Raw genomic sequence first — 56,313 nt, forward strand, 5'->3', positions numbered from 1 at the left:
TTCCGGCAAATGGTTCAAATAGGTAATCTCCGTCAAGAACTAATATGACGGGATAATACTTTTCTGAGTTCTCGTCATAGTTGCGCGGAAGTTGAATTTTTAATTGCCTCTCCTCTCCTAAAAGTGTGGAGTTGATAGTCTTGTAAATAGTCTGTGAGTGAGATAATTGGGCGGCAAAAAAAATAGCTAGGAATAGATAGATTTTTGACATAAGCTTGGGGGGTTTTATACGGCCAATATATATAATTATTTCTTCTGATTAAAAACCGGAAGGAATAATAGCGAAAAACCACCAAGAATGATCACTAAGATTGTTTGCGAACCCCAAACGATCCAGCCAAACGCCTCACCTGCTTGCTGATTGATCCCGAAAAGCAATAATACAGCTCCCATTGCCAGGGGGTAAACTCCAATCCCGCCATTGGTAGTAGAAATGGCAAATGAACCCACTATGAAGGCTGCCATAATTCCGGCTATTGATAGAGGTATGGTTTCTGGAATCGTGAATTTGATAACATAAAACATCAGGAGGTACATGACCCAGATGAAAAGGGTATGGAATAAAAATGCCTTTTTGCGCTCCATTTTCAGGATGCTCTTCATGCCTTCCAAAAGACCTCTTGCAAAATTCCTGATCTTAACCATGAATGGGTGTTTTGATCTTTTCACAAGCTTCAGAAAAATTACCCCAAGTAAGATGGCAACGAAAATGGTGCCTACTGAAATAAATGGATTGATATTCTGGGTCTCAAAATAGGTAAGGAGTCCTTCGGTTTGAATGAGCAGTCCTGCGATGACTATAAGCAGCAACATGATCAAGTCGGCGATCCTTTCAGAAACGATGGTGCCAAAGGCTTTATCAAATGGAATGTCTTCGTAAGTAGAGATAGTGGCGCCTCTTAATACTTCTCCTGAGCGTGGCACTCCTAGATTGGCCAGATAACCGCCCATCACGGCCATAAAACTGTTGGCGAATTTTGGTTGGTATCCCATGGGTTCCAGCAGAAATTTCCATCGGTAAGCCCGGGACATATGTGCTAAGATTCCGAAGAAAAGTGATAACATCACCCATTTTAAATCGGCAACCAGGATATTGTTCCAAAGTTCTTCTCTTTCCGAAGGGGTAGCGCTGCTAAGAGAATACCATATCAAAAAAACTCCCAGCAAAAGTGGGAGTAAATTTTTTGTAATCTTGATAAGTTTCTTTTTGCGCACTTATTTTAAAAGATTGTTCTCTTCATTAGGGAAAACCAGTGCGGGTTTGAAAGCTTTTGCTTCTTCAAGCTCCATGATAGCGTAGGTGATGAGGATCAAAATATCCCCTTTTGCCACTTTACGGGCTGCTGCGCCGTTCAAAGTGATCTCACCACTTCCCCGGGTTCCGGGAATTGCATAAGTTTCCAGTCTTTCCCCGTTATTATTATTGACAATTTGAACTTTTTCACCTTCCACAATATTTGCAGCATCCATAAGATCTTCATCAATGGTTATACTACCAATATAATTAAGATCTGCTCCAGTTACCTTTACGCGGTGTATTTTTGACTTAACAACGTGTATTTGCATTCCTTGCCTAATTTAAAGCTATGTTATCAATTAACCTAATATCACCGGAGTAAGCGGCAATAAAGGCCCTGTATTTTTCACCTTCTATTCTATTCTGAACGGTCTTCAATGTATCTGCGTTGGCGATCTCAAAATACTCGAGATCAAGATCTGCTTCTTCTTTGAACCGCTCTGTTACCCAATGGGTTAGTTCTGTTGCACTTTTTGTGCCAAAATCTTCTTTGACCTGCAACAGGATCTGGTAAATAACCGATGCGCTTTGTCGCTGACTTTCGCTTAACCTTTCATTTCTTGAACTTCTGGCCAGTCCCGAGACTTCGCGGTCTATGGGGCAGCCAATTATCTCAATATTAAGATCCTGTTTTTCGACGAGTTTTTTAATGATCTGTAACTGCTGATAATCTTTTTCTCCGAAGTAAGCCTTATCGGGCTCTACCATTTCAAAAAGCTTCTTTACAACTGTGCCTACTCCGTTGAAATGCCCGGCCCTAAATTTCCCCTCCATTTCATTTTCGAGTCCGTCGAAAGAAAATTCTTCTGAAAGTATCTCTTTTCCGTAGATTTCATCAGCTGCAGGAGAAAAAATGATGACATCTTCACCTAATTTCCCTATCCTTTCAACATCTTCCTCCAGTGTGCGGGGATATTTTTTAAGATCCTCGGGATTGTCGAACTGGGTAGGATTGACAAAAATGCTTACCACTACCTTATCACAGGAGGCTAAAGCTTTTTCTATGAGTGAGATGTGGCCCTGGTGAAGCGCCCCCATAGTTGGGACAAACCCAATGCTTAGGCCCTGTCTTTTTAAGGCCTGAATTTGGTTTTTTAGAGACTGCTTCTCCTTTAAAATCTGCATATTATTGTAAAATTAACAGCGTGCAAACTTAATATAATACTGGCAATCTGCATAAAAATTTGTATTTTTGCGTGTTTTTATTTCACAACAGCATTAAAGCAGTGAACCTATGAAAGAAAAGAGGATATTATACGTATCATCTGAAGTTATTCCCTACTTACCCGAAACTGAGATCTCATCTATGTCTTTTGAAGCCCCCAGAATGGTTAACAACCAAGGTGGCCAAATACGCATATTTATGCCTCGTTTCGGAAATATTAATGAGCGCAGGCATCAACTCCATGAAGTGATCAGGCTCTCGGGGATGAATCTAGTGATCAACGATCTTGATATGCCTCTAATAATTAAAGTTGCTTCCATTCCGAAAGAAAGAATGCAGGTTTACTTTATTGATAACGAAGATTACTTTAAAAGAAAGGCGACACTTACCGATGAAGAAGGGAATTTATTTCCTGATAACGACGAAAGAGCGATTTTTTTCGCGAAAGGTGTTATTGAAACGGTGAAAAAACTAAATTGGGCCCCGGATATTATCCATGTGAATGGTTGGCTTTCATCCTTACTGCCATTATATCTTAGGAATTATTACGGAAATGAACCTTTGTTTAATTCTGCAAAAATTGTAACCTCTGTATATAATCAGGACTTTGATGGTACTTTAGATAATGATCTTTATAAGAAGATATTATTTGACGGACTTGAAAATGAGCAGGTGAAGCACCTTAAAAAGCCTACATATGTGAATATTATGAAAACGGCAGTAGATAATTCAGATGCTGCTATCATAGCCGGAGATAATATTCCTGAAGAACTTAAAAAATATCTTAGTAAGCTTGGAAAGCCTGTTCTGGAATATAAGAATAGAGAAGAGTTTGCGCAGGCATATCAGGATTTCTACACAACAAAGGTCCTGACAGAATAGATTTAATTGAAGAAATAAACGAATGAATATAAAGAACACGATGTTGAAAATGACAACAGTTATTGCTGTTGTTTTTTCTTTTGTAGCATGTGAAGACGATTTTGAAACAGTTGGCGGGAATATAATTGGTGAACCCGGCTTTAATGCAGAACTGTATGATGAAGCTGAAATTTCGGCTTATACAAATACACTTGCTCCTGTTCAAACGAATAACCTGCCTGTGAATCTTTTGGGTCATTTTACTGATCCTGTTTTTGGAGATCAGGTTGCCAGTATTTACACGCAATTATCTTTAGGTGCTACCAGTCCTGAATTTGGTACAGATCCTGTTTTGGATAGTGTGGTACTGAATATCCCTTATTTTTCTACGGAATTAGAAAATGACGCGGATGGGAATGCTCAGTATAAGATAGACTCCCTATATGGAGAAGGACCAATAAAGCTGAGTGTTCTGGAATCCAGCTTTTTCTTAAATAATTTTGATCCAGAGACTAATTTTGAGCAGGCGCAGAAATATTATTCCGATCTTGGAACCCAAATCGAAGAAAATCTTACCGGAGCAGTTCTTTATAAAAATGAAAGCTTCGAACCTTCTGCCGAGGAGATCGTAGAGATTACTTCTACTGATACCACTAAAACAGGTCCGGCCCTTAGAATTAAACTGGATAATACCTTTTTCCAAACTAAGATCCTTAACAAAGAGGGGTCTGATGTATTGGCAAGTCAGAATAGCTTCAGAAATTACCTTAGAGGAATTTATCTTAAAGCTGAAAAGATCGGGGCTGATGGTTCCATGGTGATCTTCAATATGGCCCAGGCAAATGCCGGAATTACAATGTATTACACTGTAAAGGAAGCTGATGTTGATGATATAGATGAGGATGAGGACAAAGACGAGTTAGTTGATACTCCAAAATCTTTCAAGCTTTCTTTCGGTTCTTCAAAAGTGAATACATTTGAACAGAACACCCCACAATTTCCGGAATCTTCTAATTTATATTTGAAAGGAGGAAAAGGAAGCATGGCGGTAATTGAATTATTCAGTGGGCTTGATTCTAATGATGACGGAATTTCAGATGAATTGGAATTTCTTCGTGAAAACAACTGGCTTATCAATGAGGCGAACTTGGAATTCTATGTGAATAACGAATTGGCTTCAGGATTAAATCAGCCGGAGAGAGTACTAATTTACGATCTTAATACTAATGCGGTTCTTGTGGATTATGTATTCAATACTCCTGGGACACCAAACCCTTTAAATTCTCCTGCAAATAATAATCATCTTGTGCCGTTGAAAACAGATGAAAATGGGAATGGGGTCGTTTATAAGGTAAGGATTACGAAACATGTAAATAATATCCTTAATAATGATGTTGACAATCCTAAATTGGGATTGGTGGTTACCCAGAATGTGAATATACTTTCAAATTCGGCCGTTAAACAAACCGAAGAATCAGTTGTGAAGAGGGTTCCGGCGGGATCTGTTATTACGCCTGAGGCTACAGTTTTGTATGGTCCCGATGCGGAGGATGATGCGAAAAGATTGAAATTGAAAATTTACTATACTGAATCTAAGTAATAAATTATGTGTGGAATTGTTGGATATATAGGCTATAGGGAAGCATATCCTATAGTTTTGAAAGGTCTTCAAAGACTGGAATATCGAGGATATGACAGTGCCGGGATCGCCTTATATGATGATAAGGAATTAAAGGTTTCCAAAACCAAAGGAAAGGTTGCAGACCTAAAAGAAAAGATGGAGAATGAAGTAGATACCAGCGGTACCTTGGGAATAGGGCATACCAGATGGGCTACACACGGAGTTCCCAATGACGTTAACTCCCACCCGCACCTGTCAAACTCGGGTAACCTTGTGATCATTCACAACGGGATCATAGAGAATTATGAATCTCTGAAAAAAGAGTTGACCACCAGAGGATATACTTTTGAGTCTGATACAGATACCGAAGTCTTGGTTAACCTTATTGAAGATGTTATCAAAAAGGAAAATGTGAAGCTTGGGAAAGCAGTTCAAATTGCCTTGAACCAAACTGTTGGTGCGTACGCGATCGCTGTTTTTGACAAGACCAAGCCGAACGAAATTGTTGTTGCCAGACTGGGAAGTCCATTGGCAATTGGAGTTGGAAAAGAGGAATATTTCATTGCTTCCGATGCTTCTCCGTTTATCGAATTTACCAACAACGCTATCTATCTCGAAGATGGAGAAATGGCGGTTGTAAGAAGAAATAAAGGTGTAAAAGTTAGAAAGATCAAGGATGACGCCTTAGTAGATCCTTATATTCAGGAGCTTCAGTTGAACCTTGAGCAGATCGAAAAAAATAACTTTGATCACTTCATGCTTAAAGAGATCTATGAGCAGCCAAGTGCGATTACCGATACTTACAGAGGTAGACTTCAGGTAGACGCTGGGCTCATAAGAATGGCCGGAGTAGATGATAACCTTGAGCGTTTTCTGAATGCTAAAAGAATTGTAATTGTTGCATGTGGTACTTCATGGCATGCAGGACTTGTAGCTGAATATATTTTCGAAGATCTAGCTCGCATCCCTGTTGAAGTGGAGTATGCTTCAGAATTTAGATATAGAAACCCTATCATCAATTCTGATGATGTGGTGATAGCTATCTCTCAGAGTGGGGAAACTGCCGATACCATGGCCGCTATTAAGCTAGCCAAGGAAAAAGGCGCCTTTGTATTTGGAGTTTGTAACGTGGTAGGTTCTTCTATCTCTCGTGAAACCCATGCGGGTGCTTATACTCATGCGGGGCCTGAGATCGGGGTGGCTTCTACAAAAGCGTTCACTACTCAGATCACAGTTTTGACCTTGATCGCACTTAAGCTTGCCAAAGCTAAAGGAACGATCTCGAATTCAGATTTCCATATGCACCTTCGTGAATTGGAAACAATTCCGGGTAAAGTAGAGTTAGCTTTGGAGTCGAACGATCATATTAAAAAGGTTGCAGATAAATATAAAGACGCTCGTAACTGCCTGTATCTTGGAAGAGGGTTTAACTTTCCGGTTGCTTTAGAAGGAGCACTGAAATTGAAAGAGATCTCTTATATCCATGCGGAAGGATATCCGGCGGCAGAAATGAAGCACGGACCTATTGCTCTTATCGATGAGGAGATGCCGGTTGTTGTGATCGCTACCCGAAAAGGGCATTATGAGAAGGTGGTTAGTAATATCCAGGAAATCAAATCCCGTCAGGGTAAGATCATTGGAATCGTTACTGAAGGAGATACAAGCGTGCGTGATCTTGCAGATTACGTGATCGAGGTGCCTGATACCATCGAAGCTCTAACTCCGTTACTTACAACCATTCCTTTGCAGTTGCTTTCGTACCATATTGCTGTAATGCTTGGTAAGAATGTGGATCAGCCAAGAAACCTGGCTAAATCTGTTACGGTAGAATAAAATTTTTGAACACCATGGCTAAGGCCTGTGATTTTAATAAATCACAGGCCTTTTTCATTTCTGTAGATATTCAGAAATGCTATTTTTAGAGGCAACTTTTTTAATAGGATAAAAAAGTTGTCTTTTCTCTTAGAGACTTTTATCCAAAAAAACTATCTTTGCAGCCTGAAAAAGCGAACGACTTTAAAAAGTTGTTATTGGTTCTTTTTTAAGTATTTATAAAACAAAAACATTAAAGGATTAGATAATGTCTAAAGTTACAGGTAAAGTTGCACAAGTTATCGGCCCTGTCGTTGACGTAGCGTTTAACACAGAGAATGCTGAATTACCAAGAATCTACGATTCATTGGAAATTACCAGAAAAGATGGATCTATTTTGGTTCTTGAGGTTCAATCTCACATTGGAGAGGATACCGTAAGAACTGTATCTATGGATTCAACCGATGGTTTGAGCAGGGGAGTTGAAGTAGTTGCTACAGGAGCGCCTATTCAAATGCCAATCGGGAAAGATGTGTATGGACGTTTGTTCAACGTGATCGGGGATGCTATTGACGGGCTTGGTAATTTGCCAAAAGCTAATGAAAATGGACTTCCTATTCACAGAGAAGCTCCAAAATTCGAAGACTTATCTGTATCCACAGAAGTTCTTTTCACAGGGATCAAAGTAATTGACCTTATCGAGCCTTATGCAAAAGGAGGTAAGATTGGTCTTTTCGGTGGAGCCGGGGTAGGTAAAACCGTATTGATCCAGGAATTGATTAATAACATTGCAAAAGGTCACGGAGGTTTATCTGTATTCGCCGGAGTTGGTGAAAGAACACGTGAAGGAAATGACCTTTTGAGAGAGATGCTTGAATCAGGAATTATCAAGTATGGTGATGACTTCATGCACTCTATGGAAGAAGGTGGTTGGGATCTTCAGAAGGTTGACAAGACCGTGATGAGAGATTCTAAAGCTACTTTCGTATTTGGACAGATGAACGAGCCACCAGGAGCACGTGCTCGTGTTGCTCTTTCAGGTCTTACTATTGCTGAATACTTCCGTGATGGAGCAGGAGAAGGGCAAGGAAAAGACGTTCTTTTCTTCGTTGATAATATTTTCCGTTTCACACAGGCAGGTTCAGAGGTATCTGCACTTCTTGGACGTATGCCTTCTGCGGTAGGTTACCAACCAACACTTGCTACCGAGATGGGTGCGATGCAGGAGCGTATTACTTCTACTAAGAATGGATCTATTACATCTGTACAGGCGGTTTACGTACCTGCAGATGACTTGACTGACCCTGCGCCGGCGACAACTTTCGCCCACCTTGATGCAACAACAGTACTTTCTCGGAAGATTGCCGAGCTAGGTATTTATCCTGCGGTAGATCCTCTTGATTCTACTTCAAGAATTCTAACTGCTGATATCTTAGGAGATGATCACTATGACTGTGCTCAAAGAGTAAAAGAGTTACTGCAGAGATATAAAGAACTTCAGGATATTATTGCCATCCTTGGTATGGAAGAGCTTTCTGAAGAAGATAAGCTTGCCGTATCACGTGCAAGACGTGTTCAGCGTTTCTTATCTCAGCCTTTCCACGTTGCTGAGCAGTTTACCGGACTTAAAGGAGTGTTGGTAGACATTAAAGATACTATCAAAGGATTCAACATGATTATGGATGGTGAATTGGATCACTTGCCAGAAGCTGCCTTTAACCTTAAAGGTACTATCGAAGAGGCTATCGAGGCAGGTGAGAAAATGTTAGCTGAAGCATAATTGGAGAAAGCCCAATATACAAATCCCAAATTCCTGTAAATAGTTGGAAATTGGGATTTGGAATTTGAAATTTAGAAACATATGTATTTAGAAATAGTTACTCCGGAAGCTGTCCTGTTAAGCTCAGAAGTTGATTCTGTAAGCGTACCGGGTATTAATGGGCAATTTCAAATGTTGAACAATCACGCCCCTATCGTATCTGTTTTAGGTAAAGGTGAGATCAAAGTTTTTACACATACTTCTGCTGTGAATACTGAAAAGATTTCCAAGCTTTTTAAGACAGATGCCAGTGACAGTAAGATCTTGGTTCTTCCTGTGGACGGTGGTGTAATTGAGATGAAAGATAATAAAGTGATCGTCCTGGCTGACTAAGCTAGTTTGAATCAAAATATAAAGCCTGTTGCAATTTGTGACAGGCTTTTTTTTGTTCATACCCGAATCTGGTGATTCTCCTGGAACAAATTTGAAGTGAGGTCTGCTGGTTTTAAATATTTTATTTTCATCCTGATCGTTAATTTATTTTGGTATTTCAGGTGGTGATAATTGCAATTCAAGGATCGATTATATCAATTACTAAAAATCTGGTACAAGTTTAAATCCTCACATATAACTGCTATATTTGCGGTTAACAGAATTTAGAACCCTTACCATGCTGATAGCAATCCTTTCAGGTTTTATCTTTTCTCTGCTCCTGGTTTTTATCGGGAAATTTATAAAGGGAAAGCTTGCAGTGCTTTCTTCTCTGGTACCACTTGGACTCTTTGTTTACTTCTTATCATTCATAGAAAGAGTTTCTAACGGGGAAGTGATTTCTGAAAATTACGAATGGGTTCCTTCCTTCGGATTAAATCTCAACTTCACACTTGACGGACTCTCCCTGCTCTTCTCTTTATTAATTACAGGGATAGGTTTTCTAGTGTTCGCGTATACAGCCGAATATCTCAAAGGTCACAAGTACCTGGATAGGTTTTACGGTTACCTTGGATTGTTCATGGGGGCTATGCTAGGTCTGGTACTTAGTGACAACCTCCTCTCATTATTCCTTTTTTGGGAGTTGACCAGTATAAGTTCTTTCTTCCTTATTGGATTCAATAACACCAATAAAGCCTCCCGAAAATCGGCTATTTTGGCCCTTGCCATTACTGGAACCGGTGGATTCCTTTTCCTTGCCGGATCATTGTTGCTTGGGAATGTAGCGGGTACTTATAGTATTGCCGAAATGGTTAACATTAGTCCTGAGATCATTGGGAGTGAGTTTTACATTTGGATAGTTTTACTGTTATTTGGAGCCGCGTTTACAAAATCAGCCCAGTTCCCTTTCCATTTCTGGCTACCGGGTGCTATGAAGGCGCCAACCCCGGTTTCAACTTACCTGCATTCTGCGACGATGGTAAAGGCCGGTATTTATTTATTATTAAGATTTACTCCTATTTTGGGGGGTGAAGAAATCTGGAATACTACCCTGATTGCTGTCGGTGGAATTACCATGTTCTATTCAGCGGTTCATACTTTGTTCAGGACAGATCTAAAGGGAGTACTCGCTTATTCCACAATATCGGTCTTAGGTATCCTGGTATTTTTAATCGGATTGGGTACACAATACGCATTAACCGCGGCGGCTGTTTACATTGTAGTACATGCCCTCTATAAGGCCACGCTTTTCCTTATTACAGGTATAATTGATCATGAAACGGGAACCCGTAATGTTACTGTTCTTTCAGGGCTGCGGAAGGTGATGATGCCGGTCGCGATCGCCGGATTCCTGGCAGCGATCTCCAGCGCCGGAATGCCGCCTACAATTGGGTTTATTGGAAAAGATCTTGTTTATGAATCCACTTTAGGCATGGGTAACTGGTCTATTGTTCTTACCGCAGTTGCGATAGGAACAAATATCCTAGTGCTGTACGCGGGATTTGTCGCAGGGATCAAACCATTTACAGGAAAATTACCGGAATCATTTTCTAAAGTTCACATGCCCGGGATTCTTATGTGGTTCCCGCCGGTTCTTCTGGCTTCATTGGGTCTGATCATCGGAATTTTTCCGTCTATCATTGACGGGCCAATTGTAAAGTCTGTTGTGGAATCTGCAGGCGGACTTGGAGAAGAGGTACATTTAAAACTGTGGCATGGATTTAATACGATTCTTCTGTTAAGTGGTATAACACTGCTTCTAGGATTCGCATTGTATTTTTTCCTGAAGCCTTCCGAAAAGAGGGAAACCGCAATTGCAAAACTAGATTTTATTGCGCCGAAGAATTTGATTTTAAAATTCGGGGAGGGAGTATGGTATTTTTCAAATGTGTGGACAAGGATCTTCCAAAATGGCTTTTTGAGAAACTATGTTTCTACCATCATTCTATTTTTGGTCGCTCTTGTAGGCTATTCCCTGTTTAGTGTCGAAAAAGACTTTTTTATAGACTATTCTTCCTTTTCAAGAATGACCTATTACGAAATGATCATCATGGGGATCATGTTCCTTTCTGTGATCTTCGTGGTAGCGGCCAGGTCCAGGTTGACTGCGGTAGTTGCCATGGGTGTTGTTGGATACGCGATTTGTCTCATGTTCGTAATCTATAGTGCGCCAGATCTTGCGATGACCCAGTTTTCCATAGACACCCTTACGGTGATCCTGTTCGTTCTGGTTTTATCAAGCCTTCCGAAGTATCTGTCGATTTCAGACGTAAAAATGAAAATAATAGATGGGGTTCTTTCGCTCTCCTTCGGAATATTGATCACCCTGATCGCGCTTGAGGTGCTTAGTGAACCTGTAAATAAGGAAGTAAGTAATTATTACGCTGAAAATTCGTATGTTCTGGCTCACGGTAAGAACGTAGTGAATGTGATCCTTGTAGATTTCAGGGGCTCTGATACTTTAATTGAGATCTCGGTTCTTACAGTGGCTGCGTTAGGAGTATTCAGCTTATTGAAACTGAGGTTAAGAAGAGACGACCGTGAATTAAAGGATTAATGAAACTAAAGTATAATAGATGAAGACCATTATTTTAAGAACCGCTTCAAATTACATGTTGCCTTTGTTGCTGGTTTTCTCTGTGTTTATATTGCTTCGCGGACACTATCTTCCGGGAGGTGGATTTGTGGGAGGCCTTATTGCCTCTATTGCTTTCGTTTTGCATGCTTTCGCGAATGGTCTTGGGAACACGAAAAATCTTATTAAGATACATCCGGGGTTTTTAATGCCTTTTGGACTCGGTCTTTCATTTCTTAGCGGACTGGCACCAATGCTATCTGTTGATAAACCTTTTATGACCGGGCTATGGTATCCCGATAAAATTGAAGTTTTAGGAAGCTTGGGTTCAGCCTTGTTTTTTGATATAGGAGTTTACCTGGTAGTTGTGGGCGTCACACTTACAATCATATTTACAATTTCAGAATCTACCTAGTTTATGGAAATACTTCTGGCATTAATGATTGGTACTTTATATGCAGCCGGGATCTATATGATTCTGCGCCGTAGCCTTGTGAAATTGATCATTGGGATCATTTTACTGGGTAATGGGGCGAACCTGTTGATCTTCCTTTTAGGAAGGATCGCAAAAGGTAGTCCTCCTATCATTCCCGAAAACTCAAAGGTTTTCCTGGAAGCTTATTCAGATCCGCTTCCGCAGGCCCTTATTCTTACCGCAATTGTTATCAGTTTTGGATTGCAGTCTTTCGCTATCATTTTGGTGAAAAGAGCACATAAAGTTGTTAAAACTGATGATCTGGATGAAATGAACGCAACAGACGAATTCTCATGAGCGAACAGTTATTAATGTACCCTTTATTACTGCAAATGTTTTTGGCCATCGTCCTTATGTTCGCATGGAACAAGACGGGATGGCAGAAATTCATTAGTATCTCGGGAAGTGTGCTGAATCTCGCATTTTCGGTATGGTTGTTCATGGAAGTTTGGCAAAATGGGACGCTTACAATACAGGCTGGAAATTGGTCTGCCCCGTTCGGGATCACCTTTGTGGCCGATACGCTTTCGGCAACACTGGTGTTGCTAACAGCGCTGGCCGGGCTTGCCGTATCAAGTTTCTCGGCCGGATCTGTAATTCCTCCCCGTCTAAAATTCGGTTTCTTCCCCATCTTTCACTTCCTGTTGCTGGGACTTAACGGTGCCTTTCTTACGGGTGATATTTTCAACCTGTATGTTTGGTTTGAGATCATAATCATTACATCTTTCGTGTTATTGACCATTGGGGGTGAGAAGGCACAGCTGGAAGGGGCCGTAAAATACTTTACTTTAAATATCCTTGCTTCCATAGTGTTCCTTACCGCGATTGCAGTATTGTACGGACTTACCGGAAGCTTGAACATGGCCGATCTTGTTTCTAAGGTAGCCGCTGTAGAGAACAGGACCCTGGTGCAGGTAAATGCATTGTTATTTCTAGTTGGCTTCGGAATTAAATCTGCGGTATTCCCGTTGTATTTTTGGTTGCCGGCTTCTTATCACACTCCTCCTTCAGCAGTATCATCGATCTTCGGGGGATTGTTAACCAAAGTGGGGGTTTATGCCTTGCTAAGAGTTTTCACGCTGATCTTTGAAATGGATTCCCTGCTTGAAAATGTGTTTTTAGTAATTGCTATTCTTACCCTTTTCAGCGGTGCGATTGGAGCGATCGTTCAGAATAACATCCGGAAAATATTTTCCTACCTGGTAATCTGTCATATTGGGTACATGATCGCCGGTTTGGGAATGATGACCGAACTTGCTATCGCAGGGGCGATATTTTATCTTATCCATGACATTATCGTGAAGACCAATTTATTTATGGTAAGTGGGGTAATTTATAAACTGAAGGCAAATCACAATATTAATAAGCTGGGAGATCTATACGCCGACTATCCGAAATTAAGTCTGTTGTTCTTTATCCCACTATTTTCATTGGTCGGTATTCCACCGCTTTCTGGTTTCTGGCCGAAGCTTTCATTGATCTCAGCTGGATGGACCTCTGAAAATTATTTGCTGATAGGAAGCATTCTTTTTGCCAGTTTCATTACCCTTTTTGTGATCGTGAAATTATGGTCTGAAGTTTTCTGGAAGAATGGAGAAAAATTACCTGAATCGGGGAAATTTCCGTATTTTAAAACATTGCCAAAGATCAAGAAGGCACAAATGATCGTGCCTATAATACTTTTAAGCATAGTAAGTTTATATATTGGGTTTGGAGCAGAGCATATCCAGATCCTGTCTACCAGGATTTCAAGTGAATTGATAGACAGCCAGGGATATATTAATGCAGTACTTAATAAATAATAAATTAATAGAATGAAGAACCGTTTCTTAGCAAATATACTTCTCACTTTTATCTGGGTGGCCCTTACAGGAAGTTTTGCCTTTGCTAATGTTGTATTCGGATTTTTCCTTAGTTATTTCCTGCTTTTTGTGATTACACGAGGTAGCGGAAAGGCACGATACTTCAGGCTGGTTCCAAAAGTGGTTTCTTTCTTCTTCTTCTTTTTATACGAACTGGTGAAAGCAAACATACAGGTGGCATGGGAGGTGGGCACACCAAGTTTTCACATGACTCCCGGGATAGTAGGTGTGCCTTTGGATATCACTTCAGACGGAGAGATAACCATGCTGGCCAACCTTATTACCCTTACCCCGGGAACATTAAGCCTGGATGTTTCGGAAGATAAAAAGGTGCTATATGTCTATTCCATGTATATTACCGACAGAGATGAATTTATTGAAGGAATAAAAAACGGATTTGAGAAACGCATAATTGAACTGTATTCATGACCTTAGATGAGTATCTATATTATATTATCCTTCCGGCACTGTCTGTGTCCATTCTATTAGTGTTCGTAAGATTCTTTAAGGGTCCTACGATCTCTGACAGGGTAGTGGCGGTTGACCTTTTGGTGACTTCAGGTATTGGGATCATTGCGGTCTATAGTATTTTAACCCATCAGCCCACCTTTTTGGATATTGCCCTTATTCTGGCATTGATCGGGTTTTTAGGTACAGTCGCTTATTCGTTCTACATTCAAAAAAGGAAAAGAAAATGATCTCAGTAATAATAGCGGTCATATCGACACTTGGGACACTCTTTGTATTACTTGCAGCTGTAGGTATACTTAGAATGCCCGATACGTACCTTAGAATGGCTGTTACCACCAAAGCGGCAACGCTGGGAGTTGGATTACTCCTGATCGCAGCTGCCATTTATTTTTATGACTTTTCTACCACCACAAGAGTGCTGGCCATTATTCTGTTCATACTTCTTACTGCCCCGGTAGGTGCTCACCTCATAGGTAAAGCTGCCTATATTGCGGGGAATAAATTGTGGGAAGGTTCAATAATGGACGATCTTAAAGGTAAATATCGCCGCACAGGAAAGGTTATCGGACCACCGAAAAATCTTTCTGAAAAGGAAGATGAGGAAGAGCACTTTTAATCTTCGGTCTTTTTATTTGGGTCACGGTGTAGTTTCTTGTTAATGAACCTGTCCATATATCCGAAAACCACATTCACAAAGACAATTAATAACGTAAGGACCAGGAGTTCATTAAACATGCCTACGGCGGCCAGGCAACCTGCACCGGCACTGCACCAAATAGTGGCTGCTGTGGTAAGGCCACGTACTGTCGTGCCTGTATGAAGGATCACCCCGGCACCAATAAAGCCAATTCCCGTTACTACTTGTCCCATAACCCGGGTCATATCTACATAAGGTTCCCCTCTAAAATCAAGAGATATCAGGACAAAAACTGCGGCCCCAAGAGATACAAGCGCATTGGTCTTCAAGCCGGCGTTCTTATTTCTAATTTCCCGTTCCACCCCAATAAAAAGACCGGAAAATAAAGCTGCGCCAATTCTGATGCCAAAATCCAATAGATCCATACTCAGTCAAAAGTTATATTTTTACTTCCATGAAGAAGTTTCCTTTAAAGTTAGACAAAAGCCTTCAATTTAGAAAAGAACAAAAGGCTTTCAGGGAATTATCCGGGCAAAAAAATCTTGTGGACTTTTCCTCCAATGATTACCTGGGTCTGGCAAAGAATAATCAGATCTTCGAAAATGCTCACCGTATTTTAGTTGAAAATGATATTTTAAAGAATGGAGGGACGGGTTCAAGATTGCTTTCAGGAAATCACGCTTTATACGGCCTGGCCGAAGAAAAATTAAAGTACTTTTTCAATTCTGAGGCTGCACTGATTTATAATTCGGGTTATGATGCTAATCTCGGATTTTTCTCATCTGTCCCTCAGCGCAATGATATTGTTTTTTATGATGAGCTTTCTCATGCATCCATTCGCGATGGCATAAATCTCGGTAAGGCAAAAGCCTACAAATTTTTCCATAACGACCATGAGGACCTTGAACAAAAGATCATTAGAATCAAGAAAACCTCCATCGATGCGATTATTTATATAGTTACCGAAGCTGTTTTTTCTATGGATGGGGATATGCCTGATCTTCGCCAATTAGCTGAAATTTCTGAAAAGTATGGCTGTTTTCTTGTTGTAGATGAAGCACATTCTGTTGGAGTTATTGGGGAAACAGGGAAAGGCCTGGTCGAAGAATTGGGTGTGTCCGACCATGTTTTCGCGCGACTTGTCACCTTCGGAAAAGCGTTGGGGGCACATGGTGCCGCGATCCTGGGAAGCCGGAAACTTAAAGATTACCTTATAAATTTTTCCCGAAGTCTCATCTATACAACTTCATTGCCGCCACATTCGGTTGCTACGATTCTGGCTGCTATTCAATTTTTAGAAACAGATGGAGTTTTAGAAATACTTAAACTTCAAAACAACATTCAGCATTTTAATTCTGAACTAGAAAAAAGGGACCTGGAACCCTTGTTCATTAAAGGAAATTCGGCTATATATTCTTGTGTTGTGCCTGGTAATGAAAAAGTAAAACAGGTGGCTTTTAATCTGCAACTGGAAGGTTTTGATGTAAAACCCATTTTATCGCCAACTGTTCCTGAAGGCAAAGAGCGGCTTAGGTTTTGTCTTCATTCGTTTAATTCTGAAGAGGAATTGAACAGTACTTTAACGGTGCTTAAAAAGGAGATACTTAGCTAAGATTTCCAGTTCAATAAAATAACATTCATCTAAAATTCACGTGTAGTTCCCTATTTTTGTCTCATGGAAAAATATTTCATTACAGGAATAGGAACTGAAGTTGGGAAGACCATTGTTTCCGCAGTGGTTACAGAAGCCCTTCAGGCAGATTATTGGAAGCCAATTCAGGCGGGAGACCTGGATCTTTCAGACACTCATAAAGTGAAAGGGTTGGTTAGTAATTCAAAAACGGTATTTCACCCTAACTCTTTTGCTCTTAAAACACCCATGAGTCCCCACGGAGCGGCTGAGATTGATGGAGTGGAGATTTCTTCGGAAAATATTCAACCCCCACAAACAAGTAATGACCTGGTGATCGAAGGCGCCGGCGGACTATTAGTTCCTGTAAGTGATAAAGAAACAATCGCAGATTTAATTCAGCCCGATCATAAAGTGATCGTTGTGTCCCGTCATTACCTGGGAAGTATCAACCATACGTTACTCACAATTGAGGCCTTGAAAAACAGGAATCTTAACTGTATTGGTATCATTTTTAACGGGAATGAGAATAAATCCACTGAGGACATCATTCAAAAAATGACAGGACTTCCGGTTTTACTTCGCATAAACGAGGAAAAAGAGTTCAATAAGGAAAATGTAAAGTCCTATGCTGAAAAGCTGAGAACGAGCCTTAAAAAGTGAAATTTACGGAAGCATTGGGTGTAAAGCCCAGTGACTTATTATTGATCTCTATAGCCTTTTGGTTGTCTTCACTATCAACCCTGTAGTAGCGGTTAATGATATTTTCCCTGTTCAAAAGATTTAAGATCCCCAGTCCCAGCTGTAGTTTTCCGGAGTTGGAAAGATCAAAAGAATAGGAGGCTGAAAGATCTACCCGAACAAAATTTGGCAGGTTTTCCGCATTGGGATCTGAGTAATTGACCACCCAGTTATTTCCTTCACGACGCGTTTCATCTCCTTTTACCGGTTCTGTATAAGGTTTTCCACTGCGTACATGGCCCCCGGCCGAAAACTTAAAATCCCGATAACTGTAATTGGCAGCCACAGATAAGGAGTGGGTAATGTCAAAATTATTGGGAAAATTTTGCGGATTAAGTTCCTCGAAGGTGTAATCATTCTTCCCGAAAGTATAATTCATATAGGCATTCAGGTCACCGGCTTTCTTGTTTATAAGAACCTCAAAACCTTTGGAGATATAACTGCCCGAGGTCCTGATAAATTCATTTTGGTCCTGGAAACCCTGGTTGGAAGTGCTGATCCCTTCAACCTTTTTATAGAATCCCTCCAGATCCAGGTACCAGCCTGCCCTCTTGAAATCGATACCCGAAGAAATCTGTTTGCTTTTAATGATCGGGTAGCTTTCCTGATCAGCTAGGGTCCATCGCCTGTTTTCAACTCCTAAAAAGTCTTCCTGTAGGTCAATTATCTGGCTTGTGGTCTGGCTTTTAAATTCTCCCAGTAGTTTAAACGAGAAGTATTTTCCTAGTTCCTGGTTGAAGCTTAGCCTGGGCTCTAAGATTGTTTCTTCAAACTTCGGTAAATAATTTATTCTGAAACCTCCGCGAACATAGGTCGTGTTTCCTGAATATTTCAATTCCGAATAAAGAGAATGACTTCTAACCACATTTTTGATGGTACTGCTGAAAAACGGATTATTGAGCTTTTCAATATTTGAAACCCCGACTTCATAAAATTGATAACCGTTCAGGAAATTAAAATTGCTATTGAGTTTCGTCGTGGTATTTATTTTTAAACCTGTCTCTAAAACATCATTTTCCTGCATGAATCTTTGATCTGTATCAACTGTGAAGTTGAGTGCTTCCAATTGGTATTGGGACAGGTAACTTATAATTTCCGTTGAAAAATTTTCACTCCAGTTGGCGCTCCAGTTTCCGCCCAGCGCGAGATTATTTTGAGCCAGGCTGCTTTGTCGGGATGCTTCTGAAGTATTCGCGTACTCAGTATAATCCAGGTTATTGTAGATCTGGACCAGCGAAAAACGGAATTTATGATCTTTATTAAGGTCATAAAGAGCTTTCAGGCTTGTATCATAGTAACTGAAATTTGAATCCTGCAGATTATCATTTTCGGGATTCAGGGAGATCTCAGAATCCTGAAAGGTTCTTGAAAAGTAATTGTCGTAAGTAGGAGTGTCAACAAGGTCATTTATTGACTTTCTTCCGGAAACATGAATTTCAAATTTTTCAGTTACCGGAACCTGTAAAAACGCGTCTGCACTCACTAAATTAAGGCCGGCTCCTCCAGAGAATTTTCCGACCAGTTCATCTTCAGATCTTATATCGATGGTCCCCGATACTCCGTCATTGAGACTTGGGCTGGTGCCGTTCTTGACCACCGTGACATCTTTGGTAAGATTAGGATTTAAAGCAGAGATCAATCCGAAGAAATGCCCGGTTAAATACATTTTTATATCATCGAAAAGTACCAGATTCTGGTCGCTTGTCCCGCCCCGAATGTTAATATTAGAAACCGTCTCGTTCACACTTTCTACTCCCGGAAGTGATTCCACGGTTTGCAAAACATCTGGTTCTACCTGGCCAGGCAGCGCTCCAAACCTGTCTGTATTAATATGGATCGAACCATCTTTCTGTTTGCTAATTCCGGCGGTCAGGTAATTTACTACCACCGTTTCCCTGAGTGAGAATACCGAAGGTTCCATAAGAACGGATTGACAGTTTTCTTCGGAAATTGATTGAGCCTCTAAAAATTTATCGTGGTATCCTAAAAACCTGATCTTTACCGGTGCAGCTGCCTTAACCGACCTAAGCATAAACTTTCCGTCCATATCAGAAATAGTGGTTTCACTTTGATCAATAGTTTGAACGGTAGCTCCCGGTAAGGGTTCATTAGTTTCAGCATCGAGTATCATTCCGCAGAAATTTATGACCTCAGGAGATGCTGTGATGGCAATATACCTTTCATCAAGGATTTTGAATTTGAGCCCGGTTTGTCGCTCGAGAAAGACCAGTGTTTCTTTCAAGTTGAGCTCCTGGGAAGGCGAGAAAATAGAAATGTTTTTAACATCTTGTTCCCGGTAAGAGAATCGAATATCAAAATGATCTTCAAGTAACGGGATGACTTCTTTTAAAGGGGTTTTTTGAGCCGGATCTTGCTGAGAGTATGCGATCGTACCAATGAAAAATACGATCAATAGAAGAAAATTTTTAGACCAACTTTCAAAGTTATTCCACATACAGAATGACTTTCTTCTCAGATTCAAATTTATAGTTCAACTGTAACGGAATGCTGATCGCCTGGATCGCGACTTCTTTATTGGTGTGGCTGAAGCTCCCTGTGAAAAGCTGGTTGAGGTCTACCTGTTCAGTTTCAATATCCAGATCGAATTGACGTTCAAGTTCAGCAATTACCTGTTTTAGAGGAACGGCATTAAAATCACTTTCCTGGATCGTCCATCCCGGGGCGTTACGGTCAAAATTGTTGAGGTTTTTAACTTCCCCATTAATGACTTTAATTGAATTGCCTTTACGTAGAATGATCTCTTTATTGGCAACATTTACTTTTACAGCACCTTCATAACAGTGAACTTCAAAATAGTTCTCCCTGTCCTTGACATTGAATTTGGTTCCTAAAACCGTTACTTCGCCCTGGTCTGTCTCTACCGTGAATTTTTTACCTTTTTCAACCTGGAAATAAGCTTCTCCTTCTAATTCAAGAATGCGCTTTTTATCCCATTTTGAAGGCTTGTATTTTATTTTCGAATCTGCATTTAACCTGGCGGTAGATTGATCGGGAAGCTCCAGAACCGCCATTTCAGCATAACCGGTGCTTATCACCTCGGGTTGGTTTAGCCAAATGAACAAACCGGTTGCTAAAAACACGATGAATACCGCCGCTACTTTGTAATATGCTGAAAAATTCAATTTTCGAACGGGAACCTCCTTTTTAGATGCTAAACGCTCTTTTAGATCAAGAAGACCCTGCTCTTCGTTGAAGTGCGGCCTATGAAATCTGGCGGCATTCTCAACTATGTCGCTGTATCTTTGATAATCAGCGGTTTGTTTGAATGCTTCCAGCTCACGGGCGGTAAGCTCGTTGTTCAGCCATTTCGATATGAGGTCCTTGTTTTCCATGCTTCTGTATATAGAACAACTAAGGAGGTGTTTACCCTACCTTCAAAAAGAGAAAAATTTTAAAAATTATCCAAACGCGCTCTCAGCTTTTTTAGGGCTCCCATCATTCGTTTTTCTACCGCTTTTTCTGAAATATCCAACATCTCTGCTATCTCCCTGTATTTTTTTCCGTCAATTCGGTTGAGCAGAAAAACTTCCCTCTGGGCCTCTGTGAGCTCAGAAATGGCATCTTCCAGCTGCTGCATATATTCTTTTTCCTGTAATACAAATTGTGGATCTTCTCCTGAAATTACTTCAGCGGGTTGCCGTTGTGCATAGGAAAGTTTCACCTTTTGGTGTTTTACGGCATTTAGAAAAAGATTGTTCGCCGTGGTGAAAAGATAGCTCTTGGCTTTGGAAAACTGGATCTTTCCGCAGTTTTCAAAGATCTTTACAAAAGCTTCCTGTGCAAAATCCATTGCCTGGTCTCCGTCACCAGATTTGTAGTACATGAAATTGTAGAGGTCGCGGGAGTGTTTTTGGTAGAAACCATTAAAGATCTTGTCATTACATAAATTCTGCTCCGGCATCTTTGTAGGTTTGGGTAAAATCTGTCCAAAACTATTTATTTTTTATGGGGATAGGGTAGGGTTAACGTTCTTTTAACTGTTATATATGTATAACGTCTGAGTTTTAATTAAAGGATTCAGCAAAGAATAATTATTAACCCAAATTACCTATTATGAAGTACTTTTTAAAATTAATGGTCTGTGTGGCAGCTTTTTCGGTTGCTTTTACCAGTTGTTCAACTGATGATTCAAACGAAGAATCGGCAGGGTTTAGTGTCAAATTAGTGGACGCTCCCGGTGACTATCAAAATGTGATGGTAGATGTGCAGGGAGTTGAAATTATTATTGACGGGGAAACCCATGAATTTGCCGCACTTGAACCAGGAGTTTATGATCTTCTGGAGTTAACAGGCGGAATTAGTGCCATGTTAGTGGAAACTGTTGTGCCTGCCGGAAAGTTAAGTCAGATCAGGTTGATCCTTGGAGAAAACAATACTGTTATCACCTCTGATGGTGCCGATGTACCTCTTCAAACTCCAAGTGCTCAACAATCAGGTCTAAAATTAAATGTACACCAGGACCTGGAGCCGGGCTTGTTGTATGAGTTCATTCTTGACTTTAATGTAGATAAGTCTATTGTTGAGGCCAATGACGGCGGACTGATCCTTAAACCTGTAATTAGTGCCAGCCTTGAGGCTCAAACAGGTGCAATTGCCGGAGTGGTGGCTCCTGCGGAAGTGCAAAGTCTGGTTACAGTGACCGATGGCACCACAGAACATACAACTCACACTGCTGAGGAAACCGGAAACTTTATGGTCTATGGTGTTCCTGCAGGAACTTATACAGTTACGGTGACCCCTGCGGAAGCTTCAGGAAAAGCACCGGTAACTGTTGAAGGCGTAGTAGTTGAGACCGGAAAGATCCAGGAAATGGATCCTATTACATTGGAATAATTTTAGTGCTTAACCTACTTTTTGAAAGGGTGACAACTTTGGTTGTCGCCCTTTTTTATTTGTAATAAACTGTAATCCAGTACAATATAATTTTAATTGAAATTTTTTCAAGTGGAGGGTGGGGAAGATCGCTTTTGGATTGTTTTATATACAGAACAGGCAATTAAGTCTAGTTAATTTCAACAATGAAAAAGATCAACAAAATAGTATTACTTCTTATAGGTAGCTTCATGTTAGGAGCCTGTCAACAGGAGGAATATGAAGTGTTGACCGGAGAGAACGAAACTGGTTTTTCAGAAGGTTCGGAATTCTACACGCAAGTGGAAAGAGCTTCTAAAAAAGACGGTAGCGCAGATGATGAGATTGATGATAGTCCTTGTTTCTCTTTAAGATTCCCATTTACAGTGGAATTGGCAGGAGTAGAGGTAAAGGTTTCTTCCGCAGCAGATCTTGAAGTAGTGACCGAAAGAATAAAGGAGTTGGGAGAAGACAAAATCTCACTTCAGTTTCCGGTAGCGGTAACCTTATCAAATTACGAGACTGTTACTATCTCTGGCAGCCAGGAATTTGAAGAGCTACAGCAAAGTTGCAGGGAAGATGTTGAAAATGGAATTTCGCCAATTACCTGCGCGAAGATCCAGTTTCCGATAAAAGTGTTTGTCTATAATATCAATACACAGCAAACAAATTCGGCGAACATTGCCAATAAACAACAACTGTTCACTTTTCTTCAAAATAAAGAAACCTATGAAGTTCTGAGTTTTGACTATCCAATCACTATTTCATATTCCGGGGACGCCCGGGTGGTTGTGGAGAGCGGAAAAGAGTTCAGCGATGCACTGAAAACCTGCATTAATTAACCTAAAACTTAATCTAATTGTTAATCGTGACCGGAAAAAACTCCGGCTCACTAAAAATTGTACGTTATGAATTACAGAAACTTATTTAGATCAGCTTTACTTGTATTTTCAATGTTATTGATCGTGTCTTGTTCAAAAGACGAAGACGATAATGTTGATCCAAACGCTAAAACTTACAACACTGCTGTTGAAGTTACCGATGCTCCAATCGATAATGCCAATGTAAAAGGTGCTTTTGTTACCATTACCAATGTGAAGGTCAATGGGAAAGCCCTTGAAGGGTTTCAAACTACGACCGTAGACCTTTTAGCTCTTCAAAATGGTAAGACAGAAGCCTTAGGTAACGTTATGCTGGAAAGCGGAACAACTTCCAGTATTGTGGTTGAAGTTGATAATGAATTTGACGCTAATGGAGATGCTCCCGGAAACTATATCTTAACTGCGACCGGAGAGAAAAAGGCCTTGGTTGCAGAATCAACCGAAATTGCACTTACAAAGGCGGCTACCCAGATTGAAGAGTCTAATAACAATACTATTGTTCTTGATTTTGATCTCAGAAAAATGATCGTTGCCGATTCTCAATCAGGAGACTTCAAATTCGTTTCTTCTTCTCAAATGCAGAGCAGTATTCGTGCGGTAAGTAAAAATAACGCCGGTAAGATCGAAGGTTCTGTACAGGATGCTAATGACGCTGCAGGAACTATCGTAGTGTATGCTTACAAAAAAGGAACTTACAGTGCAGGAGAGGCCAATGAGAACGCAAACGGAGTACGTTTTGCAGGAGCTGTAAACAGTTCTGTTGCAAGTGAAACTACCGGAGCTTATTCACTTCACTTTTTGGAAGAAGGAGACTATGAGCTTCACTACGCATCTTACCAGGAAGACACTAACGGAGAGATGTCTTTTGAAGGGATGTTGACCGTAGAGTCTGCTACCGACCTTGACCTGAGCCTACTTAATATTTCTGCTCAAAGTACAACTACTGCTAACGTGGTTGTTACCGGAATGGTACAGTAATTATTCACTTTTTGAAAATTAAAAGCCACTCTTCCCGAGTGGCTTTTTTTTATGCGGTTTACTTAGCTTTGTCCATAGAAAACATTTTGACAGAATATGAAGAAGGAAACCACCCAAGACCTGTCCCAAAGAGATAAAAAACACCTTTGGCACCCACTCACTCAGCACAAAACTGCGGGTGAAATGCTGGCGATCGTAAAAGCCGAAGGCGTGAATCTGTATGACGAGCAGGGCAATAAATACATAGATGGTATCTCCAGCTGGTACACCGCTATGTATGGTCATTGTAATAAAAAGATAACTTCAAGAGTGGCTGCGCAAATGCAGCAGTTGGATCAGGTGGTTTTCAGCGGATTCACTCATGAACCTGCGGTAAGACTTTCAGAAGCTTTGATCGACATTCTTCCTTCAAATCAGCAGAAACTCTTTTTTAGCGACAACGGTTCTACCGCGACTGAGATAGGGATCAAGATGGCTCTCCAATACCATCACAATATTGGAAATGACAGAAAAGTGATGTTGGCCTTCGAAGAAGGTTTCCACGGTGACACTTTTGGAGCCATGTCGGTTTCAGGATTGTCTGTCTATAATGGTGCTTTTGAAGATCATTTTATTGAAGTAGTAAGACTTCCCGTCCCTACAGGAGCAAATAATTCTGAAGTTATTGGAACACTGAGAAAGCTGATTGGGGAACATAAGATCGCAGGTTTCATTTATGAGCCTTTAGTACAGGGTGCGGCAGCTATGAAGATTCATGATGCTGAAGGTTTGAATGAGATCCTGAAGATATGTAAAGCCAATGATATTATTACGGTTGCAGATGAGGTCATGACTGGCTTCGGAAAGACCGGAAGATATTTCGCTTCCGAATATATGGAGACTCAGCCTGATATCATTTGCATGTCTAAAGCGCTTACTGCCGGGTTACTTCCTATGGCGATCACTTCATGCACCCAGCAGGTTTTCGATGCGTTCTATTCCGAAGAGATCTCAAAAGGGCTTTTTCACGGGCATACCTATACTGCTAACCCGTTGGCCTGTACCGCCGCCCTGGCAGGTATCGAATTGCTGACTTCTGAAGAGATTCAGCATGATATTCAAAGAGTCATCAAATCACATGAAGAATTCAGCAAAAGATTGAAAGCCCACCAAAAAGTGAAGAACCTGAGGCAGCTTGGTGTGATCCTGGCCTTTGAGCTGGATGTTGAAATGGAAAGGTATGGAGACCTAAGAAACCGTCTTTTTGCCCACTTCATGAAACAAGGCGTTTTTCTCAGGCCTTTAGGGAATACCATTTACATCCTTGCTCCTTATGTGATTGGAGATGAAGATCTTGAGGCAATATACCAAAGTATATGGTCTGCCCTGGAAAAATTTTAACTCCTGATTTAATTTTCTCAGAAGGAAGGTTCTTATTTCATAACTTAGGCTAAAAATCAGTCAATTATGATGCATCCGGATACTGAACTTAGGTTCATAAATGAAGAAATGGGATATGGCGTGGTTGCGAAGAAATTTATTCCTAAAGGGACTATCACCTGGGTGCAGGATGAACTGGATCAAGCCTTATCGCCAGATCAGGTTAAAAAGATGCATCCCGGAACACGAGAGCTGGTAGATAAATTTTCTTTTCGGAATCATAAAGGAGAATTCGTACTGTGTTGGGACCTTGCGAAATATGTGAACCACAGTTTCAAATCAAATTGCCTCTCTTCGGCCTATGATTTTGAATTGGCTGTAAGGGATATTCATGCGGGAGAGCAATTGACCGATGATTATGGATATTTGAATATTCCCGAACCTTTTAAAGCTCATGATGAGGGGACCGGTAGAGACACTGTTTATCCCGATGATCTCTTAAAATACCATGGTGAATGGGACCGCCAACTGGCAGAAGCTTTCAAAGTGTTTGATAATGTAGAGCAACCGCTTGAAAAATTTGTGAAAATGAGCCTCCTTAAATCCATTAGGGAACGATTAAAAAATAACCTCCCTCAGGAATCTATTTTGAGTCTTTATTACCGTGAAAAAATTGATTTGGGAAGGTAGTTTGGACTACAGACCTTATTTTTGCCAAAAATTGCATTTTTGAAGAATCCAGTATCTATTACCGCGATGGCTTCTGTATCTGCTTTGGGCTCTGAACCCGGGGAGATATGGGAAAACTATAAGCGCGACTCTCATTTTCTTAAAAAACATGACTTCAACGGTAATATTTCCTATGCTGCGGCCCTTCCGGAAGGGCTTTCGAAAGAAATAGAAGCAATCAGGAAACAACGTTCAGATTTCAGGTCTGTAGACAGGTCTGTCTTGTTTGCGATCCACGCATCCCGGCAGGCAGTTAAGAATGCAGGCTGGGAAAAAGGGGAAGAGATAGGGATCAATATAGGGAGTTCCCGGGGTGCTACCGGCCTTTTTGAAGATTATTATAAGGAGTTTTTGAAAGAAGGAAAGGCTGCAACGCTGGCTTCCCCAAGTACGACTTTAGGGAATATTTCCTCTTGGGTTGCACAGGATCTACAAACTAACGGTCCTGAAATATCTCATTCGGTAACTTGTTCCACAGCGCTCCACGGCGTTCTCAACGGCATCGCATGGATCAATTCAGGCATGGCAGATAAATTCATCGCCGGGGGAAGTGAAGCGGCGCTCACTCCTTTTACCATCGCCCAGGTGCAGGCCATGAGGATCAATGCCCAGGAAGACCTTCATTACCCTTGCCAGGCCCTGAATCTCAAAAAAGCTAAAAACTCGATGGTTCTTGGAGAGGGCGCTTCGGTAATGTGTTTGGAGGCCGGTGAAAAGGAGAATTCCCTTGTGGTTATCAAAGGGATAGGATTCGCTACGGAAGCTTTAAAACATTCGGTTTCTATTTCGGCCAATGGCAGCGCTTTTCAGAAATCCATGAAAATGGCCCTTGGAGAATTGCCTTCATCTGAAGTTGATGCTATCGTAATGCACGCACCGGGAACAGTAAAAGGAGATCTTTCAGAAATAAATGCCATAAAAGCCGTTTTTGGAGAGCAGTTGCCTGCTTTGACCACCAATAAATGGAAAATAGGCCATACTTTTGGTGCTTCGGGCACCTTGAGTCTCGAACTGGCCATCATGATGTTACAGCATCAGGAGTTTATTCCGGTTCCATTCACATCAGTGAGTACCGAACCCAAAAGATTAAAAAATATCATTGTAAACGCAGTAGGTTTTGGGGGTAATGCCGTTTCGGTATTGGTCAGCCTTCCGCAGTAATCCCTGAAAATTTTAAAAAGCTCAGGTTTAACAAACCCATTTTAGTTATTTTTGAATTTCAATTTAAATTTTATGGCTACTAAACACGACTGGACTAAAGAAGAAATATTAGAGATCTATAACAAACCTTTTATGGAGTTGCTGTATGAAGCGGCGACGATTCACAGGTTGCATCACGATCCTAATACGGTGCAGGTTTCAACACTTTTGTCGATCAAGACCGGAGGGTGTCCTGAAGATTGTGGCTACTGCCCTCAGGCAGCCCGTTATCATACAGATCTTGAAGGGAATGACCTTATGAGCGTGAATCAGGTTAAGGCCCAGGCCTTACGTGCAAAGGCTTCCGGGAGTTCTCGTGTTTGTATGGGTGCAGCATGGAGAAATGTGAAGGATGGTGAAGAGTTTGATAATGTGCTTGAAATGGTTCGCACTATCAACAAACTGGATATGGAAGTTTGCTGTACGCTCGGGATGTTGACCGAAAATCAGGCTCAGCGACTTGCTGAAGCAGGATTGTATGCCTATAATCACAACCTGGATTCTTCGGAAGAATATTATAAAGAAGTTATTTCAACTCGTGGTTTTGAGGATCGCCTTAAAACCATTGATAATGTTAGAAAGACCAATGTAACCGTTTGTAGCGGTGGTATCATTGGAATGGGAGAAACTGTGGAAGATCGCGCCGGAATGCTGGTCGCTCTTTCAACCCTTAACCCGCAACCTGAGTCTGTTCCAATCAACGCTTTGGTTCCTGTTGAAGGAACACCACTGGAAGAGCAGGAGCAGGTGCCGATCTGGGATATGATCCGAATGGTCGCCACAACAAGAATCGTGATGCCAGAGACGCAGGTAAGATTGTCTGCCGGGAGAACCCAGATGAGCCGTGAAGGCCAGGCTATGTGTTTCTTTGCGGGTGCAAACTCTATCTTCGCCGGTGATAAGTTATTGACCACACCGAATCCTGATGTGAGCGAGGACATGGAAATGTTTAAAGCGCTTGGATTGAATCCTCAGAAACCTTTCGTGAAGAAATCACAACCTGAGAGCGTGGATGCTGAGAATTCTAAGTTCCAGAACCTTGGAGAGAAACCGAAATGGTCAAGGCCCGGTCACACCATTGACAGAAATATCGCAGCCCAGCAAAAGGCCAAGCCGAAAGCCTAACGCTTAAAAAACGGGTTTTTCAATTAACCTTATAGGAAGATGCAAGGATTGAAGTTAGCTGAAATACCAAGGGAAAAAAGGATCTCCAAAAAAGAGTTTTTGGAGAGATATGTGAAACCTCAAAAGCCGGTGGTCATTGAGCATCTCATTGAAGACTGGCCGGCTTATGAAAAATGGAACCTGGATTTCATCAAGGAAATGGCAGGGGACAAGACTGTTCCCCTATTTGATGATCGGCCCATTTCCTCTAAATTCAAGTTCAATGAGCCTCATACCCGGATGAAAATGGCCGATTACATTGATCTGCTTAAAAAGGGGCCGACCAGTTACAGGATATTTCTTTATCATATTTTAAAAGAAGTGCCTGCTCTTCAAAAGGACTTTTCCTTTCCTGATATCGGGTTGAGAATCATCAAACAGGTGCCAATGTTGTTCTTTGGGGGTGAAAATTCCAAAGTGTTCATGCACTATGATATTGATTTCGCCAATATTCTTCATTTTCATTTCCACGGAAAGAAGCGATGCATACTTTTTCCGCCTAATCAGACCAAATACTTATATAAAGTACCTCATGCCTTGATTACAAGGGAGGATATAGATTTCATGGAACCTGATTATGAAAAGTTCCCTGCTCTGCGGAAGGCTGAAGGTTATATAACCGAGTTAAAGCATGGGGAGACCTTGTATATGCCCGAAGGTTATTGGCATCAAATGACCTATTTGACAGCAGGATTTTCAATGAGTCTGCGTGCAGCTCCAAGGCATTTGGGTCATTTTTCAAAGGCACTTTATAATCTCTTTTTTATGAGACATTTTGATAATGCCATGAGAAAATGGAAAGGACAGAAATGGATCGACTATAAGAATGCTCAGGCCATCAAGCTTACTGATAAAAAGAACAATTCTAATTCATAAGGGAGTCTACTGTTTCGTAGACCAGTCCCGCTTCGTATCCTTTTTGGAGCAGGTGATCTGATAGCTTTTTGCGACGTTTTAGCTTATCTGTTTCTTTGATGAGGTTAAGTTTCTTTTCTGCTATTTCATAAAGGGTTGCAACATATTGTTTCTCATCAATTTCGGTCATTCCAAGCCTTATAATGGGTGCTGAAATGTCCCGGAACTTCAGTTCCTGTTTGATCCTTATACGGCCCCATTTTTTGATCCTGAATTTTCCGCGAACAAAACTTCGGGCAAACCTTTCTTCATTCAGAAAATCCTCTTGCATGAGTTTTATGATGATCTGTTCCCGTGCTTCGGGAATCATCCTCATATCTTTCAGTTTATCTTCGACCTCTTTTTGAGAGCGGTCGCGATACGCGCAAAACTGCATCAGCTTTAGGGTGGCTTCTTTTACAGAGTAGGATTTTTTGGAAAGATCTTGTTTCATTAGGACAAAAATAAGAAAAGCGAACCGGTAATTTTCCCATAGGAAATGGTATAAACAAAAAAACGCCTTTCAAATCAATGAAAGGCGTTCTTAATTATTTTATCAATTCCCCGTCTTTGTCGTGAAAGTGATATTCCAGATACGTGTAAGCATCTCTTGGTACTATTTTTACCCAGCGTTTGTGGTCAAAGAACCATTTGGCGCGTGGCGATGGAAAACCTCTTGTTAAAAAGGCTGCTATAAAAGGGTGAGCGCTAAGCGTTATCTTTTTATAGTCTTTTTTGATCAGTTTTTCAAGGTCGGTTGTGATCTTGTTTACCAAAACGATAGGAGCTTCAACTTCATCTCCTTGTTTGTTGGGATTTTCTTCCCGTGTTTTGATATTCATCTCTGGCCGAACCCTTTGTCTTGTAATTTGTATCAATCCAAACTTACTTGGAGGCAATATCTTATGTTTTGCCCGGTCATCGCTCATCTCATCTCTAAGATGATCGTATAACGCCTTGCGGTTCTCGGCTTTGTTCATATCGATGAAATCAACTACAATGATACCTCCCATATCCCGGAGGCGGAGTTGACGGGCAATTTCAGTGGCACTGATGAGGTTTACCTCGAGTGCAGTGTCTTCCTGGTTTTTTGATTTGTTTGAGCGGTTTCCACTGTTCACGTCGATAACGTGCATAGCTTCTGTGTGCTCTATTACCAGGTATGCCCCTTTGTTCATGGATACTGTGCGGCCAAAAGTAGTTTTGATCTGCCGTTCGATTCCATATTTTTCAAAAATGGGAACGTTGGAATCATACAACTTTACGATAGATTCTTTTTTTGGAGCGATCTCGCTCACGTAATCTTTAATTTGCGTGTATAAAGTCTCATCATCAACACATATAGAAGTAAAGGTGTCATTAAAGACATCTCTCAAAATGGAAGATGCCCTGTTTAGCTCTCCAAGTACTTTGGAGGGATGAGGTGCTTTATGCAGCTTTTTACACATTCCTGTCCAACGACCCATTAAATTCTGGAGGTCATTGTCTAGTTCTGCTACTTTTCTGCCTTCTGCTACGGTACGTACGATAATCCCAAAACCTTTCGGTTTTATACTTTTCACCAATCGTTTAAGTCGGTCTTTTTCTTCCTTGCTTTCGATCTTTTGTGAGACCGAAACGCGGTTTGAAAAAGGAACCAGCACGATATAACGGCCCGGGAGGGAAAGTTCTGAACTTATTCGGGGGCCTTTAGTGGAAATGGGCTCTTTTACTACCTGTACCAGTAGAGATTGATTTGATTTTATGACGTCAGTAATACTTCCGTCTTTATCAATATCCTTTTCAAAAGGAAAATCCTTTAGGGAATAGTCCTTTAATTTACCTGTGCTTACACGTTTTACAAACTTCAATAAGGAAAGTACTTGTGGGCCAAGATCATGATAGTGCAAAAATGCATCTTTCGTATAGCCTACATTAACAAAGCCGGCATTTAATCCGGGGACAGCTTTTCTAACCTTTGCGATAAAAATATCACCAACGGCAAAATTACTGTCGTCTTCTTCCTTGTTGAGTTCTATTAGTTTTCCATCTTTTAATAAGGCAAAATCTACAGCAGAGGAACCGGTTCTAATAATTAACTCTTTGTTCACTCTAAATGATTTTTATCTACACTCACACTGGTGAATACAGATGGATTAAACAATAAAATTCACAGGGTTTTAAAATCCTGAAGAAATTTAAACTCCGGTTGATAAAAACTGAAGTTTAAATTTCGTTTTCAAAGAACGTTTTAAATAAAAAAAGTAGTGTGAAAACTACTTTTTCTTGTGGCGGTTAGCTCTTCTTCTTTTCTTACGCTTGTGCGTCGCTACCTTATGTCTTTTTCTTTTTTTACCACTTGGCATAGTGTGACTTTTTAATTAATAATTATTTTTTATAACTGCCTGGACAGTTGGGTATTATTTTACGTCTACGTTAGTTTTCACACCTTCAACGAACACCTTAGCAGGTTTGAACGCAGGAATATTGTGTGCAGGAATTTTAATCGTAGTGTTTTTGGAAATGTTTCTTCCGGTTTTTTCTGCTCTTGTTTTGATGATGAAGCTTCCAAATCCTCTTAAGTAAACATTATCTCCGGCTTCTAATGAAGTTTTTACCTCTTCCATAAAGGTTTCAACGGTAGCCTGAACGTCTCCTTTTTCCATTCCTAATTTCTCGGAGATCTTCGCTACAATATCTGCTTTCGTCATTGTCGTATAATTTATTAAATTGGGGTTTGTAAATTTTCGAGGTGCAAATATAAGAATTAAATCTGCAACTTTTCAATCCTAAACCATTAAATAGTAAGAGAATAAAGAATTATCATTGCATCTAAGAATTTTATTTAATGCTATTCGCTAAAAAACTGAGGACGTGGTATTTGGAAAACAAAAGGGATCTTCCCTGGCGCACTACGTCTAATCCTTATTATATATGGTTGAGTGAAATAATACTTCAGCAAACCCGTGTTGCACAGGGAATGCCGTATTATTTTAAGTTCATAAATACATTTCCTGAAGTTCAGGATCTTGCAAATGCTTCCGAAGAAGAGGTGTTGAAATTATGGCAGGGTCTGGGCTATTATTCCCGGGCTCGAAACCTGCAGGCAGCCGCAAAACATATTGTCAATGAACTTGACGGAAACTTTCCCGAATCTTATAACGGTCTTCTTAAATTAAAAGGAGTAGGGGATTATACGGCCAGTGCGGTCGCTTCATTTTGTTACGCCGAAGCAGTGGCTGTGGTTGATGGAAATGTGTATCGAGTGCTTTCAAGGATATTTGGGATCGATACTCCTATTAATTCTACTGAAGGTAAACGGCAGTTCAAGGAACTTGCCCAGGAACTTCTTGATAAGAAAGATCCGGCTACCTTTAATCAGGGCTTGATGGAATTTGGTGCCATTCAATGTACTCCCCAAAAACCACTTTGTGACACCTGTCCTTTTTCAGCCGAATGTGTTGCCTATAATCAGGATAGGATATCAGGGCTTCCGGTAAAACTTAAAAAACAAAAGGTTCGAAAACGTCATTTTAATTATATAGTATTTTTATCTGAAGAAGGGGAAACTGTTCTTCGGCAAAGAAAGGGAAGGGGTATCTGGGAAGGTTTGTATGAATTTCCTTTAGTGGAAACCCTTTCAGAAGTTTCTGTTGAAAACCTGGTAAAGGAAGATGGATTTGAAGAATATTCCATGTCTCCTGAAGCAGATGTGCGTCTTTTTAATGAAGAGCCTATTGTGCATAAACTTTCCCATCAACATATCTACACCAAATTCTGGGTGGTTACGGGAAGTGACCTCCCTGAGAATAAGGTATCGGTGGCTGAAATGGAGAAGCTTCCGGTGCCGGTACTGATCGAAAAATTTATTGACAGCTTTGGTTTTTAGGATTCCTGCTTTTTTGTAATTTCCCCGAAATATTTTCCGTAGAAATAAAAAGAAATAGGTGAAAATGTTAATCGAAGAATTTTTTCCTTATTTTAGAATTTAAATCAATTACTTAAACCATATAAAATGACCGGAACTTTAAATAAAGTAATGCTTATTGGCCACACTGGAGATGACGTGAAAATGCACTATTTTGAAGGTGGCGGATCTGTAGGTCGTTTTCCTTTGGCCACCAATGAGGTGTATACCAACAAGACCACAGGCCAGAGAGTGGAAAATACAGAGTGGCATAATATTGTTGTGCGAAACAAAGCTGCTGAGATCTGCGAGAAGTACCTTAAAAAAGGTGATAAAGTTTATGTTGAGGGGCGTCTTAAGACCAGAAAATGGCAGGATGAGAAAGGGAATGAGCGGTATTCTACCGAAATACAGTGTACAGATTTCACCTTTTTAACACCTAAAGACCAGAATGGCCCCGGACAATCTGCAGGAGGCCAAAACCAATATCAAAATCAAAGCCAACCCCGGCAAAATACGGCGTCAAATCAAGCTCCCGGAATCCAACATCAGGAGGAAGAGGACGATCTGCCGTTCTAAGTTTAATTAAAACCGAAACATTTGGATCCTGATCCTGCCAGTTTAATACCATCTTTCGTTGCTATTGATTTTTCGCAACTTTTTGGTGTGATCGCTGCCCTACTGTTATTAGTTTCCTCGGCCCTTATTTCGGGTGCCGAAGTCGCTTTCTTTTCTCTTACCCCGGCCGATTTTGAAGTTGACCAGTCTAAAAGGACTGTAAGAGAGAATATTGTTATCAGTCTTTTAGATAAACCAAAAAAGCTGTTGGCGACCATTCTTGTGGCCAACAATATGATCAATATTGCGATCATTCTCCTTTTTGATACACTTACAGATAACTTTTTTGAGAATATAAACACCGTTTTCCTGGGTATAAACATGAAGTTTATCATGGAAGTGGTTGTGGTAACTTTCCTTATTTTATTATTTGGCGAGATCCTGCCGAAGGTGTATGCCAGTCGAAATAAGGTTTTCTTTTCAAGGTTTATGGCTTATCCGCTGAATTTTCTGGATAGCTTTTTCTCTCCTTTAAGTGTACCTATGCGAGCGATGACCATATTTATACATGAAAGGCTGGGAAATCAAAAAAGCGGATTAAGTGTAGATCAACTATCTCAGGCGCTCGAGCTAACGAGTCACCATGATACCACTAAAGAAGAACAGAAGATATTAAAAGGTATCGTTTCCTTCGGAAATACTGATACTAAGCAGGTGATGCGGCCAAGGATGGATATTTTCGCGCTCAACGAAAATCAGCCGTATAACGAGATCATTCCGGAGATCATTAAAAATGGTTACTCCCGAATTCCTGTTTATAAAGACAGCATTGATTCTGTGACGGGAATTTTATACGTAAAAGACCTTTTGCCCTACCTGGACCTGGAAGAGTATGACTGGACCTCATTGTTGAGGGAGCCTTATTTCGTGCCGGAGAATAAGAAGCTGGATGACCTTTTAAATGATTTCAAGAATAAGAAAAACCACCTGGCCATTGTAGTTGACGAATACGGGGGTACCAGCGGACTGATTTCTTTAGAGGATATTATTGAGGAGATCGTTGGCGATATTAGTGATGAGTTTGATGACGAGGATCTCATCTTCTCCAAGCTTGATGAGAACAACTATATCTTTGAGGGTAAAACGCCTTTAAAGGACTTCTATAGGGTATTGAAGTTGGAGGATACTTCCATGTTCGAAGATAATAAAGGGGAAGCGGAAACCCTTGCCGGATTCCTTTTAGAGATATCCGGAAGTTTCCCCAAGAAGAACGATGTGATCATTTTTGACCGTTTCAGTTTTAAAATTGAGGTGATAGATCACAAGAGGATCAAACAGATCAAGGTTAGTATTACAGGCATATGAAAAAATTAACCTCTATAATACTACTTTTGACCCTGTGTATTTCATGTGCAGATGATCCGCAACCTAAACCCAGGGCGTTCCTTTCAATGGAATACCCAGTTGCTGAATATGAAACTGTACATAAAAATTGTCCTTTTGAATTCGAAAAGAACAAGTGGGCTAACCTTGAATTAGCTCCCGGGTCAAGAGATTGCTGGTGGAATCTTAAGTATGAGCTGTTGGACGGTGCTATTTTTATCACTTATCAACCCGTCCGGAATAATCTGGATTCGCTGCTGCGAGATGCTCAGAAGTTGCCTTTGCAGCATACCATTAAAGCCGATGCTATTGAAGGGGATATCTATACCAATCCATATCAAAAGACTTACGGGATGTTTTATGAGGTTACGGGAAATGCGGCTTCTCAGGCTCAGTTCTATATCACCGACAGTGTGAACCATTTTCTTACCGGTTCAATCTATTTTAACGCCCGACCCAACTTTGATTCTATTTTGCCTGCTTCGGAATATTTGAAAAAAGACATGAGGCATTTGATGGAAACCCTGAAGTGGAAGGAGATTAAATAATCTCGATTTTATCTATAGATTTCCAAATTATACCGATTTTAGCGGCTCTAAAATCAAAAAATGCCTGTTAATAACCTCAAGTGGATCTACCTGAGCCTTTTGGCGCTGGTGTGGGGAAGTTCATTTATACTTATTAAAAAAGGTCTGGTTGGACTCACTGCTTTGCAGGTAGGATCTCTTCGAACCATCTTTGCTGCTCTTTTTCTAATTATGATAGGGCTGAGAAGTTTGAAGAAGATAAGAAGGCATCAATGGAAATGGATCGCTTTTTCTGGGTTCTTTGGCACTTTTTTCCCGGCTTATTTATTCTCTTTTGCTGAAACTGAAATTGACAGCGCTATAGTTTCCATATTAAATTCTACCACACCATTATTATCAATGCTGGTTGGAATATTCATATTTCAGGCTGCTTTTATTCAAAGGAAATTTGTTGGGGTTTTGGTGGGTCTAGCAGGTACTACGGCCCTTATACTTAGTGGGGCTGCCGTCAATCCTGATCAAAATTACTGGTATTCATTATTGGTTATCCTCGCGTCTCTTTTTTACGGGCTCAATGCGAATGTTATTAAAAAACATCTTCAAACCATACCGGCCCTGGCTATTACTACGGGAAATTTTATTGTTATTGCTGTTCCGGCCACAATTGTTTTGTCTACCACCGGATTCTTTTCTTCGGAAGTGTTGTTCGCTCCACAGGTGCAGTTATCCTTGATATTTGTTGCGATCCTTGGAGTTATTGGAACCGGAGCTGCCCTAATAATTTTTAATAAACTGATTCAGATATCAGATCCCGTCTTCTCAACTTCGGTTACTTATCTAATCCCTGTAGTTGCTCTAGGATGGGGTGCTTTAGACGGTGAAAGCTTCACGTTATTACAGTTAGTCTCTGGTTTTGTGATACTTGTAGGAGTTTGGATCGTAAATTCCCGAAATAAAAAACCTTAAAATATTTGGCTTTTTTTTAACTTCGCATTAACTTTACAATCCCAAGTCGAATTAAAAACGGTGAATTATGATAAAGAGAATGTTTTTTGGATTTACGCTTTTCGTGGCCTTGTTTACGCTGGTAGCATGGCAATTCGCTAAAGAGGAACTCACTGAACTACAGCCTTCCGAGCCGCAATTGACGGTTGAGGAAACTACCTTGGATGTAGTTTAATTCGACCTTGTTTGGCGAAAAATTGCTAAACTCTTTTTTCAGAAGGAAGGGTTTTCCTACTAATTATTTTACAATTTCATGAGTTCATTTTAGTAATGGATTTCTTACAGTTGTAAATATTTGACAAACAAATTAGATATCAACAAATAAAAAAAGCCGATTCATTTGAATCGGCTTTTTGGTTTTACTAAGTTTTTGTACTATTCAAAATCTGAATCGGAAACACCATCATTAATCTCATAATTACTTACTTCAAAATTAAGAGTCATGGCTCCCATACTTTGAGAGATCGCATGTGGGAATTTCACCCCGTTAACTTCTTTGTATTCTGAATAATCGATCGGGATGGTCATCGTCTGAGGTCCTTGCTTTACCGTTTGAACGGTTCTAAGTTTAAGTCCGCGGTCAACGCTGTAATAGGTGGTAACGTTCTCATTCATCTGAACAACGTAAGCCTCTTCGTCATTCACTTTTTCGATACCGGTAAGTTCTGCAGTTTCAGCGATCAATTCCGGAAACGGGTGTGATTCAGCTTTTACGGTTTTCAGTTGTTCCTCGTTCATAGGCATTTTTTGACCTCTTCCTTCCACGTAACCGTTCTCGCCGTCAAAGATCTGCTTCTGCATTACATTACCTGCCATTGAAACAATGCTTGATGATTTTCCTGAAGTGGTAGCTTTTGTATCAAGATCCAATTGCTGACCTTGAAGCTGTGCTGAGGCTGTCATATGAATTGATTCAATATTCTTAACAGCTTCTTTTCCGCCAATAGCCTTCATGTAGTCCTCAAAGACTTTTTGAGCTGTAAGTCCCGGAGCCAATTCTTTTTTGTATTCCGGTTTGTCTACAGGATTCGCGTTTTTGTCGAAATATTTTACAGGGATCTTTTTCCCGTTGTAAGTAAGTTTCTCAAGGTTTTCAAGAACTTCGCTTCCTTTTCCAACTACCACGATTCTGGCGTTGTCAACTTTAAAGTACTTTTGAGCTACTCGTTGGATATCTTCGGCCGTAACGGCATTGATCTTTTTAAGGTAAGTCTCATAGAAATCTTCCGGCAGGTTATCGGTCTCAATATTTAATGCATATTGGGCAATGGTGGAAGGTTGCTCTAAAGCGAGCACAAAATCTCCGGTGTATTTCGCTTTTGCGTTCTTCAATTCTTCTGCAGATACCTTTTCATTTCTAATTCTGTGAAGTTCATCAAGGAAAGCCACCACGGCAGAATCGGTCACGGCGTTACGCACACTTGCACTGGCAATGAATCTCGCCACGTACTTATCATCTCCGGTACTGGAATAAGCTCCGTAAGTATAACCTTTGTCTTCTCTTAAATTAAGAAAAAGGCGAGCTTCCCCACCGCCACCAAGGATCTTGTTAGCGATAATTGCCGGGAAATAGTCTTCATCTGCTTTTTTCAGTTTAAAGGTGTTGGTTACCTGAATTTCACTTTGTACCGCATTCGGGAAATCAATGAAATTCACCTGAGTTTCCGCTACGTTATTAACTTCAGGCATTTGCTGCTTTGAAAGTTCTTTCTTGTTCCAGTCATTGAAATACTTTTTAGCTAGCTTTTTAACCTCTTTGGTCTTCACGTCTCCTACAACTACCAAATAGGCATTTTGAGGCACGAAATAAGTGCTGTAATAGTCTTTGATATCCTGAAGTGCTAAATTAGATACAGTTTCTTTAGTTATAAACTCACCGTATGGGTGATCTGTTCCATATGCTAAAGCCCGACTGATCCTGCGCGCGTTTTGTGCGACATCTTTTTCAGAAACCTTCAAATTTTCTAAAGAGCGTTCTTTTTCTTTTTCAAGTTCTTCCTGTGTGAAATTAGGGTTTAATGCACCTTTAGCCATTAATTCCATTACCCTTGGGAAATACTTTGAAAGGGTGTTCGCCGAAGCGCCTTTAGAATTGAAATTTACATATGCTCCAAGGTAATCGATCTCCTCGTTGAACTTATCTTTTGGAATATCCTTGGTTCCTTCGCCAAGTAATCCGCCCATAATTACAGACGCGCCGGATTTATCACCTTCGGTATGAGGTGGATTATCCATGGAAAGACTCATGGTAACACGTGGTAATTTGTGATTTTCAACCACCATTACTTTTAAGCCATTTTTTAGCGTAAAAGTTTCAGGCTTGCTAAGATTGATCTTAGGTGCAGGGCCAGCTTCTGGCTGAGTGCTGCGGTCTATTTGCTGCGCCTGGATCCCTGTTACGAAAAGGAACAAGATTGCCAGGGCTGATATTTTATTGATCATTGCTATCATTTTATAAATTTTTACTCAACGTCTTTCTTCGGAAGGTATTCAAGTACCACACGTTGATTCGGGTTTAGATATTCATTTGCCACTCGCTTAATGTCTTCACGGGTAATAGATCTATAGATCTCGATCTCCTCGTTGATAAGGTCGGTATCTTCGTAAAGCATCTGGTAGGTAGCTAAGGAACTTGCGATCCCCGAAACACTGCTATTCGAATTCACAAATTGATTTTCAAATTGATTCTGAAGTTTTTCATATTCACGCTGGCTGATAAGTTCCTCCTGAAGTTTTACGATCTCTTCATCCATTTCATGGACAAGAGTATCAAGAGATGTTTCCCCTAAAGGAAGGGCAAGTACCACATACATACCGTAATCTTTTTGAGGAATGTTTAATGCGCCTACCTCTAGAGCCTGTTTTTGATCATCGACTAGCTTCTTGTATAGGCGAGAAGATTTTCCGGTTGATAGAACTGAAGAAATCATGTTAAGTACATAAGCATCCCTCTCAATCATTCCGGGTGTTTTATAACCGAGTATGATCGCAGGGATCTGAATATTTGGGTCATAAAATTTAGCCTCAATGGTTTCTGTAATAGGATCTTCATCAGGGAAGTTTCTGGTAACTTCTTTTCCGGCCGGAATAGGACCAAAATAATCCTGAATCATTTTTTTTGTTTTAGTAATATCGATGTCGCCCGCCACTACCAATGTAGCGTTGTTAGGCTTGTAATAGATATCAAAGAATTCTTTGAACTCTTCAAGAGTTGATGCGTCTAGATCTTCCATGTAGCCTACATTGGGATCTTTATAGGGGTGTTTTTTGAAAAGATTAGAAGCCATCTCGTTAATCCAATTCCCATAGGGACGGTTATCATAACGCATTCTTCTTTCTTCTTTAATAACTTCGTTCTGTGTATCAACTCCAGATTGTTCTATAACCGGGTGCATCATTCTTTCAGATTCCATCCAAAGTCCCAGTTCTAACTGGTTTGAAGGAAAGATCTCGTAATAATAAGTGCGGTCATTTGAAGTGTTGGCGTTGTTTTTACCGCCATTAGAAGTTACTATTTTGAACCATTCTCCTTTTGCAATGTTTTCGGTGCCTTCAAAAAGTAAATGTTCGAAAAAATGCGCAAATCCAGATTTGTTATTAATTCTGTCTTTACCACCTACGTCATACATGACGCCTGTTGTAACCACCGGAGCTGAATTGTCCTGATGCAGGATCACATCAAGACCATTGTCCAGGGTGTATTCGGTAAATTCAACCTCTTGCGCTATCCCTGCGGTTGACAGGAGCAAAGCACAGGCCGTAATACGAAGCTTGTTGATCATTGTATTTTAAGATTTAGTTTATAGTCAATGTATAAGTATGGCAAGTTGTGAATTCGTTACACATAATGTGAACTTTACGGGAATCCGTAATGCCTGGGCTAAATTAACAAGCCGTTAAGGGATAAATAGGTAGAATTTTTGGAAATTTATAGAAACCACAAAAACAGCATTCATGAAAAGATCCTCAGTACCTTTAGTTTACGGAAGTTTTATTGCCGTTGGACTGATCGTATATTTCTTAATCCTTTCATTGTTCGGTTTGCATGAACAACCTGTTTACAGTGCCTTTAATATTGTAATTACCGGGGTGGGAATGTACCTGGCCATTAGAAAATACATGGCTTTAAAGAAATCAAAATTTGTATATCAAAAAGGATTTTCGGTGGGTCTTACCACCGGATTTATCGCGACCGTTATCTTTACGGCCTTTTTCGCTATATATGCCAGTGAACTTAACCCTGAATTTTCAAAAGAACTGTTAATGATGTGGGAAACAGACTGGTTCGTGAATATAGGTATGCTGGTCTTCACCGTGGCTCTTATGGGGTTTGCTACCACTTTTGTTATGACCCTGGCCATTATGCAACGGTATAAACCAAGCTGGAATACTAAGGAGGGTCAAAAACACACTTATTGAAAATAAAGCCTTTGCAAATTAATTAATTAGGAGTATATTTGCACCCGCCTGAAAATATGCAGGCGAATAATAAACCCTTAATTAAAGACGCTATGTACGCAATTGTAGAGATAGCAGGGCAGCAATTTAAAGTTGCAAAAGACCAGAAGGTATTTGTACACCGTTTGGCAGGAGAAGAAGGAGATAAAGTTTCTTTCGACAAAGTTCTTCTGACAGGTGATGGTGACAACATTACTCTTGGCGCCCCAGCTATAGACGGAGCTTTGGTTGAAGCAAAAATCACCAGGCACCTAAAAGGAGACAAAGTAATTGTTTTCAAAAAGAAAAGAAGAAAAGGTTACCGTGTTAAGAATGGTCACCGTCAGGCCCTAACTGAAATTTCTATCGAAGGAATTTCTGTTTCAGGTTCTAAGAAATCAACTTCGGCTAAAAAAGAGGAAAAATCTTCTAAGAAAGAAGAGGCTCCAAAGAACGATCTTAGTTCAAATACAGTTGCCGAATTAAGAGAAATGGCTAAAGAAAAGGGAGTTGAAGGATATTCTTCAATGAAAAAAGCCGAATTAATAGCTGCTTTAAGCTAAAAGTTTAATAGTAAAAACGAAACAAAATGGCTCACAAAAAAGGAGTTGGTAGTTCCAAGAACGGTAGAGAATCAGAATCGAAACGCCTAGGTGTGAAGATCTTTGGTGGACAAGCTGCTATTGCTGGAAATATCATCGTTAGACAAAGAGGTACTGCTCACAATCCTGGAGAGAATGTGTATGCAGGAAAAGACCATACTTTACATGCCAAAGTTGATGGTATCGTAAAATTTACTAAAAAGAAAGACAACAAGTCTTACGTTTCTATCGAACCGTTCGAAGTATAGTTGATCCTTGCTTTTTAAGATATTAAAACCCTTTCTGGATTCAGAAAGGGTTTTTTTGTACCTTTAATAGGCTAACCCCTTAATAATTAGGGATCATGGAATATATTACCGTATATACCACAACAAATGATAACGAAGTAGCAGTTCTTCAAAGCCTTTTTAGTGGTAGGAATCTAGATTTTAAAGTTCATGAAGACCAGGTTACTGCCTCTGGAAAGAAAGAAAAGTATTTTCAGGTAGCAGAAAAAGACCGCCAGGTGGCTCGGGAACTGCTTCATGAAAGCGGTTATCTAAACCTGGAACATCCGCATAGGGAAGCTTCTTCCACTAGGGGGAAGAAATGGATGTTCATTTTTCTGGCTGCTTTGGTACTGGTATTGGTAGCGATTCTTATTGGCTGGTTCATGACGGCACCATAAAAAAAGCCTCTCCGTTAGGAAAGGCTTTTCTGCAGATACGGGTATTTACTAGTATCTGTAATATTCCGGTTTGAAAGGACCGTCAACAGTTACTCCAATATACTTGGCCTGTTCTTCATTTAACTCGGTCAATTCAACTCCAATTCTGTCCAGGTGAAGCTTGGCAACTTTTTCATCCAGATGCTTCGGAAGCATGTACACTTCATTCTGGTATTTATCTGTGTTTTTCCAAAGTTCGATCTGAGCTAGAGTTTGGTTTGTAAAGGAGTTACTCATTACAAAACTCGGATGTCCCGTAGCACAACCTAGGTTCACCAAACGACCTTCAGCTAAAAGAATGATATCTTTCCCGTCGATCGTGTATTTGTCTACCTGAGGTTTGATCTCGTCTTTTGTGTCTCCGTAGTTTTCATTCAACCACGCAACCTGGATCTCATTGTCAAAGTGCCCAATGTTACACACGATGGTCTTATCTTTCATGGCCATAAAATGTTCGGCACGTACAATGTCTTTATTTCCTGTAGTAGTGATCACGATATCTGCTTTAGGAAGTACGGTTTCAAGTTTTTTCACTTCAAATCCGTCCATCGCTGCTTGTAATGCACAAATCGGGTCGATTTCAGTAACAGTTACAATTGAACCTGCGCCTCTAAACGAAGCAGCTGTACCCTTACCTACATCGCCATATCCACAAACCACAACTCTTTTTCCTGCAAGCATCACATCTGTCGCACGACGAATCGCATCAACAGCACTCTCTCTACATCCATACTTGTTGTCAAATTTAGATTTTGTAACAGAGTCGTTCACATTGATAGCTGGCATAGGAAGTGTTCCGTTCTTCATGCGCTCGTAAAGTCTGTGTACTCCGGTAGTAGTTTCTTCAGAAAGACCTTTGATGCCATCAGCCAGTTCAGGATACTTATCAAGAACCATGTTGGTAAGGTCACCTCCGTCATCAAGGATCATATTAAGTGGCTTACGATCTTCTCCAAAGAAAAGAGTCTGCTCGATACACCAGTCGAATTCTTCAGCATTCATACCTTTCCAGGCATAAACAGGGATTCCCGCCTCAGCGATGGCTGCGGCAGCCTGGTCCTGAGTAGAGAAAATATTACAAGAACTCCAGGTCACTTCAGCACCCAAAGCCACAAGAGTTTCAATAAGAACCGCTGTTTGAATGGTCATGTGAAGACAACCTGCGATACGCGCCCCTTTCAATGGCTGCTCATCTTTATACTCTTCTCTTAATGACATCAAGCCGGGCATTTCTGCTTCAGCCAGTTCTATTTCTTTCCTTCCCCAGGCAGCAAGGGAAATATCTTTTACTTTATACGGGGTATAAGGCACTGTTTTCGTTGACATATTATTATATTTGATTTAGCATTTTTCAGAAATGCAAAAGTACAGAATATCTAACATTTTTTATGCCTCTTTACAAAAGAATAACAATAGGACCGGACACTAAAGTGCTCATTTGGAAGATAGAAGAGCCGTATGATGAGTTGTGTGAAGGCATTGAACTTACCAATCATTGCCGGGAAAGAGTAGAAGGTATGAAAAGTGATTTGCACCGTAGGGGCTTTATGAGCGTACGCCATCTACTTGCAGAAGAAGGCTATACAGATCATGATCTTTACTACGATGACCACGGAAAGCCCCATTTAAAGGATGATATGCATATTTCTATCACTCATTCCTTTACTTTTTCAGCGATCATTATTGGAAAGAAAGAAGTAGGGATCGATATCGAAATGCAACGGGAAAAGATTCTATTGATAGCCCATAAATTCACGCCTATTGAAGAATACCGAACGCTCGCCAATTCTGAAGCCTTAATTAGAAAATTGACCATTGTTTGGGGAGCCAAAGAAGCTGTTTATAAGATCTATGCTACCCCAAAAGTGAGTTTTTTGCAGCACATCAATATAACCGATTTTGATTTTGACGATAACAAGACCACCGGCCGTATTGATTTCAATGGAAGTACTTCCTGGTATAATTTTGACTTTCTGGAATTCGAAGGGTTTACCTGCGTTTACGCTATGCCTCAAGACGAAAAGGTCGCTGCGGAATGAAGCAGGTACTAAATGGCATTTTTGAAGCGGTAGAAAATCAAAGACCCCAACTGCTGGCGGTACTCATTGATCCTGATAAGTTTGAGGAAAAGGATATAGCCAGGTTTTTCAAGCAAATTCCTGTAATTACCACTCATATTTTTGTGGGCGGCAGCACGGTTGAGGCCGGGAAAACTGAAGCTTGTATTCGTGCGATTAAAAACCATTCAGACCTTCCGGTAATCATATTTCCTGGAGATCATTCTCAGGTCACTTCAGAAGCAGACGCTCTTCTCTTTTTAAGTTTACTTTCAGGGAGAAATCCCGAATACCTCATTGAACAACAGGTGCGTTCAATTCGCCGACTCAGGAATATGGATCTTGAAATTATTCCTACAGGTTATATTCTGGTTGACGGCGGCAAGGAGTGCGCAGTGCAACGCGTAAGCAAAACAGCTCCTTTATGTCAGAAAGAGCCGGAAGTCATTGTTGATACCGCTTTGGCGGGACAATATTCCGGAAAGAGATTGATCTATCTTGAAGCAGGTAGCGGTGCAATTTACCCGGTTGGGCCCGAAATAATAAGTTTGGTTAAAAATGCTCTTTCTGTCCCGCTTATAGTGGGAGGAGGGATCCGTTCAAAAGAACAATTGGAGTTGGCTTATGAAGCCGGAGCAGATATGGTGGTGATAGGAACCGCCTTCGAAAACGGCAATTTCTTTAATTCTTAATTTATTCAGCAATTATTCCTTATAAAAGGATGCTAACTGTACTAATCTTTCTAATTTTGGTAATAGATAGAAGCCTGTGACAGGCTTTTTTTATTTAAAATGCTAAAATAACATCGTTATGCAAATTTCAGTTGAACTTGCCCTTACACCGCTTCAGGATGACTTCGAGACCCCTATAAAAGAATTTATAAAAACACTTAGGAAGTCTGGTTTTACAGTATTGGAAAATCCCTTGAGCACACAGGTCTATGGGGATTATGATAAATTAATGGGATTCCTGACCGAAGAGATCAAAGAAACTTTTCAATCTTTGGACCACGTACTTTTGACCATGAAGATTGTCAAAAGCAATAGAAGTGAGTATGCAGCCAATTTTTGATTTCTTCTTTCAGCAATACCAGGATTATCCCAGTATTTACATTTTCCTGGAAATTATCGCTGTAATTTTCGGTTTCCTGTCGGTATGGTATTCAAAACAGGAAAATATCCTTGTATACCCTACTGGGATAATTAGTACCATCATTTTCGTTTATCTGCTTTGGCAATGGGAATTATTGGGGGATATGATGATCAACTTCTATTATGCCTGTATGAGTGTTTACGGTTGGTACATCTGGACACGGAAAGTAGACGCCGTTCATTTCACCCCTGTGACCCGTACCACGCCAAAGGAAAAGATATGGAGCGTGCTTATTTTTATAGCAACTCTGATTTTTGTGTATGCTGTCTACCGGTATTTCGACAAATGGAATAACTGGACTGCCTATATTGATACGGTTACTACTGCTGTGTTCTTTGTAGGGATGTGGTTAATGGCCCGTAAGAAACTTGAGAACTGGATTTATTGGATCATAGGGGATCTGATATCGGTTCCGCTTTATTTTTATAAAGGCCTTACGTTTACCAGTTTTCAATACTTTTTGTTTACAATAATTGCCATATTTGGCTACCTCTCATGGAAAAAGAGCTTGAACAACACACTACAGACTGCCTGAGGATAGTGATGTTTGGTCCGGAATCTACCGGAAAAACAACACTTTCCAGGATGCTGGCGTCTCATTTTAATACCGAGTGGGTGCCGGAGTTCTCCCGGGATTATCTTCAGAAAAAATGGGATGATCAAAAGGAGATCTGTGGTCTGGATGATATTTTTCCAATTGCCAGGGGCCAGATGGCGCTTGAAAATAAAAAGGCCAGGGAGGCCGATAAGGTGCTTTTTTGCGATACTAACTTATTGGAAACAGTGGTTTATTCTAAGGCTTATTTTGATGGATTTTGCGCTCCCACCCTTCTTAAACATGCGTTAAAAGCCCATTACGATCTATATTTTTTAACGTATATTGACGTTCCCTGGGTTGAAGACGATTTGCGTGACCGGCCCCATCAAAGGGAGCATATGTTTGCCAAATTCAAGAAACCTTTAGATGAATACAACAAACCATACCACATTCTTAGGGGGAATGTGGAAGAGCGGTTTGAGACTGCTGTGCGTATGGTTGAAGAACTTATAAAAAAGAAAAAAGTTGAGCTTTAGTAAAAGAGATTTAACTCAAATAGAAGAGAAAGGAATTGCTTCTGAAAAAGTAGAAGAACAGATCGCGATTTTCAAGCGAGGCAATATCGTAGTCAACATTCGAGAGGCTGCCACTATTAAGAACGGGATACTTCAAATTCCCGAAGAGGAAAAGGAACAAATAGTATCCTTTTATCGTCGCCAGAAAGATGAGTTAAACATATTGAAGTTTGTCCCTGCTTCCGGTGCGGCAACCCGCATGTTTAAGGCCTTTTATAACTTTCTGAAAGAATTCGATCCTGAAAAAGAAGATCTGGATACCTTTTTGGATCGTAAGAATGACCCGAAACTTGAGCTTTTCCTAAGCCGAACAAAAGACCTTCCTTTCTATGATGAGCTCATGGATCTGATTAAAGAACGCCATCCAGATTACGAGGAACTTTCCGAAGGAAAACAGAAAGTCATCTTTGTAAAATTAATGCTCGCTGAAGATGGCCTGGACCTGGGTGATCAGCCAAAAGGTTTGGTGCCATTTCATAAATATGAGAACCATGTAGTCTCTGCATTCGAAGAGCATTTGTGGGAAGCTGTAGATTATGCCGCTTCAAACAATAAGGTGCGAATACATTTTACGATTTCTAAAGAACACCGTGAAAAATTTGAGGCCGAAACCCAGAGGGTGAAGCCAAGACTTGAGAATGAAACGGGCATGCAATTTGAGCTCACCTATTCTTATCAAGACCCAAAAACAGATACGATTGCGGTAACCATTGAAAATGAACCCTTCAGAGAGGAGAACGGAGACCTTTTCTTTAGGCCGGGTGGACACGGAGCTCTTATAGAAAACCTGAACAAACAGGAAGCTGATATTATCTTTATAAAAAATATTGACAATGTTGTGGTTCCTAAAAACAGGGAATTAAATGCTAAAAATAAAGAAATGCTCGCGGGGAAACTGCTCGAGCTTCAGGAAAAGATCTTTACCTGTTTAAGGAAACTGGAGGCTGAAATCTCCCAGCGCGATCTGGAGGAGATGATTGATTTTTTACAAAATCAATTGAATGCCGGATTAGGGATTCAATTTGAGGAGCTTTCTACCGAAGAAAAAATTTCCGCTCTAAAAAGGAAATTAAACAGACCATTACGTATTTGCGGAATGGTTAAAAATGAAGGTGAGCCCGGGGGAGGTCCTTTTTGGGTGAATCATAAAGACGGGGGAGTTTCTCTTCAAATTGTGGAGAGTTCTCAAATAGACCACGAAAATTATCAGCAAAGCAAGATCGCTCAAGAGTCTACTCATTTTAATCCTGTAGATGTGGTTTGTTCCTTCAAAAACTATAAAGGGGAGAATTTTGATCTGCGAAAGTTCGTGGATGAAGAAACTAGTTTCATCGCAAAAAAGACCAAAGACGGTAAAGAATTAAAAGCCCTGGAGCTTCCGGGATTATGGAATGGCGGTATGTCTGACTGGAATACCATTTTCGTGGAGGTGCCTGTTGAAACTTTTAATCCGGTGAAAACGGTGACCGACCTTCTTAAGCCCTCCCACCAGGTCAAATAACAGGTTGGATAAAGATACTCTCATAAAGGAAGCTTCTTATAAAGCGGTGCGCAGTTCCGGTGCCGGCGGGCAAAATGTCAATAAGGTCGCCTCTAAGGTTGAACTTCATTTTAGCATAGACTCTTCGGAAGCTTTTTCCGAAGAAGAAAAACAGCGTGTATTAAAGAAATTGGCTTCCCGGCTTACCAATGATGGGGAGCTGATCCTTCAGTGTGACGAATCCAGGAGCCAGCATAAAAATAAAGAGATAGTGACCCATCGGTTTTTAGAATTATTAACCCAAGCGGTAAAAAAACCGAAACCCCGTAAGAAAACCAAACCTCCAAAGGCAGCAAAACTTAAAAGACTGCGAGAGAAAAAGATGAGGTCTGAGAAAAAGGCCGGTCGAAAAGATCCTTTAAAAGACTAAAATATCCCTTTTCTGGGGAGTAATTCTACAAATTTTGGGGAGACACCCCGCTTTTTCCCATTCCTTAATAAAATTATAAGACTCTTTAAACCGCCTGTTTATAGGTGTTTTGGGCGGTGCCTAAAGGGTTTTGAGTATTGGTACGTTTCTTTCATATAAGTAATCAACTAAAACAAATTAAAAAACTAGAATTATGAAAAAGATATGTTTATCTGTAGTAGCTGCATCAGCAATCCTGTTTTCTACACAAACCCTTAGTGCTCAGGCAACAGTTCAAGAAGAAGTAGCCGTAGAGCAAACAGTAGCTCAACAAACTGAATTTACCCAAGTGGCTATTGAGGATCTTCCTGCTGCCGTGCAACAAGCAGTAGAGCGTGATTTCGCAGGAGCGGTGATCGCTGAAGCACACGTTAAGGAGACTGAAGCAAGTCAGGAATTTAAATTGGTAATTCAAACTGCCGATGGTGAGCAGAAAGAACTTTATGCCGATGCTGAAGGTAACTGGCTAGATAAAGAGTAATAGCAACTAATCACCAATAATGGAGAAACCAACTCCCGGTGGCGGATATCCTGGAAGGAACATTTGTGTTAGAGAAATTTTCTTCATTCGATTTTACCCCTACTAACAGGTTGAATGAGAGGAATATTTAGAATGGATATTTGTAAAATGGGGATTAATTCAAACCTTGAGAAGGTTAAATTATTTAAAAGGAGCTTTTTTGGCTCCTTTTTTTTATGCTTATTTTTGGTTTTACGGGTTTTTAAAAACCTAATTTTGTGATTATTCTAAATACTTTATGGCAAAAATTTTAATAGTTGAAGACGATGTCGCTTTCTGTACCATGCTGAAAACGTTTCTGGTAAAGAAAAACTATGATGTGGAAGCAGTTTATAATGCTAATGAAGCACTGAATTTGTTTAAAACTGAAAAATTTGATGTTGTAATTTCTGATGTGAGACTGCCAGATAAGGAAGGTCTCGAAATTCTGAAAGCCGTAAAACAACAAAACCCGGCAACCGGAGTCATCATGATGACCAGTTATGCTGAAATAAGCAAAGCCGTGAATGCCATGAAAGAAGGAGCTGTAGATTATATAGCTAAACCTTTTCATCCTGAAGTGATCCTTAAATCAATTAAAGCGGCCCTGGAGAATGATTCTATTTCTACGCCCGGTGCCACGGCGACTACCAAAACAAGGTCCTCAAAATCTACGATAGTTGAGGATACTTATATTAAAGGGGTAAGTGAACCTTCAGCGAAACTTAATAATTACATAGACCTTGTTGCTCCCACTAATATGTCTGTTCTAATAATGGGGGAGAGTGGAACCGGAAAGGAACAGATAGCCAAAAGCATACATTTCAAGAGTAAACGAAATGCCCAGGCATTTGTCGCAGTAGATTGTGGGGCTATTCCAAAAGAACTGGCCTCCAGTGAATTTTTCGGACATGTAAAAGGCTCATTTACCGGCGCGGTCACCAATAAGACTGGCCACTTTGAAGCCGCTAATGGAGGAACTATCTTTTTAGATGAAATAGGAAATCTTAATTATGAACTGCAGGTGCAGTTATTGCGCGCCTTGCAGGAACGGAAGGTAAAACCTGTAGGAAGTAATGAAGAGATCCATGTAGATATCCGGGTGATCGCCGCCACGAATGAGGATCTTTTTGAGCTGGTCAAAAAAGGGGAATTCCGGGAAGACCTTTACCACAGACTTAATGAATTTACTATCAAAGTACCTGCTCTAAAGGAGAGACAGGAGGATCTTATGATTTTTGCCAATTACTTTTTAGATAGCGCGAATGAAGAACTGGAGAAAGATATTGCCGGTTTTTCTGAAGATACCGTTGAGATCTTTAAATCCTATCCCTGGCCGGGAAACCTCCGCGAACTTAAAAATGTGGTGAAACGGGCAGTTCTGCTTACGCAGGGAGAATATATTTTGCCCGAAGTGTTGCCACATGAAGTAAGGACCTCAAAAAGACAAATTGAAGACGAATCCAATTACGGGTTGTTCAAGAGCAAGAATGAACAGGAATTGATACTTGATGCCCTCGAAAAGACCAACGGAAATAAAAGTAAAGCGGCCAAGTTACTGTCTATAGATCGCAAAACTCTTTATAATAAACTGAAACAATATGGGATCAAACTTTGATCTCCTGTCTAAGTGTATTTAAAAGCTGATCTATCTTTTCAGAAAGTGAATTGATTTTTACCTTTTTTAATTTTTCAGGATCAGCACTTTCAAGGATCTCTAACTTTAGAATAAGCTCTCCGGCTTGCAATTGTCTGAACATGGGCAACATTTTGTGAGCCACGGCAGAAACCTTCTCGAAATCCTCATTTTCACATGCGACCTCGAGGGCTTCGCTGTTTGCTTTTGTACTTTGAATGAAGGACTCCAAAATTGTGTTTAAGGCTTGCTGATCACCACCTGAAAAGGTTTTTATTTCCCTAAGCGTATAAGGTTTGGTAGGGTCGACCGGACTTAATTTTTGTTCCTCTTTTTTGAATTCCACTTGAAGAATTTCCCCGATTAGCTCCAGTAACCTTTCCGAAGAATATGGCTTCAATAAACTTCCTTTAAAACCATGTTGTAAGTATTCTTTGGGATGAACATGAGATTGACCTGACAGAGCGATGACCGGTATGTGATGCAACTCTTTATTGCTTTTAATTTCGTTCATTAATTCCAGGCCATCCATTTCGGGCATCTGTATATCTGTAAGCACAAGATCAACTTTCTTTTCATTTAATTTTCGCAAGGCTTCTTTTCCGTTCGATGCTGTTCGGTAGCTCATTCCTTGAGACTTGATCAATTCGGTCAATAACCCTAATTGAGAGGGCTCATCATCAACTATAAGAACAGATTTTTCTTTTAATTCAGCCAGAACTTCCTTTATGGGTGCTTTTTCGACACTAGGTTTTTCAGAAACTTTTACCGGAATTCGTACAAGAAATGTACTTCCTTTTCCCGGTTCACTTTCCAAAGTGATCTCCCCGTTTAATAGTTCGGTAAGTTTTTTACTTATGGCAAGGCCCAGACCAGATCCTCCGTATTTTTTCTCAATAGAGGTGTCTTCCTGGGAGAATTCTTCAAATACCTTTTCACGTTGTTCTTTTGAAATCCCAATCCCGGTATCTAAAACCTCGATATTTAAAATATTCTTCTCTAAAGTGGCGTTTATTTCTACTTTCCCTTTTTGGGTAAATTTACAGGCATTGCTAACCAGGTTGGTGAGTATTTGTTTTATCCGGAATGGATCTGTGATCACAGTACGGTCAAGTTGATCTGAAACATTGACCAAAACCTCGACTGTACTGGGCTTTTCAGGGGGAATTGCGTTTTCGACAGTTTCCTCTATCAGGTTCTTCGCGTTAAAGGATAATTCCTCAATAGACATTTTTCCAGCTTCCAGTTTAGAAAGATCCAAAAGGTCATTTACTAAATGGAGCAGGTAATTGGAAGATTTTTTTACCTGATTAAGATATCGGTTTTGAGATTTGTTAAGGTCGGTTTTTTCAAGAAGTCCGGTGTATCCTGCAACCGAATTCAATGGAGATCTCATATCGTGGGTAACGGTATTCATGATCTGCTCCCGACTTTTCAAAAGAGATTCAGCATAGCCCTTGGCGTTTTCGAGTTGCACTCTGTATTCCTGGCTTCGGGAAACATCACGTATCACCAGGAACACGAAAATGAGGATCACCAGGAGGCTCACCGCACCAATCAGTGCAATGGTTTTTGAGGTATTTTCTACAGTTGATTGCCAGTTGGTAACCTGTTTCAGGGTCTTTTGACGCTCTTCAGCTTCGATCGTGGAGAGCAAGCTTCTTAACCGGTTGTTGAGTTTGATCTCATTTGCAAACAAATCATTTTCTGTGCTCTTCAGGGCAATACGATACTGCCGTTCTTGTTTTTCGAGGTCGCTTAATACAGATTTTACAGCAGTAATAAGAGAATCGGCGGAGAGACTGGTGGTATCTGGATTTTCCTGCTGAGAATATTCCAATAATTTGATGAGTACGTTTCTTTGGTGAGGTTCCAGTTCTTTGAACCGTTCTTCGTAATTGGGGACCTCAAAAGTCTGGTCAACTTTCTGAAGTTCATTCAGGACCCTTAGATAATAACTTTCTGTTTCTCCACCGGCCCTTAGTTCAAGCAATTCTTCCAAATTATTTGCCTTTTGAGAAAGAAGAATATTTATGCTGTCAACCTCCTCTTCAAGAGACTCATCTGAATCTGCCCTTTGTAATGAAAGCAAGGTCGCTTTTATGGAGTCTATTTTCGCGGTATAGTTTTCAAGGCCTTCCAGATCACCGTTCTGGATCAACTGACGGCTAAGACTTTCCGCTTCATATAGCTGGGCAGCCGCTTCTCCCACCAAGAGTAATTTTTCGTTTCCCGAATTATTTCGGTCGGTCATATTGGTAAAGGTGATAACCTGGTTGTAAACAAACCACACAGCAAACCCCGCCAAAGCAGCCAGTAAGATATATCCTGCAAATACGGTGATCGTAATAGATGGTCTTTTTTTAGTCATAAAGGCATGAAAAAGATAAAATTAATAGCTTTTTAAAGGAAAGAATCAAAAATTAGGTTAAATCAAAAAAAACAAATTAAATTTGCAACGTCTCAAAGGGGTGCCTACTTCTTTATTTAAGAAGAAAGCTGAGATTATACCCAAAGAACCTGGGCAGGTAATGCTGCCAAGGGATCTGTGCTAAAGCACACAAGTATCGCACTCCTGTTAAACCTCGTAAAATGTGGTTTTTCAGGATTTTTTATTTTAAACAATTAACAACAAGAATAATTGCCCCTTTTATTCGTAGAAATTTTTACGAATGAAATATCTATTCTTATTTACCACTTGCCTGCTGTTTTCCTTCAGCAGTTATTCTCAAGAATTTAAAGTATCCGGAAAGGTCACCTATGGTGAAGAAGCGCTAAACAAGGCCATCGTTCGCGTCTCGGGCACTTCCTTTGGAACTGAAACGAATGAACTGGGAGAATATTCCCTGAGACTCGAAAAAGGAGAGTATGTACTTATTTTTTCTAACGGAAATCAAAAAAAGGTACCTGTGAGCGTCACTTCAGATATAATTTTGAATATAGACATGAGTGATGCGGCTGAAGAACTGGAGGAAGTATTTCTTTCCGCAGTAAGGGTTTCCGCTGATTCACCCATTACTTATAGTAACCTTAGAAATGAGGAGATCGAAGACCGAAATCTGGGGCAGGATATTCCAACCCTAATGCAATACATGCCTGCAGTGGTGACAACCAGTGATGCCGGTGCTGGGATTGGTTACAGCAGCATCAGGGTGCGAGGAACAGATTCTAGAGGAGTGAATGTTACCATTAACGGGGTACCTTATAATGATGCCGAGAGCCAGGGTACCTTTTGGGTGAACCTGGGAGATTTCGCTTCTTCGGTAGAGAACCTTCAGCTGCAAAGAGGTGTGGGAACTTCAACTAACGGGGCCGGAGCATTTGGAGCGAGCCTTAATATTCTTACCGATAGGTACAATATTAAACCTTCCGCAGAGATCGCGAATAGTTTTGGATCATACAATACACGAAAGCACACGGTGAAGTTTAGTACCGGTCTGTATGATGATCACTGGGAATTCTCCGGAAGGGCTTCTGTGATCAAAAGTGACGGATATATTGACCGTGCTTCCAGTGACCTGAAATCTTATTTCTTCCAGGGAGCTTATGTGGGTGAAACCACCTTGATCAAGGCACTTACCTTTGGCGGAAGTGAAGTTACTTACCAGGCCTGGGATGGTATTGATGCCGAAACCCTTGCTAATGACCGTACCTTTAATTATGCAGGGGCTTACGAGGATGAAAATGGTGACCTGCAGTTCTACGAGAACCATGTGGACAATTATAAACAGGATCACTATCAATTACTGTGGAACCAAAAATATGGCAGAAAGTGGTCTTCGAACGTGGCTTTGCACTATACCTATGGTCGCGGATTCTATAAGTCGTACAGAGCTGGTGAAACCCTTTCGGAATACGGAATTCCTGACTTTACTGCCAATGGGGAGGAAATATCAGAATCTGATCTTGTCACCCGAAAATGGCTGGATAATGATTTCTACGGAACCACTTTTAACGTGCAGTTTGAAGAGGAAAAAATGAAAATGATCTTTGGAGGGGCCTGGAACAATTACCTGGGAGATCATTTTGGAGAGGTGATCTACACCCGTTTTGCGCCTACAAATTCTCCTTTACAACGCTATTATGAGAACAATTCTCAAAAAAGTGATTTGAATTTCTTCGGAAAGGCAACAATAGCGGTTTCAGATGATCTGTCTTTTTATGGGGACCTTCAGTTAAGAAGAGTGCATTATGAAGTTGACGGTTTCGTGGAAGAGAACACGCCGTTCTTCATTGATGATGAGCACGTGTTTTTCAATCCTAAAGCCGGTCTTACCTATGAGCTTTCCGAGGCGAACCAGCTTTACTTTTCATTTGCCAGAGCTCATAGAGAGCCTAACCGCACCGATTATGAAAATGGCAACCCTGAACCTGAAAAACTCAACGATTACGAACTGGGTTGGCGTTTGAAGACTAGTGGAATGCAGATCAATACGAACCTTTATTATATGGATTACAGAAATCAGTTGGTCCTTACCGGTGAGCTGGACGATGTTGGATCACCTATTCGAACAAACAGCGGGAACAGTTACAGGCTGGGTCTTGAAATAGACGCGGTTGTAAAATTATCTGATAAACTGAACTGGCGACCAAACATAGCGCTAAGCCAAAATAAGAATGATGATTGGTTCGCAACTTGGGACGGGGAATTGGTAAACTTCGGAAAGACCGATGTTTCGTATTCTCCCGAAGTGATCGCGGCGAATATTTTAGAGTACAGGCCATTAAAAAACCTTGAGTTAAAGTTCTTATCCAAATATGTTGGTGAGCAATACATGAGCAACCTGGAAAATGATGCGTCCCTGCTTGAAAGCTATTTTGTGAATGACTTTAACTTGCAGTACACATGGGAAAAAGCACCTTTCTTCAAGGAAGTTGTTTTTACCGGACTTATAAATAACATTTTTAGTGAGGAATACGTATCGAACGGATACTATTATACGTACGCGATAGGAAATGAAACTTTTGACGGGGCCGGGTATTATCCGCAGGCAACAAGAAACTTTTTAGTTGGAGTTAATTTAAGGTTCTAGAATACAGCCGGAACATTGTCAAAAAACCCTCTTTTAGGAGGGTTTTTTTAATTTGAAACTTCCAGGATACTTCCCCTTAATATTGCTCTGTAAGGTTTCAGGGAGTATTGTCCTTCTCCTTCTACCAGCTGCCCGGTCACTATGTTATAGACGTTCTCGTCACAGGAGCAGCTGGCTTCGATCCCTTTTACCGTCAACAGGGAACAACTTTGTGGAACGTGATTTGGGTCTGTAAGTTCAAAAGCCAAATACTGACTATTGTTCAAATTATAAATTACAATTCCTTTAATTCCGTATTTGGTAGTCACAAAATGGTTACCTGGGAAATTTAAGCTGTTGTATTCCGGAAGGTTCA

The 56,313-nt window shown here is 40.5% G+C and carries 58 protein-coding genes (2 of these 58 running past the window's edge); 42 read left to right on the top strand and 16 right to left on the bottom strand.

Going from position 1 to position 56,313, the window contains the following annotated elements:
• The 4 genes in view from ACFQ1G_RS11670 to panC are tightly spaced (at most 48 nt apart) and all read right to left on the bottom strand, a layout consistent with a single transcriptional unit that may run on beyond the window.
• Positions 1 to 211: the start of an alpha/beta hydrolase gene (locus ACFQ1G_RS11670; protein ID WP_380739745.1), read on the bottom strand. The gene continues 935 nt to the left of window position 1, outside the view; the window shows 211 of its 1,146 coding nt (coding positions 1–211); its start codon is at positions 209 to 211; its stop codon lies beyond the left edge, outside the window.
• A 35-nt stretch (positions 212 to 246) separates the two neighbouring features.
• A complete protein-coding gene (locus tag ACFQ1G_RS11675) occupies positions 247 to 1,167 on the bottom strand; it encodes a lysylphosphatidylglycerol synthase transmembrane domain-containing protein (RefSeq protein ID WP_380739747.1) in 921 nt (306 codons plus the stop codon).
• Between the two features lie 48 nt (positions 1,168 to 1,215).
• A complete protein-coding gene (gene panD, locus ACFQ1G_RS11680) occupies positions 1,216 to 1,566 on the bottom strand; it encodes an aspartate 1-decarboxylase (RefSeq protein ID WP_380739749.1) in 351 nt (116 codons plus the stop codon).
• A 7-nt stretch (positions 1,567 to 1,573) separates the two neighbouring features.
• Positions 1,574 to 2,422 (bottom strand): pantoate--beta-alanine ligase, encoded by an 849-nt coding sequence (panC, locus tag ACFQ1G_RS11685; RefSeq protein ID WP_380739751.1) that lies wholly within the window; start codon positions 2,420 to 2,422, stop codon positions 1,574 to 1,576.
• Between the two features lie 109 nt (positions 2,423 to 2,531).
• Between panC and ACFQ1G_RS11690 the strand changes: the two genes are divergently transcribed.
• From ACFQ1G_RS11690 to mnhG, 12 genes are all read left to right on the top strand, one after another.
• A complete protein-coding gene (locus ACFQ1G_RS11690) occupies positions 2,532 to 3,344 on the top strand; it encodes a glycogen/starch synthase (RefSeq protein WP_380739753.1) in 813 nt (270 codons plus the stop codon).
• 22 nt (positions 3,345 to 3,366) lie between these two features.
• Positions 3,367 to 4,923 carry a DUF4270 domain-containing protein gene (locus ACFQ1G_RS11695; protein WP_380739755.1) on the top strand — a complete coding sequence of 519 codons (1,557 nt, stop codon included), beginning with the start codon at positions 3,367 to 3,369 and terminating at the stop codon, positions 4,921 to 4,923.
• Positions 4,924 to 4,929: 6 nt separating this feature from the next.
• Positions 4,930 to 6,777 (top strand): glutamine--fructose-6-phosphate transaminase (isomerizing), encoded by a 1,848-nt coding sequence (gene glmS, locus ACFQ1G_RS11700; protein ID WP_380739756.1) that lies wholly within the window; start codon positions 4,930 to 4,932, stop codon positions 6,775 to 6,777.
• A 247-nt stretch (positions 6,778 to 7,024) separates the two neighbouring features.
• Positions 7,025 to 8,536, top strand: coding sequence for a F0F1 ATP synthase subunit beta (atpD, locus tag ACFQ1G_RS11705; RefSeq protein WP_380739758.1), 1,512 nt, complete (start codon positions 7,025 to 7,027; stop codon positions 8,534 to 8,536).
• Positions 8,537 to 8,617: 81 nt separating this feature from the next.
• Positions 8,618 to 8,908 (top strand): F0F1 ATP synthase subunit epsilon, encoded by a 291-nt coding sequence (locus tag ACFQ1G_RS11710; RefSeq protein WP_380739760.1) that lies wholly within the window; start codon positions 8,618 to 8,620, stop codon positions 8,906 to 8,908.
• 277 nt (positions 8,909 to 9,185) lie between these two features.
• Entirely contained in the window at positions 9,186 to 11,504 is a 2,319-nt protein-coding gene (locus ACFQ1G_RS11715) for a putative monovalent cation/H+ antiporter subunit A (RefSeq protein ID WP_380739761.1), read from the top strand.
• A gap of 19 nt (positions 11,505 to 11,523) precedes the next feature.
• Positions 11,524 to 11,937 (top strand): Na+/H+ antiporter subunit B, encoded by a 414-nt coding sequence (locus ACFQ1G_RS11720; RefSeq protein WP_380739763.1) that lies wholly within the window; start codon positions 11,524 to 11,526, stop codon positions 11,935 to 11,937.
• A gap of 3 nt (positions 11,938 to 11,940) precedes the next feature.
• Complete coding sequence (locus ACFQ1G_RS11725; RefSeq protein WP_380739764.1) at positions 11,941 to 12,294, top strand: Na+/H+ antiporter subunit C; 354 nt, start codon at positions 11,941 to 11,943, stop codon at positions 12,292 to 12,294.
• The gene (locus ACFQ1G_RS11730) at positions 12,291 to 13,799 is read left to right on the top strand and encodes a proton-conducting transporter transmembrane domain-containing protein (RefSeq protein ID WP_380739766.1); all 1,509 of its coding nucleotides are present in this window, start codon (positions 12,291 to 12,293) and stop codon (positions 13,797 to 13,799) included. The genes ACFQ1G_RS11725 and ACFQ1G_RS11730 overlap by 4 nt, the downstream gene beginning before the upstream one ends.
• Before the next feature lie 12 nt (positions 13,800 to 13,811).
• Positions 13,812 to 14,288: a Na+/H+ antiporter subunit E gene (locus tag ACFQ1G_RS11735; protein ID WP_380739768.1), complete on the top strand. Its 477-nt coding sequence runs from the start codon at positions 13,812 to 13,814 to the stop codon at positions 14,286 to 14,288.
• Positions 14,285 to 14,557: a cation:proton antiporter gene (locus ACFQ1G_RS11740; protein WP_380739770.1), complete on the top strand. Its 273-nt coding sequence runs from the start codon at positions 14,285 to 14,287 to the stop codon at positions 14,555 to 14,557. Before ACFQ1G_RS11735 ends, ACFQ1G_RS11740 begins: the two co-directional genes overlap by 4 nt.
• The gene (gene mnhG, locus ACFQ1G_RS11745) at positions 14,554 to 14,946 is read left to right on the top strand and encodes a monovalent cation/H(+) antiporter subunit G (RefSeq protein WP_380739772.1); all 393 of its coding nucleotides are present in this window, start codon (positions 14,554 to 14,556) and stop codon (positions 14,944 to 14,946) included. Before ACFQ1G_RS11740 ends, mnhG begins: the two co-directional genes overlap by 4 nt.
• Here the strand turns inward: mnhG and ACFQ1G_RS11750 are convergent.
• Positions 14,943 to 15,392 carry an MgtC/SapB family protein gene (locus tag ACFQ1G_RS11750; protein ID WP_380739774.1) on the bottom strand — a complete coding sequence of 150 codons (450 nt, stop codon included), beginning with the start codon at positions 15,390 to 15,392 and terminating at the stop codon, positions 14,943 to 14,945. The two genes, mnhG and ACFQ1G_RS11750, sit on opposite strands and share 4 nt — an antisense overlap.
• A 29-nt stretch (positions 15,393 to 15,421) precedes the next feature.
• Here ACFQ1G_RS11750 and ACFQ1G_RS11755 point away from each other — a divergent pair, with 29 nt between their 5' ends.
• Positions 15,422 to 16,579, top strand: coding sequence for an aminotransferase class I/II-fold pyridoxal phosphate-dependent enzyme (locus ACFQ1G_RS11755; RefSeq protein WP_380739777.1), 1,158 nt, complete (start codon positions 15,422 to 15,424; stop codon positions 16,577 to 16,579).
• Positions 16,580 to 16,642: 63 nt separating this feature from the next.
• Complete coding sequence (gene bioD, locus ACFQ1G_RS11760; RefSeq protein WP_380739779.1) at positions 16,643 to 17,260, top strand: dethiobiotin synthase; 618 nt, start codon at positions 16,643 to 16,645, stop codon at positions 17,258 to 17,260.
• On the opposite strand, the gene ACFQ1G_RS11765 is transcribed toward bioD, so the two are convergent.
• Genes ACFQ1G_RS11765 through ACFQ1G_RS11775 form a run of 3 tightly spaced genes read right to left on the bottom strand, consistent with a single transcriptional unit; the run spans position 17,250 to position 21,260 of the window.
• Positions 17,250 to 19,793, bottom strand: a complete 2,544-nt coding sequence (locus ACFQ1G_RS11765; RefSeq protein ID WP_380739781.1) for a carboxypeptidase-like regulatory domain-containing protein — start codon at positions 19,791 to 19,793, stop codon at positions 17,250 to 17,252. The two genes, bioD and ACFQ1G_RS11765, sit on opposite strands and share 11 nt — an antisense overlap.
• Positions 19,783 to 20,691, bottom strand: a complete 909-nt coding sequence (locus ACFQ1G_RS11770; RefSeq protein WP_380739783.1) for a FecR family protein — start codon at positions 20,689 to 20,691, stop codon at positions 19,783 to 19,785. Before ACFQ1G_RS11770 ends, ACFQ1G_RS11765 begins: the two co-directional genes overlap by 11 nt.
• Before the next feature lie 59 nt (positions 20,692 to 20,750).
• Positions 20,751 to 21,260: an RNA polymerase sigma factor gene (locus ACFQ1G_RS11775; RefSeq protein ID WP_380739785.1), complete on the bottom strand. Its 510-nt coding sequence runs from the start codon at positions 21,258 to 21,260 to the stop codon at positions 20,751 to 20,753.
• Between the two features lie 152 nt (positions 21,261 to 21,412).
• Here ACFQ1G_RS11775 and ACFQ1G_RS11780 point away from each other — a divergent pair, with 152 nt between their 5' ends.
• The 8 genes from ACFQ1G_RS11780 (at position 21,413) to ACFQ1G_RS11815 (ending at position 29,397) form a co-directional block, all read left to right on the top strand.
• The gene (locus tag ACFQ1G_RS11780) at positions 21,413 to 22,192 is read left to right on the top strand and encodes a DUF4382 domain-containing protein (RefSeq protein ID WP_380739787.1); all 780 of its coding nucleotides are present in this window, start codon (positions 21,413 to 21,415) and stop codon (positions 22,190 to 22,192) included.
• A 185-nt stretch (positions 22,193 to 22,377) separates the two neighbouring features.
• The gene (locus tag ACFQ1G_RS11785) at positions 22,378 to 23,052 is read left to right on the top strand and encodes a hypothetical protein (protein ID WP_380739789.1); all 675 of its coding nucleotides are present in this window, start codon (positions 22,378 to 22,380) and stop codon (positions 23,050 to 23,052) included.
• 66 nt (positions 23,053 to 23,118) lie between these two features.
• Positions 23,119 to 24,069 (top strand): DUF4382 domain-containing protein, encoded by a 951-nt coding sequence (locus ACFQ1G_RS11790; protein ID WP_380739791.1) that lies wholly within the window; start codon positions 23,119 to 23,121, stop codon positions 24,067 to 24,069.
• A gap of 96 nt (positions 24,070 to 24,165) precedes the next feature.
• On the top strand, positions 24,166 to 25,449 hold the full coding sequence (gene bioA, locus ACFQ1G_RS11795; protein ID WP_380739793.1) for an adenosylmethionine--8-amino-7-oxononanoate transaminase: 1,284 nt from the start codon (positions 24,166 to 24,168) through the stop codon (positions 25,447 to 25,449).
• A 66-nt stretch (positions 25,450 to 25,515) separates the two neighbouring features.
• A complete protein-coding gene (locus tag ACFQ1G_RS11800; protein WP_380739795.1) occupies positions 25,516 to 26,118 on the top strand; it encodes an SET domain-containing protein in 603 nt (200 codons plus the stop codon).
• Positions 26,119 to 26,157: 39 nt separating this feature from the next.
• Positions 26,158 to 27,318 (top strand): beta-ketoacyl synthase N-terminal-like domain-containing protein, encoded by a 1,161-nt coding sequence (locus tag ACFQ1G_RS11805; RefSeq protein WP_380739797.1) that lies wholly within the window; start codon positions 26,158 to 26,160, stop codon positions 27,316 to 27,318.
• A 72-nt stretch (positions 27,319 to 27,390) separates the two neighbouring features.
• Positions 27,391 to 28,482 carry a biotin synthase BioB gene (gene bioB, locus ACFQ1G_RS11810; RefSeq protein WP_380739799.1) on the top strand — a complete coding sequence of 364 codons (1,092 nt, stop codon included), beginning with the start codon at positions 27,391 to 27,393 and terminating at the stop codon, positions 28,480 to 28,482.
• Between the two features lie 39 nt (positions 28,483 to 28,521).
• The gene (locus ACFQ1G_RS11815) at positions 28,522 to 29,397 is read left to right on the top strand and encodes a cupin-like domain-containing protein (protein WP_380739800.1); all 876 of its coding nucleotides are present in this window, start codon (positions 28,522 to 28,524) and stop codon (positions 29,395 to 29,397) included.
• Here the strand turns inward: ACFQ1G_RS11815 and ACFQ1G_RS11820 are convergent.
• The 3 genes from ACFQ1G_RS11820 to ACFQ1G_RS11830 form a co-directional block, all read right to left on the bottom strand.
• Positions 29,387 to 29,869 carry a regulatory protein RecX gene (locus tag ACFQ1G_RS11820; protein ID WP_380739802.1) on the bottom strand — a complete coding sequence of 161 codons (483 nt, stop codon included), beginning with the start codon at positions 29,867 to 29,869 and terminating at the stop codon, positions 29,387 to 29,389. The two genes, ACFQ1G_RS11815 and ACFQ1G_RS11820, sit on opposite strands and share 11 nt — an antisense overlap.
• Before the next feature lie 94 nt (positions 29,870 to 29,963).
• A complete protein-coding gene (locus ACFQ1G_RS11825) occupies positions 29,964 to 31,505 on the bottom strand; it encodes an Rne/Rng family ribonuclease (protein ID WP_380739804.1) in 1,542 nt (513 codons plus the stop codon).
• A 309-nt stretch (positions 31,506 to 31,814) separates the two neighbouring features.
• Complete coding sequence (locus ACFQ1G_RS11830) at positions 31,815 to 32,120, bottom strand: HU family DNA-binding protein (RefSeq protein ID WP_380740803.1); 306 nt, start codon at positions 32,118 to 32,120, stop codon at positions 31,815 to 31,817.
• A 122-nt stretch (positions 32,121 to 32,242) separates the two neighbouring features.
• Between ACFQ1G_RS11830 and mutY the strand changes: the two genes are divergently transcribed.
• From mutY to ACFQ1G_RS11860, 6 genes are all read left to right on the top strand, one after another.
• Positions 32,243 to 33,283, top strand: coding sequence for an A/G-specific adenine glycosylase (gene mutY / locus ACFQ1G_RS11835; protein ID WP_380739806.1), 1,041 nt, complete (start codon positions 32,243 to 32,245; stop codon positions 33,281 to 33,283).
• A gap of 126 nt (positions 33,284 to 33,409) precedes the next feature.
• Positions 33,410 to 33,880, top strand: a complete 471-nt coding sequence (locus ACFQ1G_RS11840; protein ID WP_380739808.1) for a single-stranded DNA-binding protein — start codon at positions 33,410 to 33,412, stop codon at positions 33,878 to 33,880.
• Positions 33,881 to 33,901: 21 nt separating this feature from the next.
• A complete protein-coding gene (locus tag ACFQ1G_RS11845) occupies positions 33,902 to 35,224 on the top strand; it encodes a gliding motility-associated protein GldE (protein ID WP_380739810.1) in 1,323 nt (440 codons plus the stop codon).
• On the top strand, positions 35,221 to 35,790 hold the full coding sequence (gene gldD / locus ACFQ1G_RS11850) for a gliding motility lipoprotein GldD (protein ID WP_380739812.1): 570 nt from the start codon (positions 35,221 to 35,223) through the stop codon (positions 35,788 to 35,790). The genes ACFQ1G_RS11845 and gldD overlap by 4 nt, the downstream gene beginning before the upstream one ends.
• 60 nt (positions 35,791 to 35,850) lie before the next feature.
• Complete coding sequence (locus tag ACFQ1G_RS11855; protein WP_380739813.1) at positions 35,851 to 36,735, top strand: DMT family transporter; 885 nt, start codon at positions 35,851 to 35,853, stop codon at positions 36,733 to 36,735.
• 67 nt (positions 36,736 to 36,802) lie between these two features.
• A complete protein-coding gene (locus ACFQ1G_RS11860) occupies positions 36,803 to 36,949 on the top strand; it encodes a hypothetical protein (RefSeq protein ID WP_380739815.1) in 147 nt (48 codons plus the stop codon).
• Positions 36,950 to 37,149: 200 nt separating this feature from the next.
• On the opposite strand, the gene ACFQ1G_RS11865 is transcribed toward ACFQ1G_RS11860, so the two are convergent.
• Both ACFQ1G_RS11865 and ACFQ1G_RS11870 read right to left on the bottom strand, forming a co-directional pair.
• Positions 37,150 to 39,216, bottom strand: coding sequence for a M16 family metallopeptidase (locus tag ACFQ1G_RS11865; protein ID WP_380739817.1), 2,067 nt, complete (start codon positions 39,214 to 39,216; stop codon positions 37,150 to 37,152).
• Between the two features lie 20 nt (positions 39,217 to 39,236).
• On the bottom strand, positions 39,237 to 40,556 hold the full coding sequence (locus ACFQ1G_RS11870; RefSeq protein ID WP_380739818.1) for a M16 family metallopeptidase: 1,320 nt from the start codon (positions 40,554 to 40,556) through the stop codon (positions 39,237 to 39,239).
• Between the two features lie 172 nt (positions 40,557 to 40,728).
• On the opposite strand from ACFQ1G_RS11870, the gene ACFQ1G_RS11875 reads away from it, so the two are divergent.
• The 4 genes from ACFQ1G_RS11875 to ACFQ1G_RS11890 all read left to right on the top strand — a co-directional run bounded on the left by ACFQ1G_RS11875 (position 40,729) and on the right by ACFQ1G_RS11890 (position 42,480).
• A complete protein-coding gene (locus tag ACFQ1G_RS11875; RefSeq protein WP_380739820.1) occupies positions 40,729 to 41,193 on the top strand; it encodes a DUF4199 domain-containing protein in 465 nt (154 codons plus the stop codon).
• Positions 41,194 to 41,285: 92 nt separating this feature from the next.
• Positions 41,286 to 41,774: a 50S ribosomal protein L21 gene (rplU, locus tag ACFQ1G_RS11880; protein WP_380739822.1), complete on the top strand. Its 489-nt coding sequence runs from the start codon at positions 41,286 to 41,288 to the stop codon at positions 41,772 to 41,774.
• 26 nt (positions 41,775 to 41,800) lie between these two features.
• A complete protein-coding gene (gene rpmA, locus ACFQ1G_RS11885) occupies positions 41,801 to 42,061 on the top strand; it encodes a 50S ribosomal protein L27 (RefSeq protein WP_380739823.1) in 261 nt (86 codons plus the stop codon).
• A 95-nt stretch (positions 42,062 to 42,156) separates the two neighbouring features.
• Positions 42,157 to 42,480, top strand: a complete 324-nt coding sequence (locus tag ACFQ1G_RS11890; RefSeq protein WP_380739825.1) for a hypothetical protein — start codon at positions 42,157 to 42,159, stop codon at positions 42,478 to 42,480.
• Between the two features lie 48 nt (positions 42,481 to 42,528).
• Here the strand turns inward: ACFQ1G_RS11890 and ahcY are convergent, their stop codons facing one another.
• A complete protein-coding gene (ahcY, locus tag ACFQ1G_RS11895; RefSeq protein ID WP_380739827.1) occupies positions 42,529 to 43,845 on the bottom strand; it encodes an adenosylhomocysteinase in 1,317 nt (438 codons plus the stop codon).
• Between the two features lie 62 nt (positions 43,846 to 43,907).
• On the opposite strand from ahcY, the gene ACFQ1G_RS11900 reads away from it, so the two are divergent.
• The 9 genes from ACFQ1G_RS11900 (at position 43,908) to ACFQ1G_RS11940 (ending at position 50,907) form a co-directional block, all read left to right on the top strand.
• Positions 43,908 to 44,558 (top strand): 4'-phosphopantetheinyl transferase family protein, encoded by a 651-nt coding sequence (locus ACFQ1G_RS11900; protein ID WP_380739829.1) that lies wholly within the window; start codon positions 43,908 to 43,910, stop codon positions 44,556 to 44,558.
• Positions 44,555 to 45,268, top strand: a complete 714-nt coding sequence (locus ACFQ1G_RS11905; protein WP_380739831.1) for a geranylgeranylglyceryl/heptaprenylglyceryl phosphate synthase — start codon at positions 44,555 to 44,557, stop codon at positions 45,266 to 45,268. Before ACFQ1G_RS11900 ends, ACFQ1G_RS11905 begins: the two co-directional genes overlap by 4 nt.
• Positions 45,269 to 45,386: 118 nt before the next feature.
• Positions 45,387 to 45,647: a YkoF family thiamine/hydroxymethylpyrimidine-binding protein gene (locus tag ACFQ1G_RS11910; RefSeq protein ID WP_380739833.1), complete on the top strand. Its 261-nt coding sequence runs from the start codon at positions 45,387 to 45,389 to the stop codon at positions 45,645 to 45,647.
• Positions 45,631 to 46,263: a nicotinamide riboside transporter PnuC gene (pnuC, locus tag ACFQ1G_RS11915; protein WP_380739835.1), complete on the top strand. Its 633-nt coding sequence runs from the start codon at positions 45,631 to 45,633 to the stop codon at positions 46,261 to 46,263. Before ACFQ1G_RS11910 ends, pnuC begins: the two co-directional genes overlap by 17 nt.
• Positions 46,224 to 46,802 (top strand): AAA family ATPase, encoded by a 579-nt coding sequence (locus tag ACFQ1G_RS11920; protein ID WP_380739837.1) that lies wholly within the window; start codon positions 46,224 to 46,226, stop codon positions 46,800 to 46,802. The genes pnuC and ACFQ1G_RS11920 overlap by 40 nt, the downstream gene beginning before the upstream one ends.
• Positions 46,792 to 48,342, top strand: coding sequence for a DUF4301 family protein (locus tag ACFQ1G_RS11925; protein WP_380739839.1), 1,551 nt, complete (start codon positions 46,792 to 46,794; stop codon positions 48,340 to 48,342). Before ACFQ1G_RS11920 ends, ACFQ1G_RS11925 begins: the two co-directional genes overlap by 11 nt.
• A 4-nt stretch (positions 48,343 to 48,346) precedes the next feature.
• On the top strand, positions 48,347 to 48,751 hold the full coding sequence (arfB, locus tag ACFQ1G_RS11930; RefSeq protein ID WP_380739841.1) for an alternative ribosome rescue aminoacyl-tRNA hydrolase ArfB: 405 nt from the start codon (positions 48,347 to 48,349) through the stop codon (positions 48,749 to 48,751).
• 193 nt (positions 48,752 to 48,944) lie between these two features.
• Complete coding sequence (locus ACFQ1G_RS11935; protein WP_380739843.1) at positions 48,945 to 49,271, top strand: hypothetical protein; 327 nt, start codon at positions 48,945 to 48,947, stop codon at positions 49,269 to 49,271.
• 277 nt (positions 49,272 to 49,548) lie between these two features.
• On the top strand, positions 49,549 to 50,907 hold the full coding sequence (locus ACFQ1G_RS11940; RefSeq protein ID WP_380739845.1) for a sigma-54-dependent transcriptional regulator: 1,359 nt from the start codon (positions 49,549 to 49,551) through the stop codon (positions 50,905 to 50,907).
• On the opposite strand, the gene ACFQ1G_RS11945 is transcribed toward ACFQ1G_RS11940, so the two are convergent.
• Complete coding sequence (locus tag ACFQ1G_RS11945; protein WP_380739847.1) at positions 50,897 to 53,296, bottom strand: hybrid sensor histidine kinase/response regulator; 2,400 nt, start codon at positions 53,294 to 53,296, stop codon at positions 50,897 to 50,899. The genes ACFQ1G_RS11940 and ACFQ1G_RS11945 overlap by 11 nt on opposite strands.
• A 301-nt stretch (positions 53,297 to 53,597) precedes the next feature.
• On the opposite strand from ACFQ1G_RS11945, the gene ACFQ1G_RS11950 reads away from it, so the two are divergent.
• A complete protein-coding gene (locus ACFQ1G_RS11950; RefSeq protein ID WP_380739849.1) occupies positions 53,598 to 55,958 on the top strand; it encodes a TonB-dependent receptor in 2,361 nt (786 codons plus the stop codon).
• Positions 55,959 to 56,005: 47 nt separating this feature from the next.
• Here ACFQ1G_RS11950 and ACFQ1G_RS11955 read toward each other — a convergent pair whose 3' ends face one another.
• Positions 56,006 to 56,313: the 3' portion of a hypothetical protein gene (locus tag ACFQ1G_RS11955; protein WP_380739851.1), read on the bottom strand. 118 nt of this gene lie beyond the right edge of the window; only the last 308 of its 426 coding nucleotides appear in the window; its start codon lies beyond the right edge, outside the window; the stop codon is at positions 56,006 to 56,008.

The sequence above is a fragment of the Salinimicrobium gaetbulicola genome (assembly GCF_042676025.1).
In the GTDB taxonomy this organism is placed as follows: domain Bacteria; phylum Bacteroidota; class Bacteroidia; order Flavobacteriales; family Flavobacteriaceae; genus Salinimicrobium; species Salinimicrobium gaetbulicola.

What these genes read in the sequence shown, in the direction of transcription:
- rplU (WP_380739822.1), top strand. Translation starts at nt 41,286, where the DNA reads ATGTACGCAATTGTAGAGATAGCAGGGCAGCAATTTAAAGTTGCAAAA.
- bioD (WP_380739779.1), top strand. Translation starts at nt 16,643, where the DNA reads ATGGAAAAATATTTCATTACAGGAATAGGAACTGAAGTTGGGAAGACC.
- glmS (WP_380739756.1), top strand. Translation starts at nt 4,930, where the DNA reads ATGTGTGGAATTGTTGGATATATAGGCTATAGGGAAGCATATCCTATA.
- ACFQ1G_RS11725 (WP_380739764.1), top strand. Translation starts at nt 11,941, where the DNA reads ATGGAAATACTTCTGGCATTAATGATTGGTACTTTATATGCAGCCGGG.
- ACFQ1G_RS11935 (WP_380739843.1), top strand. Translation starts at nt 48,945, where the DNA reads ATGAAAAAGATATGTTTATCTGTAGTAGCTGCATCAGCAATCCTGTTT.
- ACFQ1G_RS11820 (WP_380739802.1), bottom strand. Translation starts at nt 29,869, where the DNA reads ATGAAACAAGATCTTTCCAAAAAATCCTACTCTGTAAAAGAAGCCACC.
- ACFQ1G_RS11870 (WP_380739818.1), bottom strand. Translation starts at nt 40,556, where the DNA reads ATGATCAACAAGCTTCGTATTACGGCCTGTGCTTTGCTCCTGTCAACC.
- ahcY (WP_380739827.1), bottom strand. Translation starts at nt 43,845, where the DNA reads ATGTCAACGAAAACAGTGCCTTATACCCCGTATAAAGTAAAAGATATT.
- bioB (WP_380739799.1), top strand. Translation starts at nt 27,391, where the DNA reads ATGGCTACTAAACACGACTGGACTAAAGAAGAAATATTAGAGATCTAT.
- ACFQ1G_RS11910 (WP_380739833.1), top strand. Translation starts at nt 45,387, where the DNA reads ATGCAAATTTCAGTTGAACTTGCCCTTACACCGCTTCAGGATGACTTC.
- atpD (WP_380739758.1), top strand. Translation starts at nt 7,025, where the DNA reads ATGTCTAAAGTTACAGGTAAAGTTGCACAAGTTATCGGCCCTGTCGTT.
- ACFQ1G_RS11950 (WP_380739849.1), top strand. Translation starts at nt 53,598, where the DNA reads ATGAAATATCTATTCTTATTTACCACTTGCCTGCTGTTTTCCTTCAGC.
- ACFQ1G_RS11840 (WP_380739808.1), top strand. Translation starts at nt 33,410, where the DNA reads ATGACCGGAACTTTAAATAAAGTAATGCTTATTGGCCACACTGGAGAT.
- ACFQ1G_RS11945 (WP_380739847.1), bottom strand. Translation starts at nt 53,296, where the DNA reads ATGACTAAAAAAAGACCATCTATTACGATCACCGTATTTGCAGGATAT.
- ACFQ1G_RS11765 (WP_380739781.1), bottom strand. Translation starts at nt 19,793, where the DNA reads ATGTGGAATAACTTTGAAAGTTGGTCTAAAAATTTTCTTCTATTGATC.
- rpmA (WP_380739823.1), top strand. Translation starts at nt 41,801, where the DNA reads ATGGCTCACAAAAAAGGAGTTGGTAGTTCCAAGAACGGTAGAGAATCA.
- ACFQ1G_RS11730 (WP_380739766.1), top strand. Translation starts at nt 12,291, where the DNA reads ATGAGCGAACAGTTATTAATGTACCCTTTATTACTGCAAATGTTTTTG.
- ACFQ1G_RS11785 (WP_380739789.1), top strand. Translation starts at nt 22,378, where the DNA reads ATGAAAAAGATCAACAAAATAGTATTACTTCTTATAGGTAGCTTCATG.
- ACFQ1G_RS11735 (WP_380739768.1), top strand. Translation starts at nt 13,812, where the DNA reads ATGAAGAACCGTTTCTTAGCAAATATACTTCTCACTTTTATCTGGGTG.
- ACFQ1G_RS11815 (WP_380739800.1), top strand. Translation starts at nt 28,522, where the DNA reads ATGCAAGGATTGAAGTTAGCTGAAATACCAAGGGAAAAAAGGATCTCC.
- mnhG (WP_380739772.1), top strand. Translation starts at nt 14,554, where the DNA reads ATGATCTCAGTAATAATAGCGGTCATATCGACACTTGGGACACTCTTT.
- ACFQ1G_RS11710 (WP_380739760.1), top strand. Translation starts at nt 8,618, where the DNA reads ATGTATTTAGAAATAGTTACTCCGGAAGCTGTCCTGTTAAGCTCAGAA.
- ACFQ1G_RS11775 (WP_380739785.1), bottom strand. Translation starts at nt 21,260, where the DNA reads ATGCCGGAGCAGAATTTATGTAATGACAAGATCTTTAATGGTTTCTAC.
- ACFQ1G_RS11875 (WP_380739820.1), top strand. Translation starts at nt 40,729, where the DNA reads ATGAAAAGATCCTCAGTACCTTTAGTTTACGGAAGTTTTATTGCCGTT.
- ACFQ1G_RS11920 (WP_380739837.1), top strand. Translation starts at nt 46,224, where the DNA reads ATGGAAAAAGAGCTTGAACAACACACTACAGACTGCCTGAGGATAGTG.
- ACFQ1G_RS11780 (WP_380739787.1), top strand. Translation starts at nt 21,413, where the DNA reads ATGAAGTACTTTTTAAAATTAATGGTCTGTGTGGCAGCTTTTTCGGTT.
- ACFQ1G_RS11770 (WP_380739783.1), bottom strand. Translation starts at nt 20,691, where the DNA reads ATGGAAAACAAGGACCTCATATCGAAATGGCTGAACAACGAGCTTACC.
- ACFQ1G_RS11720 (WP_380739763.1), top strand. Translation starts at nt 11,524, where the DNA reads ATGAAGACCATTATTTTAAGAACCGCTTCAAATTACATGTTGCCTTTG.
- mutY (WP_380739806.1), top strand. Translation starts at nt 32,243, where the DNA reads ATGCTATTCGCTAAAAAACTGAGGACGTGGTATTTGGAAAACAAAAGG.
- panC (WP_380739751.1), bottom strand. Translation starts at nt 2,422, where the DNA reads ATGCAGATTTTAAAGGAGAAGCAGTCTCTAAAAAACCAAATTCAGGCC.
- ACFQ1G_RS11800 (WP_380739795.1), top strand. Translation starts at nt 25,516, where the DNA reads ATGATGCATCCGGATACTGAACTTAGGTTCATAAATGAAGAAATGGGA.
- ACFQ1G_RS11940 (WP_380739845.1), top strand. Translation starts at nt 49,549, where the DNA reads ATGGCAAAAATTTTAATAGTTGAAGACGATGTCGCTTTCTGTACCATG.
- ACFQ1G_RS11750 (WP_380739774.1), bottom strand. Translation starts at nt 15,392, where the DNA reads ATGGATCTATTGGATTTTGGCATCAGAATTGGCGCAGCTTTATTTTCC.
- ACFQ1G_RS11860 (WP_380739815.1), top strand. Translation starts at nt 36,803, where the DNA reads ATGATAAAGAGAATGTTTTTTGGATTTACGCTTTTCGTGGCCTTGTTT.
- ACFQ1G_RS11690 (WP_380739753.1), top strand. Translation starts at nt 2,532, where the DNA reads ATGAAAGAAAAGAGGATATTATACGTATCATCTGAAGTTATTCCCTAC.
- panD (WP_380739749.1), bottom strand. Translation starts at nt 1,566, where the DNA reads ATGCAAATACACGTTGTTAAGTCAAAAATACACCGCGTAAAGGTAACT.
- ACFQ1G_RS11865 (WP_380739817.1), bottom strand. Translation starts at nt 39,216, where the DNA reads ATGATCAATAAAATATCAGCCCTGGCAATCTTGTTCCTTTTCGTAACA.
- gldD (WP_380739812.1), top strand. Translation starts at nt 35,221, where the DNA reads ATGAAAAAATTAACCTCTATAATACTACTTTTGACCCTGTGTATTTCA.
- ACFQ1G_RS11790 (WP_380739791.1), top strand. Translation starts at nt 23,119, where the DNA reads ATGAATTACAGAAACTTATTTAGATCAGCTTTACTTGTATTTTCAATG.
- ACFQ1G_RS11855 (WP_380739813.1), top strand. Translation starts at nt 35,851, where the DNA reads ATGCCTGTTAATAACCTCAAGTGGATCTACCTGAGCCTTTTGGCGCTG.
- pnuC (WP_380739835.1), top strand. Translation starts at nt 45,631, where the DNA reads ATGCAGCCAATTTTTGATTTCTTCTTTCAGCAATACCAGGATTATCCC.
- bioA (WP_380739793.1), top strand. Translation starts at nt 24,166, where the DNA reads ATGAAGAAGGAAACCACCCAAGACCTGTCCCAAAGAGATAAAAAACAC.
- ACFQ1G_RS11740 (WP_380739770.1), top strand. Translation starts at nt 14,285, where the DNA reads ATGACCTTAGATGAGTATCTATATTATATTATCCTTCCGGCACTGTCT.
- ACFQ1G_RS11905 (WP_380739831.1), top strand. Translation starts at nt 44,555, where the DNA reads ATGAAGCAGGTACTAAATGGCATTTTTGAAGCGGTAGAAAATCAAAGA.
- ACFQ1G_RS11715 (WP_380739761.1), top strand. Translation starts at nt 9,186, where the DNA reads ATGCTGATAGCAATCCTTTCAGGTTTTATCTTTTCTCTGCTCCTGGTT.
- ACFQ1G_RS11695 (WP_380739755.1), top strand. Translation starts at nt 3,367, where the DNA reads ATGAATATAAAGAACACGATGTTGAAAATGACAACAGTTATTGCTGTT.
- ACFQ1G_RS11755 (WP_380739777.1), top strand. Translation starts at nt 15,422, where the DNA reads ATGAAGAAGTTTCCTTTAAAGTTAGACAAAAGCCTTCAATTTAGAAAA.
- ACFQ1G_RS11900 (WP_380739829.1), top strand. Translation starts at nt 43,908, where the DNA reads ATGCCTCTTTACAAAAGAATAACAATAGGACCGGACACTAAAGTGCTC.
- ACFQ1G_RS11890 (WP_380739825.1), top strand. Translation starts at nt 42,157, where the DNA reads ATGGAATATATTACCGTATATACCACAACAAATGATAACGAAGTAGCA.